At 75.4% G+C, this 42,601-nt stretch carries 41 protein-coding genes and 2 pseudogenes; 13 read left to right on the forward strand and 30 right to left on the reverse strand.

Annotated elements, in window-relative coordinates; genetic code table 11:
* From RIM90_RS00190 to RIM90_RS00220, 7 genes are all read right to left on the reverse strand, one after another.
* Nucleotides 1-456, reverse strand: a 456-nt coding sequence (locus RIM90_RS00190) for a DUF2264 domain-containing protein (RefSeq protein WP_309058404.1), incomplete at its 3' end; no start/stop codon positions are given.
* A gap of 457 nt (nt 457-913) precedes the next feature.
* Complete coding sequence (locus RIM90_RS00195) at nt 914-1,729, reverse strand: transferase (protein WP_309058405.1); 816 nt, start codon at nt 1,727-1,729, stop codon at nt 914-916.
* Nucleotides 1,726-2,991, reverse strand: coding sequence for a glycosyltransferase family 4 protein (locus RIM90_RS00200; RefSeq protein WP_309058406.1), 1,266 nt, complete (start codon nt 2,989-2,991; stop codon nt 1,726-1,728). The genes RIM90_RS00195 and RIM90_RS00200 overlap by 4 nt, the downstream gene beginning before the upstream one ends.
* A 64-nt stretch (nt 2,992-3,055) precedes the next feature.
* Nucleotides 3,056-3,475: an AraC family ligand binding domain-containing protein gene (locus RIM90_RS00205; RefSeq protein WP_309058407.1), complete on the reverse strand. Its 420-nt coding sequence runs from the start codon at nt 3,473-3,475 to the stop codon at nt 3,056-3,058.
* A 64-nt stretch (nt 3,476-3,539) separates the two neighbouring features.
* The gene (locus RIM90_RS00210; protein WP_309058408.1) at nt 3,540-4,532 is read right to left on the reverse strand and encodes an alpha/beta hydrolase; all 993 of its coding nucleotides are present in this window, start codon (nt 4,530-4,532) and stop codon (nt 3,540-3,542) included.
* 133 nt (nt 4,533-4,665) lie between these two features.
* Nucleotides 4,666-5,202, reverse strand: coding sequence for a MarR family transcriptional regulator (locus RIM90_RS00215; RefSeq protein WP_309058409.1), 537 nt, complete (start codon nt 5,200-5,202; stop codon nt 4,666-4,668).
* A gap of 46 nt (nt 5,203-5,248) precedes the next feature.
* Nucleotides 5,249-6,337 carry a PP2C family protein-serine/threonine phosphatase gene (locus RIM90_RS00220; protein WP_309058410.1) on the reverse strand — a complete coding sequence of 363 codons (1,089 nt, stop codon included), beginning with the start codon at nt 6,335-6,337 and terminating at the stop codon, nt 5,249-5,251.
* Nucleotides 6,338-6,777: 440 nt separating this feature from the next.
* Between RIM90_RS00220 and RIM90_RS00225 the strand changes: the two genes are divergently transcribed.
* Entirely contained in the window at nt 6,778-7,293 is a 516-nt protein-coding gene (locus RIM90_RS00225; protein WP_309058411.1) for a hypothetical protein, read from the forward strand.
* A gap of 34 nt (nt 7,294-7,327) precedes the next feature.
* On the opposite strand, the gene pgm is transcribed toward RIM90_RS00225, so the two are convergent.
* The 8 genes from pgm to RIM90_RS00265 form a co-directional block, all read right to left on the reverse strand.
* A complete protein-coding gene (gene pgm, locus RIM90_RS00230; protein ID WP_309058412.1) occupies nt 7,328-8,968 on the reverse strand; it encodes a phosphoglucomutase (alpha-D-glucose-1,6-bisphosphate-dependent) in 1,641 nt (546 codons plus the stop codon).
* A gap of 105 nt (nt 8,969-9,073) precedes the next feature.
* Entirely contained in the window at nt 9,074-9,502 is a 429-nt protein-coding gene (locus tag RIM90_RS00235) for a hypothetical protein (RefSeq protein ID WP_309058413.1), read from the reverse strand.
* Entirely contained in the window at nt 9,499-10,407 is a 909-nt protein-coding gene (locus tag RIM90_RS00240) for an STM4011 family radical SAM protein (protein WP_309058414.1), read from the reverse strand. The genes RIM90_RS00235 and RIM90_RS00240 overlap by 4 nt, the downstream gene beginning before the upstream one ends.
* Nucleotides 10,408-10,418: 11 nt before the next feature.
* A complete protein-coding gene (locus RIM90_RS00245) occupies nt 10,419-11,789 on the reverse strand; it encodes an STM4012 family radical SAM protein (protein ID WP_309058415.1) in 1,371 nt (456 codons plus the stop codon).
* Nucleotides 11,786-12,607: an STM4013/SEN3800 family hydrolase gene (locus RIM90_RS00250; RefSeq protein ID WP_309058416.1), complete on the reverse strand. Its 822-nt coding sequence runs from the start codon at nt 12,605-12,607 to the stop codon at nt 11,786-11,788. The genes RIM90_RS00245 and RIM90_RS00250 overlap by 4 nt, the downstream gene beginning before the upstream one ends.
* Nucleotides 12,608-12,668: 61 nt before the next feature.
* Entirely contained in the window at nt 12,669-13,919 is a 1,251-nt protein-coding gene (locus RIM90_RS00255; protein ID WP_309058417.1) for an STM4014 family protein, read from the reverse strand.
* Nucleotides 13,900-14,802 carry an STM4015 family protein gene (locus tag RIM90_RS00260; RefSeq protein ID WP_309058418.1) on the reverse strand — a complete coding sequence of 301 codons (903 nt, stop codon included), beginning with the start codon at nt 14,800-14,802 and terminating at the stop codon, nt 13,900-13,902. Before RIM90_RS00260 ends, RIM90_RS00255 begins: the two co-directional genes overlap by 20 nt.
* Nucleotides 14,803-14,854: 52 nt before the next feature.
* Nucleotides 14,855-15,811, reverse strand: coding sequence for an STM4015 family protein (locus RIM90_RS00265; protein ID WP_309058419.1), 957 nt, complete (start codon nt 15,809-15,811; stop codon nt 14,855-14,857).
* Between the two features lie 224 nt (nt 15,812-16,035).
* Here RIM90_RS00265 and RIM90_RS00270 point away from each other — a divergent pair, with 224 nt between their 5' ends.
* The 5 genes from RIM90_RS00270 (at nt 16,036) to RIM90_RS00290 (ending at nt 18,990) form a co-directional block, all read left to right on the forward strand.
* Nucleotides 16,036-16,362: a hypothetical protein gene (locus RIM90_RS00270; protein WP_309058420.1), complete on the forward strand. Its 327-nt coding sequence runs from the start codon at nt 16,036-16,038 to the stop codon at nt 16,360-16,362.
* 56 nt (nt 16,363-16,418) lie between these two features.
* Nucleotides 16,419-17,486: a DUF6745 domain-containing protein gene (locus RIM90_RS00275; RefSeq protein ID WP_309058421.1), complete on the forward strand. Its 1,068-nt coding sequence runs from the start codon at nt 16,419-16,421 to the stop codon at nt 17,484-17,486.
* Between the two features lie 93 nt (nt 17,487-17,579).
* Nucleotides 17,580-17,729, forward strand: coding sequence for a hypothetical protein (locus RIM90_RS00280; RefSeq protein WP_228967530.1), 150 nt, complete (start codon nt 17,580-17,582; stop codon nt 17,727-17,729).
* 76 nt (nt 17,730-17,805) lie between these two features.
* On the forward strand, nt 17,806-18,228 hold the full coding sequence (locus RIM90_RS00285) for an ATP-binding protein (RefSeq protein ID WP_309058422.1): 423 nt from the start codon (nt 17,806-17,808) through the stop codon (nt 18,226-18,228).
* Nucleotides 18,229-18,309: 81 nt separating this feature from the next.
* A complete protein-coding gene (locus RIM90_RS00290; protein ID WP_309058423.1) occupies nt 18,310-18,990 on the forward strand; it encodes an adenosylcobinamide amidohydrolase in 681 nt (226 codons plus the stop codon).
* A 17-nt stretch (nt 18,991-19,007) separates the two neighbouring features.
* Here the strand turns inward: RIM90_RS00290 and RIM90_RS00295 are convergent, their stop codons facing one another.
* Genes RIM90_RS00295 through RIM90_RS00305 form a run of 3 tightly spaced genes read right to left on the reverse strand, consistent with a single transcriptional unit; the run spans nt 19,008 to nt 22,601 of the window.
* Nucleotides 19,008-20,573: an FAD-dependent oxidoreductase gene (locus RIM90_RS00295; protein WP_309058424.1), complete on the reverse strand. Its 1,566-nt coding sequence runs from the start codon at nt 20,571-20,573 to the stop codon at nt 19,008-19,010.
* Nucleotides 20,570-21,301 (reverse strand): methyltransferase domain-containing protein, encoded by a 732-nt coding sequence (locus RIM90_RS00300; protein ID WP_309058425.1) that lies wholly within the window; start codon nt 21,299-21,301, stop codon nt 20,570-20,572. Before RIM90_RS00300 ends, RIM90_RS00295 begins: the two co-directional genes overlap by 4 nt.
* A 49-nt stretch (nt 21,302-21,350) precedes the next feature.
* Complete coding sequence (locus tag RIM90_RS00305; RefSeq protein WP_375165372.1) at nt 21,351-22,601, reverse strand: lycopene cyclase family protein; 1,251 nt, start codon at nt 22,599-22,601, stop codon at nt 21,351-21,353.
* Between the two features lie 499 nt (nt 22,602-23,100).
* Between RIM90_RS00305 and RIM90_RS00310 the strand changes: the two are divergent.
* From RIM90_RS00310 to RIM90_RS00320, 3 genes and pseudogenes are all read left to right on the forward strand, one after another.
* A pseudogene (locus RIM90_RS00310) lies at nt 23,101-23,343 on the forward strand (phytoene desaturase); the annotation flags it as partial.
* Nucleotides 23,340-24,353, forward strand: a complete 1,014-nt coding sequence (locus RIM90_RS00315) for a phytoene/squalene synthase family protein (protein ID WP_309058427.1) — start codon at nt 23,340-23,342, stop codon at nt 24,351-24,353. The pseudogene RIM90_RS00310 and the gene RIM90_RS00315, both read left to right, overlap by 4 nt.
* A complete protein-coding gene (locus RIM90_RS00320; RefSeq protein ID WP_309058428.1) occupies nt 24,350-25,372 on the forward strand; it encodes a DUF5914 domain-containing protein in 1,023 nt (340 codons plus the stop codon). Before RIM90_RS00315 ends, RIM90_RS00320 begins: the two co-directional genes overlap by 4 nt.
* Before the next feature lie 23 nt (nt 25,373-25,395).
* On the opposite strand, the gene RIM90_RS00325 is transcribed toward RIM90_RS00320, so the two are convergent.
* From RIM90_RS00325 to RIM90_RS00360, 8 genes are all read right to left on the reverse strand, one after another.
* Nucleotides 25,396-26,277: an SDR family oxidoreductase gene (locus RIM90_RS00325; RefSeq protein ID WP_309058429.1), complete on the reverse strand. Its 882-nt coding sequence runs from the start codon at nt 26,275-26,277 to the stop codon at nt 25,396-25,398.
* Between the two features lie 22 nt (nt 26,278-26,299).
* Nucleotides 26,300-26,794: a hypothetical protein gene (locus tag RIM90_RS00330; RefSeq protein ID WP_309058430.1), complete on the reverse strand. Its 495-nt coding sequence runs from the start codon at nt 26,792-26,794 to the stop codon at nt 26,300-26,302.
* A gap of 83 nt (nt 26,795-26,877) precedes the next feature.
* Nucleotides 26,878-28,527 carry an NAD(P)/FAD-dependent oxidoreductase gene (locus tag RIM90_RS00335; protein WP_309058431.1) on the reverse strand — a complete coding sequence of 550 codons (1,650 nt, stop codon included), beginning with the start codon at nt 28,525-28,527 and terminating at the stop codon, nt 26,878-26,880.
* A complete protein-coding gene (locus tag RIM90_RS00340) occupies nt 28,520-29,026 on the reverse strand; it encodes an SRPBCC family protein (RefSeq protein ID WP_309058432.1) in 507 nt (168 codons plus the stop codon). Before RIM90_RS00340 ends, RIM90_RS00335 begins: the two co-directional genes overlap by 8 nt.
* A 123-nt stretch (nt 29,027-29,149) precedes the next feature.
* Entirely contained in the window at nt 29,150-30,022 is an 873-nt protein-coding gene (locus RIM90_RS00345; RefSeq protein ID WP_309058433.1) for an oxygenase MpaB family protein, read from the reverse strand.
* 141 nt (nt 30,023-30,163) lie between these two features.
* Nucleotides 30,164-30,430, reverse strand: coding sequence for a hypothetical protein (locus tag RIM90_RS00350; protein ID WP_309058434.1), 267 nt, complete (start codon nt 30,428-30,430; stop codon nt 30,164-30,166).
* Nucleotides 30,431-30,466: 36 nt separating this feature from the next.
* On the reverse strand, nt 30,467-31,258 hold the full coding sequence (locus tag RIM90_RS00355; protein WP_309058435.1) for a restriction endonuclease: 792 nt from the start codon (nt 31,256-31,258) through the stop codon (nt 30,467-30,469).
* A 224-nt stretch (nt 31,259-31,482) separates the two neighbouring features.
* Nucleotides 31,483-31,656, reverse strand: a complete 174-nt coding sequence (locus tag RIM90_RS00360; RefSeq protein ID WP_309058436.1) for a CsbD family protein — start codon at nt 31,654-31,656, stop codon at nt 31,483-31,485.
* Between the two features lie 181 nt (nt 31,657-31,837).
* Between RIM90_RS00360 and RIM90_RS00365 the strand changes: the two genes are divergently transcribed.
* On the forward strand, nt 31,838-32,503 hold the full coding sequence (locus tag RIM90_RS00365) for a GAF and ANTAR domain-containing protein (protein ID WP_309058437.1): 666 nt from the start codon (nt 31,838-31,840) through the stop codon (nt 32,501-32,503).
* Between the two features lie 69 nt (nt 32,504-32,572).
* On the opposite strand, the gene RIM90_RS00370 is transcribed toward RIM90_RS00365, so the two are convergent.
* Nucleotides 32,573-33,154 carry a hypothetical protein gene (locus RIM90_RS00370; protein ID WP_309058438.1) on the reverse strand — a complete coding sequence of 194 codons (582 nt, stop codon included), beginning with the start codon at nt 33,152-33,154 and terminating at the stop codon, nt 32,573-32,575.
* Nucleotides 33,155-33,370: 216 nt separating this feature from the next.
* On the opposite strand from RIM90_RS00370, the gene RIM90_RS00375 reads away from it, so the two are divergent.
* On the forward strand, nt 33,371-35,935 hold the full coding sequence (locus tag RIM90_RS00375) for a SpoIIE family protein phosphatase (RefSeq protein ID WP_309058439.1): 2,565 nt from the start codon (nt 33,371-33,373) through the stop codon (nt 35,933-35,935).
* A 583-nt stretch (nt 35,936-36,518) separates the two neighbouring features.
* Here RIM90_RS00375 and RIM90_RS00380 read toward each other — a convergent pair.
* Entirely contained in the window at nt 36,519-38,708 is a 2,190-nt protein-coding gene (locus tag RIM90_RS00380; protein WP_309058440.1) for a SpoIIE family protein phosphatase, read from the reverse strand.
* A 565-nt stretch (nt 38,709-39,273) separates the two neighbouring features.
* On the reverse strand, nt 39,274-39,462 hold the full coding sequence (locus tag RIM90_RS00385; RefSeq protein ID WP_375165374.1) for a hypothetical protein: 189 nt from the start codon (nt 39,460-39,462) through the stop codon (nt 39,274-39,276).
* A gap of 155 nt (nt 39,463-39,617) precedes the next feature.
* On the opposite strand from RIM90_RS00385, the gene RIM90_RS00390 reads away from it, so the two are divergent.
* Together RIM90_RS00390 and RIM90_RS00395 are read left to right on the forward strand one after the other, a co-directional pair.
* Nucleotides 39,618-40,631, forward strand: a complete 1,014-nt coding sequence (locus RIM90_RS00390; RefSeq protein WP_309058442.1) for a DUF4232 domain-containing protein — start codon at nt 39,618-39,620, stop codon at nt 40,629-40,631.
* Nucleotides 40,632-40,712: 81 nt separating this feature from the next.
* On the forward strand, nt 40,713-41,696 hold the full coding sequence (locus RIM90_RS00395) for a DMT family transporter (protein ID WP_309058443.1): 984 nt from the start codon (nt 40,713-40,715) through the stop codon (nt 41,694-41,696).
* Nucleotides 41,697-41,824: 128 nt separating this feature from the next.
* On the opposite strand, the pseudogene RIM90_RS00400 reads toward RIM90_RS00395, so the two are convergent.
* Nucleotides 41,825-42,601 (reverse strand): annotated as a pseudogene (locus RIM90_RS00400) (hypothetical protein); the annotation flags it as partial.

A 42,601-nucleotide genomic window follows, 5' to 3' on the forward strand; every position in this document is an offset into this window, starting at 1 on the left:
CTCCGGCGCCCCCGTGACCCGGTGCACCCGCAGCTCGTACCGGCCGTACGCCACCGTGACGCTGTCCACCCGCAGCCCCGGGACCATCGGCTGGCCCTGCACGTCGTGGTCGAGGACCGGCGGCCAGGACTCGGTGTCGTCGCGGCCGGGGGTACGGGTGCCGGCGGCGAGACCGTGCGCGTAGCGTTCCAGCAGGCCGTGGGGATCGTCTCCGTCCGCGCCGGTGACGCGGAAGGCGGCGGCGAGGAACGTCCTCGCGTACCCCTCCAGCCCGTCGGAGCGCACTCCCGAGCGCGAGGGGCGCCCCGGCAGGTCCAGCAGCGCGCGACCGGGGGTGCTCCAGCGCCAGGCCGCCGTGAGGAGCCCGTCCGCCACGGCCTCCCAGTGGGCGCGGGTGTAACCGGTGCGGGGACTCGTGCGGCGGTTCTCGGCGGGCGGTTCGAACGGAGTGCTCATGCCAGGAAGACCGGCCTTTCGCGTCGCGCGGGGTGGAGGAAACCGTCACCGGGACCCGGCGCGCGATCCCGGAGAGCGCGGGATCGGCCGGGCGGCGCCACTCGTCGCCCTGGGAGCCCGTGAGGTGGGGAGTGAGGAGGACGTGTTCGCACTGCCACAACGGCCGTTCGGGCCACGGGAATCCTCGGTGCCCGACCGGCCGACGGTCAAGGGAGCGGTCCCGCCGCGGCACCGCTCCGGCGAGGAAGGCCTCGCGCGGACGCCGGACCGGCACCGGCCGGAACTCCGGCGGCTGCTCGGCACGTTCGTGCGGAAGCCCGTCCCGGCGGGCGGGTTCCGCACGGCCGGGGTCAACGGCCCGCCCGCGCCGCCGATCGCCCGGGACGGGGCGGCCGCGGCGCCGGTGTGCGCGACCGAGCGGTCGGCCCGACGGGCCCGACGGGCCGGCTCCCTGCTGTCAGCCGGCCGCCGTCACCTCCACGGCGAGGTCGTTGTCGACGGTGTAGTAGGGCCGTACGGCCGCCCCGCCGACGGTGACCCGCGGATACACGTACACCCCCTTGCGGTCCGCCACGTCGTCGAGCAGGCGGCCGATCCTGATCGGCGGCGCGTCGGCCGCGGGCTGAAGGAAGGCGTCCCAGACCTGGGATCCGGCGGCCCCTTCCGCCAGTTCCCGGTAGCCGACCGTGAAGGAGAAGTCCCCGCCCCCTGCCGGATGGGGCCGGTACACGCGCTCGGTTCCCCTGCCGCCGCGCAGCCGCAGCCGCACGACGGCGCCTTCGGAGAGTTCGGCCCCGTGGAGGTGCGCGCGGACCGTCATCGCCCCGTCCCTGATGTCGAGGGGGCCGGCCTCCGCGTGGGCGGTGCGCCGCCAGGTGCGGAGGGCGAGGAAACCGTCCTTGGTGGCGTACGGCACCCTGACGGCCACCGGGGACGTCACCTCGCGCGTGCCCCCGTGGACGAGCAGCCGCAGGTCCCGCAGGCCGGGGCGCAACCGCTCGCGTCCGGCGTCCGGTCCGCGCAGCAGATACGCGTCCCAGCGGCCCTCCGCGAGCACGGGCCGGGGTTCCAGCACGGCGCGGACGTGACCGTGCTCGCCGCAGGGTTCGAGGTCGAGGGTGTGCGACGCCTCCTCGGGCCGGCCCTTCTTCGGCCGCAGCACCAGCACCAGCCGGGGGCGGGCGGCCGGCGGCAGCCGCAGGCGTAAAGTGATCCGGCCGTCGGTGCCGACGGAGCAGTCGGTGCGGAGTTCCGTGGTGCGTGCGGTGCTCATCGGCGTCCCTTCCGTACGGTGCGCAGCGCTCCGGAGGCGGCGGCGTGGGCGAGGTCGCGGGCGGCGTGGCCCCGGCTGAGGAGGGCGTGGTGCATCCCGCCCCGGTCGGGTGCGCCGCGCCGTCCGCCGGCTCTGGCCGCCACCGCCTCCTCCAGGAGGCGCTCCGCCCGCGCCACGACCGGTCCGGGGGCGAACCGGCGCGCGTGGTCGACGGCCGCCCTGCCCATGCGGCGGCGCCGTTCGTCGTCGCGTATCAGGTCCAGGAGCGCCGCGCCGAAGGCCCGGCTGTCCCCGACCGGCACCAGCCGGCCGTCCTCGCCGTTCCGGATGATCTCGCCGGGTCCGTAGGGGCAGTCGGTGCTCACGACGGGCAGTCCGCAGCGCATCGCCTCGACGATGGTCATGCCGAACGGCTCGAAGTCGGACGCGGCGGCGCCGATCGAGCCCTTGACCCACTCGGCTTCCATGGGAGTGGCCGCGCCCATGAGGAAGACGTTGTTCCACAGGCCGAGCGTCTCGATCCGCGCGCGCAGCCGGTCCTGTTCCTCGCCCTTGCCGTAGATGCGCAACTGCCAGTCGGGGTACTCGGCGACGACGTGGGCGAACGCCTCGACGATCAGGTCGTACCGCTTCACCGGGACCAGCCGGCCGGCCGCGATCACGATCTTGGCGTTGCCGTCCGCGGCGGGCAGGACCGGGTCGGGGACGCTGTTCGCGAGCGCCTCCACCCGGACGCCGGGCAGCCGCATCTTGCGCCGGTAGGCGCCGGCGTCCGCCTCGGTGACGGTGGTGAGCACGTCGAGGTGACGGTAGGCGCGGCGCAGCGCGGTGCGCAGCGCGGGCGGGTGGTTGTCGAGGGTGAGGTGTTCCTGGCCGACGCGCGCGACGTGCCGCGGGGCCTGGAGCGCGAGGTGGACGTTGAGGCCCGGGCGGGTGCCGATGACCACGTCGGCGTCCGTGCTCCGCAGGCACTCGGCGATCCGCTGGTCCGTCAGTTCGCTGTACTGGTGGTACCGGTACTCGGCGGAGGGGAACACCTCGGCCGGTCTCCGGTGCAGCGGATGGTCCTTCTCCCTCCGCAGATCCACCAGCGCGCGCAGTCGCACGTCGGGGTGCGGTGTGAGGTTGGGGTGCTCACGGTGCCTCAGCACGGAGACGATCTCCACGTCGTGCCGTTCGGCCAGGGCGCCCGCCAGGTTGAACGTGGTGGTGATCGTGCCTCCGATCCCATAGGCGTTGTGGATCAGGAAAGAGATCTTCATGGCGGTCTAGACCGCATGAAACGTTCAGGAGTTGTCTGCTGTTACCACTTTGTGGCCGCGATGGTCACCGTCGTTCAACTGCCGTTCCCGGAGGCCGGATCCGCATGCCGGGGCGGCGGCGGTGGACGGTGAGGTAGGTCAGGCCCTCGGGGCCGGCCGCGAGGGCACGGGTGGAACCGTGCGGGAGCCAGGTCAGGGTGCCGGTGGGGAGGGGGTGAGTGCCGTCGGGGGCGGTCAGGGTGCCGTCGCCGGCGAGGACGAGCAGGAGGACGTCGAGGTCGGGCTCGCGGTGGGTGCCGACCCGGTGCCCGGGCGGGATGCGGACGACGTTGGCGTCGAGTTGCCGGCCCGGCTCGGCGAGCCGCCACAGGGCACCGGCGGGCGCGTCGCCGAGGGCCGCCAGCGAGGCCGTGTCGCACAGGATCCGCGGGAGCGGGACGTCGTCGCCGGACGTGCCGGGGACCTCGCTGCCGTCTGCCGTCATCCTGTGCCACCGTCCCGTGTGCCTGACCGCGCCGGTTGCCCGCGGCCGCCTTCCGGAGGGGAACCTAGCACGCCGGTTCGGGCAGGTCCGCGAGCCAGTCCGTGAGGATGCGGCCGGTCTCCGCGGGGCGTTCCTGCTGGAGCCAGTGGCCGCAGCCGTCGAGGATGTGACAGGACGTCAGACCGGGAAGCGTGCGGGGGAACGCCTCGATCGCGTCGGCCATCCACGTGGTGGACGCGTCCAGACCGCCGCCGATGAACAGGGACGGCTGGGTGAGGGGTGCGCCGTCGTGGTCGGCCAGGTCCGCCCAGTCGCGGTCCATGTTCCGGTAGCGGGCCAGCGCTCCGCTCATGCCCGTGCGCTCGAACTCCCCGGCGTAGAAGTCGAGATCGGCCTCGCTCAGCCAGCCGGGCAGCCGGCGGGCCGGGAAGCGGTCGCGCAGGGTTTCGCCCGGGCCGACGAAGTGGGGATCGGGCGCGCCGGGTGCGGGCATGGTGTCGGCGGACAGGGCCGCGTAGAAACCGGCGAGCCAGCCGCGTACGTCGGGCTCGATCTCGGCCTCGGCGCGGCCGGGTTCCTGGAAGTACGAGACGTAGAACTCGTCGTCGCCGCCCATCGACGTGAAGACCGTGCTCGGCCGCGGGCCGCCGCGCGGGGCGTACGGAACGCTGAGCAGGCCCACCGCGCGGAAGACGTCCGGCCTGGTCAGTGCGGAGTTCGCGGCGATGACCGATCCCCAGTCGTGGCCGACGACCACGGCGGTCCGCTCGCCCAGGGCGTGCACCGCCGCGACGTTGTCCGCCACCAGCTCCAGCATGCGGTAGGCGTCGGTGGCGGCCGGCTTGGAGGAACGGCCGTAGCCGCGGACGTCGACGGCGGCCGCGCGGTAGCCGGCCGCGGCCAGGGCGGGCAGCTGATGGCGCCAGGAGTACCAGGACTCGGGGAAGCCGTGGACGAGCAGCACCAGCGGACCGGTGCCCTGCTCCACCACGTGCAGCCGGCCCGCGGGCGAGGGGACGATCCGGCGCGTGAGGTCGTTCGCGGGGTGCGGGGGCATGGGCTCTCCAGGGGGTCTCGAACTCTCCGGCGCCCCGGTCCGTCGGGCGCCGGGGCCGTCGGTCGAGCATGGGCGGGACCGCGGGGGCGGGACGAGGTGTGTTGCCGCTTCGGCAAAATCCCGGTCGCCGTCCTCACGTGTCGCGTGCCCCGGCACCGTCCGCCGTCCAGCCGAGGGGATGCGCCTGCGCGTCGCCGGGTCCGGCGGCGGGTGGTTCGCCGCCGGCCTCGTTGAAGGCGGTGAGCGCCTTGACCAGCGCCGCCCGCTGCCCCGGCGCCAGCCGCTCGACGATCGCGGCGATCTCGGCGCGGCGCCGCGCGGTGACGTCCTCGACGGTGCGCCGGCCCTCGTCGGTGAGCCGCAGCAGCGTTTCCCGGCGGTTGGCGGGGTTGGTCTGCCGGTCGGCGAGCCCGGCCGCGATCAGCCGGTCGACCATGCGCATCGCGGTGGACGGGGCGACCTGGAGCAGATCGGCGAGCGCGACCAGCTTGGTGGCCCCGCGGGTGGAGAGCATCACCAGCATCCGGAACTGCGGCAGCGTCACCCGGTCCTCGACGGCGGCCAGCGACCGCGCCGAGACCGCCACCAGCAGCCGCGAGGCGGTCAGGACCGCGCGGGTGACCGCCTCGACGTCGTCCATGGCCCCGGCGGGGGTCTCGCGCTCCGGCATGTGTCCTTTGTACCCCGCCCCGCACCTCGCCGGAGCCGGCGCCCGCTCACCCGGTGGACGCGGGTCCCCGGTCCCCGTGCCGGTGGTAGCGCAGCAGGAGCATCGCGGCGTCGTCGCCGGGCGGCCCCCCGGCGTGCTGGACCAGGTCCTCGCGCAGGGCCTCCAGGGCGCGGTGGGCGTCGGGTTCCTCGAGCAGGTGCGTGCGCTCCTCCAGCGGGTAGAAGCGCCCGTCCCGGTCGCGGGCCTCGGTCACGCCGTCCGTGTGGAGCAGCAGTTGCTCGCCCGGCGCGAACGGCACGCGGTAGGGCTCCGGGCCGTCGGCCCCGTGCCCGGACAGGCCCAGCGGCAGCGCGTACGACGGCGGCTCGGGGAAGTCGGCGGCGCCGTCGCGGCGTACGAGCATCGGGGCCGGATGGCCGTAGTTGAGGAGGACGACCTCGTGGTCGGCGCGGATCTCCGCGAGGATCGCGGTGACGAACCGTTCGTCCTCCAGCTCCCGGGCCACGCTGCGCTCGATCCGCTCCCCGAGCCCGCGCAGGTCCGGCTCGTCGTAGGCGGCCTCCCGGAAGGCGCCGAGCACCACGGCGGCCGTCTCCACCGCGGCCAGGCCCTTGCCCTGCACGTCGCCCACGATGACCCGGACGCCGTGCGGCGAGGCCACCACCTCGTAGAGGTCCCCGCCGATGCGGGCCTCCGCGACGGCGGAGGTGTAGGACACCGCGACCTGGACCGGGCCGGCGGTCAGCGGCACCGGCCGCAGCAGCACGCGCTGCGCGACCTCCGCGATCGAGCGGACGCTGGCCAGTTCCGCCTCCCGGCGCGAGCGCGCCACCGCGGCCGCGATGCCGACGCCGGTGACCCCGGCCACCGACGCCATGGCGGTGTAGCCGCGGGGCTCCGGGAACAGCCCGTTGTACAGGCCCAGACCGACGCAGAGCAGCAGCGCCAGTGCGCCGATCACCGCGGTGCGGCGCCAGCCGCCGACCAGTCCGGCGAAGGCGGGCCCGAGCGACACCAACGGCAGCAGTCCGATGCCCGGACCGGCCACGACGTCGACGACGGCGATCACCGCCATCACCGCGAGCGGCATCCAGGACAGCGCCGTCCGGCTCGACGGCGGGTTCTTGTCGGTCATGTCCTGCTCCAGCGGGTGTCGAGGGCACTCGAGAGCCGCCCGTTCCCTCCGTAGACGCCCCTCCCCCACCTTTAGACTATGCAAAGATCAGAGGTGTGCTGCGGCTTTCGCGGCGCACCTTTATCCAATCGAGCCATTGTCCGGCCGGGGCCGGCGGCCGCCGCCTCCCCCGGGCCCCGCCGTGCGCGGGCCGACGCGGTGCCGCGGGTCCGTGGTGCCACCGGAGTGACATGCGCGGCCGGCGGGGCGGAGCCGAGTGCGGGCAACGTCCGCCGCCCGTAAGGTTTCCGAGCGGGATCGGCGGGGTCGGCGGTTCCGCGGCAGTGAGCGGTCCGGCCCGCTGTTCCCACGTTTTTGCGCTGTGCAATGATCCTGGCGGGCCCTGGTGCGCGTGAGCGGCGTCACCGGCGGGCCCCGGCACACGAGAGGAATGAACGGACGTGACCGCGCAGGGGCCGGACGACGGCGGAACGCCGGAGGACAGGGACGGTGTGCCGTCCCTGCCCGAGGACGTCTGGCAGCGGTTCCTCACGGACAACGAGCACGCCATCCGGGCCTCCGCCCCCAGGGAACCCTCCGCGCGGCAGCGGGCGTCGGGGCGGTGGCCGCAGCCGCCGCGCACCGACGACGGCACGGAGCAGCGGTACGACGCGGCGAACGCGGTCGGTGACCTGTGGCACCCGGACGATCCGTGGGAGGGCCCGTCCTGGCGGGACCTGGACGGCCGCGCCAGGCTGCGCCGCGTCGGCCGCGTGGTGGGCACGGCCGCCGCGATCGTCCTGGCCCTGGGCGCCTGGTCCCAGCTGTCCACCGGCGCGGGCACGCCGGCCGGGGGGCCCGGCGACACCGTTCTGCAGCAGTCGGAGGACGCCCCCGCGGAGCTGCCCGCGGCGACGTCCCTGCCGGCCGGCCTGACCTCCCCGTCCCCGTCCGCCTCCGCGGTCCGGCCCGGCTGACGCGCCGCCCTGCTCACGGGGGCAGGGCGGTGACTCAGCCGCCCAGTGCCGCGAGGACCACGCTCCTGGCCTCCTCCTGCACCCGGCGGAGGTGGTCGGGGCCCTGGAACGACTCGGCGTAGATCTTGTAGACGTCCTCGGTGCCCGACGGACGGGCGGCGAACCAGGCGCTGTCCGTGGTCACCTTGATGCCCCCGATGGGCGCGCCGTTGCCGGGGGCCTCGGTGAGCACCGCGGTGACCGCTTCCCCGGCGAGGGTGTCCGCGGTGACCTGTGCGGGGGAGAGCTTCGCCAGGCGGGCCTTCTCCTCGCGGGTCGCCGGTGCGTCGATCCGCTCGTAGGCGGGCTCGCCGAAGCGGGCGGTGAGCGCGGCGTAGTGCTCGGAGGGGGTCTTGCCGGTGACCGCCGTGATCTCGGAGGCCAGCAGCGCGAGGATGATGCCGTCCTTGTCGGTGGTCCACACCGAGCCGTCCCGGCGCAGGAAGGAGGCACCGGCCGACTCCTCGCCGCCGAAGCCGAGGGAGCCGCCCGCGAGTCCGTCCACGAACCACTTGAACCCGACGGGCACCTCGACCAGTTCGCGCTTCAGGTCGGCGGCGACCCGGTCGATCATCGCGGAGGACACCAGCGTCTTGCCGACCCCCGCCCCGGACGGCCACTGCTCGCGGTGCGCGTACAGGTAGCCGATCGCTGTGGCGAGGTAGTGGTTGGGGTTCATCAGCCCGGCGTCCGGGGTGACGATGCCGTGCCGGTCGGCGTCGGCGTCGTTGCCGGTGGCGATGTCGAAGCGGTCGCGCTGCCCGATGAGGGACGCCATGGCGTACGGGGACGAGCAGTCCATGCGGATCCTGCCGTCCCAGTCCAGGGTCATGAACCGCCAGGTGGGGTCGGTGAGCGGGTTGACCACCGTCAGGTCGATGCCGTGCTGTTCGGCGATCCGGCCCCAGTAGGCGACGGACGCCCCGCCCAGCGGGTCGGCGCCGACGCGGACGCCGGCCGCGCGGATCGCGTCCAGGTCCAGCACGCTCGGCAGGTCGGCGACGTAGGTGCCGAGGAAGTCGTAGCGGCCGGTGCCGGGGGCGGCGAGGGCGCGGGCGTAGGGAATGCGGCGGACGTCCTTGAGGCCGCCCCGGATGATGTCGTTGGCCCGGTCCTGGATCCAGCCGGTCGCCTCCGAGCCCGCGGGGCCGCCGCTCGGCGGGTTGTACTTGAAGCCGCCGTCGGCGGGCGGGTTGTGGGACGGGGTGACGACGACGCCGTCCGCGAGGCCCGTGGTGCGTCCCCGGTTGTGGGTGAGGATGGCGTGCGAGACCGCCGGGGTCGGGGTGTAGCCGTCGGCGCTGTCGATGAGCACCGTGACCCCGTTGGCCGCGAACACCTCCAGGGCGGTGACCCGCGCGGGCTCGGACAGCGCGTGGGTGTCGGCGCCGAGGAAGAGCGGGCCGTCGGTGCCCTGCTGGGCGCGGTACTCGCAGATGGCCTGGCTGGTCGCGGCGATGTGGTCGTCGTTGAACGCGGCCGCCAGGGACGAGCCGCGGTGCCCCGAGGTCCCGAACGCGACCCGCTGGCCCGGGTCCTCGGGGTCGGGGTGCAGTGCGTAGTACGCCGTGACCAGCCGAGCGACATCGACGAGATCCTCGGGGCCGGCCGGGCCGCCGGCTCGCTCGTGCTGCATGTGCCCACTCCTTGGCAGGGGTCGATTATCCGCTTGCGGACACATCTTTCCTCTTCGGGGCCGGTTCGCGCGAGTGGGACCCGGCCCCGCCCGGCGGCCCCGGCGTCAGATCCGTCCCCCGGTCATCCGGGTGAGGGGACCGTGGGTGTGGCGCTCCGCGCGGCGGCCCACCGCGTAGGACGCGGCGCTCAGCGCGGTCAGGCCGGCGCCGACACCGGCGGCGACGATCTTGCGGTTCGCGATGACCGTCCAGGCGGTCTTGGCGGTGGCGGCGACCTGGCCCGAGGTGGCGACGACCGCGCGGCGGCCCGCCTCGACGCCCTTGGCCGCGCTGCGCACGGCGCCGTTCGCCGCTCCGGCCGCGCGCTCGGCACCCGACCTGGCCGCTGACGCGGCGTCATCCGCCTTGGCGGCGGCGTGGCCGGCCGCCCGCTCGGCGGGAGCGGTCGCCTTGTCCGTGGCGTTCCGGGCCCCGGACGTGGCGGACCGGGTGGACGTGGTCTTCTGACGCGGGTTCTTGTTCTGATCGGTCATGGACACCGACTTGCCGCTGATTCCCGCGGCAAACACGTCCGGTCGCGCGCCCCGTGCCGTGCGAGCGGCGCCGGGATCCGTTCCAGCACACCGCCCGCGAACACGTCGTACAGCGGCAGCGTCTCCAGGTGGACGTAGCCGATGTGGCAGTCGCAGGTGGTGAGCGGGCAGGGGCGCGGGCGCAGTGCCGCACGGTAGGTGCCGTCGTAGAGGTTGCCGAGCTCCGCGCGGACGAAGTGGCAGCGGCGGACCGTGCCCTCGCCGTCGACCGAGATCACGGACTCCCCCGTGCGGCAGGGCGATCCCGCGCTGGCGTGGGGCCGGCGGCTGTAGGGGAAGAGCGGGTCCAGCGCGGTCCATACGTCGGCCTCGGCGTCGTCGTAGGTGTGCCCCTCGGCGGCGTTGACCCACAGGTACACCTGGTCCGGCAGGTCGGCGCGCAGCCGCCGGGCCGCGTCGAGGTGTTCGGGCAGTCCGACGACGCCGACGCTGAACCGGGCGCCGAGACGGACCAGTTCGCGGCACTTGGCCAGGAAGCGGTCGTACGGGGTCTGGCCCGGGTGGTACGTGCACCACAGCGCGAGGGTGCCGAGGTCGGCGCCGGCGAGCCAGTCGGTGCGGCAGCTGAGGTTCGTCTGGATGGCGACGCGCCGGATGTGCGGCTGGTGGGACAGGCGCGTCAGGGTGTTCCGGTACCAGGAGCGGACCAGGCCCTCGCCCCAGGGGGTGAACAGGAGGGAGAGCCGGTCGTCGGTCTGGGCGGTGGCCCAGTCGGCGAACCTCTCCAGGCAGGCGCGGTCCGCGCGGAGTCGCTCGCGGCTGTCGCGGCGCTTGGCGAAGGGGCAGTACGGGCAGTCGTAGTCGCACGAGGCCAGCGGGCCCCGGTAGAGGAGGGTCAGGTCCATCGGGACGGATCTCACTTCCGCTCGTAGGCGGCCATGGCGGCCCGCACGGCCGGGGAGAACAACTCCGGGCCGACGGCGTCGGAGTGGGCCAGTCCCTCGGGGGTCAGGCGCAGGCGCGTGGCGTGCGGGCCGGCGTCCTCCAGCCAGCCGCGGCCGGCGAACCGGGACAGTTCGGCCGCGAAGTCGTCCGTCGGCGTACGGCCGCCGAAGCGGGCGCGGTAGTCGGCGACGTCGAGTCCCTCGGCCTGGAGGAGGGACTGGAGGAGGTGCCGGCGGCGGGCCTCGTCGGGGTCGATGCGGCGGCCGTACTCGGCGCGGGCGAAGTCGGCGGCCGGGCGGGAGACGTAGTCGTCGACGATGCCGCGGATCTCGTGCATGCCGACGGCGTAGTCGAAGGAGTAGTGCAGGCCGGCGGTGTACGAGCGGGCGCCGCAGCCGAGGCCGATCATGCCGTCGGTCTGGCAGGCGTAGTCGTCCGCGCCCTGGGGCGGGGCGTCCGCGCGGCGGAACATGCGCATGGACCGCTGCTCGTAGCCGTGGGCGAGGAGGTGGTCGCGGCCCAGGCGGTACAGGCGCAGCCGCTGCTCGTCCCAGGCCGGGTCGGCCTCGCCGGCGCGGCGGCCGAGGCCGGTGAGGGGGCGTATGTACAGGGGGTAGAGGTACAGCTCCTCGGGGTGCCAGGCGAGGGCCGCGTCCAGGGAGCGCAGCCAGGTCCTGTCCGTCTGGCCGTCGATGCCGTAGATCAGGTCGATGTTGAGGACGGGGATCCGGGCGTCGCGGATGCGGCCGAGGGCCGCCTCGACGTCGGCGCGGCGCTGCGGCCGTACGGCGGCGCGGGCCTCGGTGTCGTCGAAGCTCTGCACGCCGAGGCTGAGGCGGGTGGTGCCGCGCGCGGCCAGGACCTTCAGCCGGTCGGCGGTGGCCGTGGCGGGCGAGGCCTCCACCGACAGCGGGACCGCGCGCAGGTCGGCGCCCATCCGGTGCTCGGCGATGTCGCACAGCCGCTCCAGTTCGGCGGCGGTGAGGAAGGTGGGGGTGCCGCCGCCGAAGGCCGCCGTGGCGAACCGCACCGGTTCCCGCTCCCCCAGCGCTTCCCGCACGGCGGTCGCCTGCCGGTCCAGGGCGTCCAGGTAGGCGCCGGTCAGGCCGTCCGGAGCCCCGATGCGGGTGAACAGGTTGCAGAAGCCGCAGCGGATCTCGCAGAACGGGATGTGCAGGTAGAGGGAGAGGGCGTCCTTGGGTTCGGCGGCCCAGAGGCTGCTCAGGCGGGGCCGGTCGGGAAGTCCGCGGTAGGCGGTCTTGTGCGGGTAGGCGTAGACGTAGCTCTGGTACGGGCTCGCCACGCCGTCGGCGCCGGGACGGGGACGGGGGACGGTGGTCATCGGGCTGCCTCGGCGGGGGTGCGGTCCAGGAAGAAGTGGGCATAGGGCACCGTCCACACGGACTCGTGGCCGATGCGGTGGCCGGTGTAGCCGTCGTCGCCGTACGCGGTGCCGTGGTCGGAGCAGACGATGGCGAAGCAGCGGCGCCGGCTGCTCGCGGCGGCGAACAGCCGGCCGATGTGGCGGTCGACGTACTCCAGGGCGGCGGCGTGCGTGGCACGGGTGTCGCCGTCCTCGCGGGTCGCGCCGGGCCGGTGGAACCAGTTGGGCTGGTGCAGGGCGGCGACGTTGACGAAGAGGAACAGGCGCTGCTCCTCGGGAAGTCCGCGTACGACGTGTTCCGCGCGGGCCACCTGTGCCTCGAACGAGGTGGGCGAGGCGACGCCGAACTCCGGTTCCCAGTGGGACTCCTGGAAGAGGCCGGGCAGGACCGAGCCGAGCGGGCCCTGCTTGCTGAAGAAGCCGACCCCGCCGATGCACACCGTGCGGTAGCCCTCCTTCGCGAGGCCGGAGACCAGGTCCGGGGTGTCGTGGACGAAGGTCCGCTCGGCCGTGGTCTCGCTGCCCGCGAAGCGGGCGGCGAACAGGCGCGGGTGCGGGCCGGGCGTGGCGGGGGTCGGCAGGAAGCCGGCGAAGATCGCCTGGTGCGAGGCGTAGGTGAAGCTGCCCGGGGCGTGCCGCTTCTCCCAGCGCCCGCCGGGCAGGTGGCGGGCCAGGTTGGGGATGCGGCCGGCGGCGGCGAGTTCGGCGGCGACGTCGTGGCGCAGGGTGTCGAGGGTGACGAGCAGGATGTCGTGGCTGCCGACGATCTCGTTCATGTCCGGGTGGCCCGGTGCGGCGTCTTGGTGCGGGGCGTGCGCCGTGGGCGCGGACGTCGGTTCAGGCGCTGGCACGGGTGGTTTCCGTTCTGTGCTGGTGGTGCGGATGGTGCGGGTGGTGCTGGTGGTCGGGGTCGGCCGGGTGCGGGAGCGGGGCCGCGGCGGGCCCGGTGCGGGGGCCGGCGCCCGGGCGGGCGCGGCGCAGGACCGCCGCGACCTGGGCCGCGTAGGTGTCGAGGCCCTCCGCTCCGCCGCCCGGCAGTCCCGTGAGGCGGGGCAGCAGATCACCGAAGGCGTTGACCTCGCCGACCGCGAACCGGCGCCAGCCGACGGCCGGGAGCAGGTCGACGCCCACGCACAGGGTGTGCGGGAAGCAGGCCGCCGCGCGCTCGCCCACGGCGAGGACGTCCGCCCAGCGGGCGCCGGCCGCCTCGACGGCGTCGCGCACCGCGTCGAGGTCGCCGCGGCTGCCGCCGAGGTGGAGGTTGGTCAGCGGTGAGGCACTGGTGCGCACGACCGCGTGGGTGGCGCGGCCGGCCACCACCACGACCCGCAGATCGGCGGCGCGGCCCCGTTGGGAGGCCTTGGGCAGCCAGCGCTCCAGGTGCAGACCGTCCGGGGCGAGCGCGTCCACGATGGCGGCGATGTCCTGCTCGCGTTCGTACCGGCGCACCTTCAGGGAGTTGAACAGGCTCCCGTCCGGGGCGAGTTCGACGGAGGTGGTGGCTCTGACGCGGCCCCGCCCCGACGACTCGACGGCGAGCACCCCGGAGGCCGAGGAACCGTGCGCGAGTTTGACGAAGAGCCTCGGCATGCGGTGGTCCCGCATGGCGGCGCGTACGTCGTCCCAGCCGGCCACCGGGGCGGCGTCCGGGCCCGAGGTGGGCGACCGGGGCACGGGTACGTCCGCCGCGGCGAGGGCGGCGTGGCAGCGCCGTTTGTCGAACATGACGGCCAGTTCGTCGGCGTCGTCGAGCCGGACGCCGCCGCGCAGCTCACGCACCGCCCGCACGAACCGCCGGTACCAGCGGGCCGAGCCCTCCACCCGGGTGGGCTCCTCCACCCCTCGCAGCAGACGGTCGACCTCGGGGTTCTCGCCGGGTGAGTCGAGCCGGACGATCTCGTCGGCGGCGAACTCGGCGCCGCCCGAGCGCAGGACCCGCTCCCACGGCACCGTGCGCGGCGCGGGCAGCCCGGCCGCGCGGACGGCGTCGGCGAAGAGGGCCGCCCTGCGGTTCTCCGGGTTGGCCACGACGGCGAACCGCACGGGTGCGCCGCCTCCCGGCCCCGGGTCACTCCCCGACCGCGACATAGCGCTCCTCCGGCCGGCAGGAGCTGCGCGGGGCGGGCGTGAGGCCGAGGTCCGGGATGTGCGGTCCCAGCGCCTCGCGCACCCGCTGGGTCATCGCGTCGCTCATGTAGTGGTGCCCGAGGTCGAACGCCCGCAGAGGGGTCAGTGACTGTCCCGAGAGCAGCGCGGTCGCCCCTTCGTCGCCGAGGGTGCCCATGCTCAGGTCGAGGGAGTCCAGGCCCGCGACGACGGGCGCCGCCGCCACCCCGGCGGCGATCTCGTCCTGGATGTCGCTGTTGCACAGGCCCAGGTGGCGCAGGCCGGGACTGCGGACGAGCGCGGCCAGGAGTGCCCGGACGTCCTCGGCGGTGCAGTCACCGCCGTACCGGCTGGTGCCCAGCCACAGCTCCAAGTGGTGCAGGGCGGGGAAGTCGCAGGCGGCCGGGGCGCGCACCGGCTCGGGGGGCAGGCCGCCGCACTCGCTGCGCAGCGACTCGTGCCGCAGCGGCTCGATCACCAGGTCCTCGGCGCCGCGCAGGCCGAGCTCGTACAGACCGGGCCAGGCGCGCAGCACCCGGCTGACGGCGCCCTGTCTGATCCAGGAGATCTCCGATTCCTCGGACTCGACGTCCGCGAGGAACAACGCCCGCGGCCTCGGCAGCCGGTGTGCCTCGGCCGTGAGCAGGTCGAGACAGGAGTCGATGCCGTGCTCGTCCCACTCCTGCCACCAGGCACCGATGACCAGGGCCACGACCTCCTCGGTGCACACCCGGTCCAGGAACGAGCTCCACCGCTCCTCGAACGGGACCCCCCGTTCGGCCGTCAGCCGCCAGGCGACCGAGGCGGGGGCCAGGAGCTCCGAGCCGGAGCCCCGCTCTTCCGCGGCGCCGTCGAAGAGGTGCACGGGCAGTCCGTGGAAGCGCGTCGGGTGAGAGGGGTGGAAGCGCACCTCGTGCTCACTCCCCCACGGCGACGTAGCGGTGGACGGTGCCGTCGTCGTCCTCGTCCCAGTCGGCGTCGTCCCGGTCGAGGTCCACCTCGACGCCCGCGGGTTCCAGCGTCTCGCGCAGGCGCTGCCGGAGGGCCTCACCGATGTAGTTGTGGTGCAGGTCCAGCTTCTTGAGGTGGGTCAGCGGCTGGCCGCCGAGGAGGGCGGCGGCGCCGTCGTCGCTCAGGGTGCCCATGGACAGGTCGAGCACGTCGAGCCGGGCGACCACCGCGGCCGACGCCACGGCGGCGGCGACCTCGTCCTGGATCTCGCTGTTGCGCAGGGCCAGGTGCCGCAGCCGGGGCAGCCGGGCCCCGGACAGGATCGGCTCCAGGTCGGCGACCTCGCTGTCGGCGCCGTACCAGGAGGTGCCGAGCCACAGGTCGAGGTGTTCCAGTGCGGGCAGTTCGCTGGCCCCGACACCGCGGACGACCTCCACCGGGAGGCCGCCGGTCTCCACGACCAGCTTGCGCAGCCTGTCGTGGCGCAGGGCGGGGAACCGCAGCCCCTGGCCCCCGCGCACACCGAACTCCTCCAGTTCGGGGAAGCCGGCCAGCAGCGGGGCGACGTCGCCCTGGGTGATCCAGGAGATCTCGCACTCCTCGAACACGATGTCCCCGAGGAACACCGCCCGCAGGGCGGGCAGCCGGTCACGCGCGGCCACCAGCGCCTCGATGACGTCGGAGGGGGCGGAGTCGTACGCGTCCTCCCAGACGCCGACGATCAGGGCGCGGACCCGCGTGGTGTCGACCGCGGCACAGAAGCGGGCGAAGACCTCCACCCACGAGTTCTCGGCGTCGTACGTCACGGCGGCGATCCGCCAGGCCACGGCGTCGGGTTCGGGCAGCCGAGCCGTCCCGTCGAGCTCGGAGAAGGTGAAGGCGGGGAGGCCGTACAGCTCTTCGAGGTGGCCACCGATGGTCATACGGGCTGCTCCTGTCGTGACGACGGGCGAAAGGGGATGGTGCGCGTGCGGGGCCGTCACGGAGCACGGGGTGCGAGCCGTCCGGCGTGGCGTGCAGCAGTTCTACCAACAGCGACTGACAACGCCCGGCGGCGGGGGGGCGGTGACGGTCCGTTGTCAGTGGCGGCTCGTACTGTCTGCGCGTGGGCTCCGGAGCACCGTGCGCCGGAGCGGAGGGGAGAGCCGTGTACCGGCAGGGAGACGTGCTGATCGTGCCCGTCGCGGACGAGGCGGTGCCGTCCCACGTCCCGGACGCGCCCAGGGAGCCGCGGGACGCCCGGGGGCGGCTCGTGCTGGCCCTCGGGGAGGTCACCGGGCACGCCCACGCGGTGGTCGGCCGGGGCGAACTCGTGCGGGAGCCGGGCCCCTTCGGGCCGTTCCTGCTGCACCTGCCGGAGGGCGGCCGGGTGGTCCACGAGGAGCACGCCGCGATCGCGCTGCCCGAGGGGTGGTACCGCGTGATCCGGCAGCGGGAGTACGTCCCCGGTTCGGTGCGGCTGGTGGCCGACTGACGGGGCGCGGCGACCGGACGAGGGACGAACCGAGCACAGGACGGGGGACGTTGACGATGACGATCACGCAGGAGAGCGGTGCGGCGGCCGGGGCCGGCGGTTTCGGGGACGGGGCGGACACGGACCGGGTGGGACGCTGGCGCGCGTGGGCCGCGTCCGCCGTGCCCGCCGACCGTGCCGCGGCGGAGGAGGGCGTCCGGGCGGCGTACCGCAGCGCCGGGCTGGCCGAGCCGGAGCGCGTGATCTGGGCGGGCTCGCCGCGCGAGGGCGTGGCGCTGATACGGGAGGGCGCCGGCTTCGGGGCGAGCGTCCGCGAGGCGGTGCGCACGGCACCGTGGGCGGCCGAGCGCCGCCGTCTGCACGAGGAGTTGGGTGCGGCGGGCTGGTCCAGTCACTGGTCGCGGACCGGCGGGGCCCTGTGGGACGCCACGCAGACGCTGGTGGACCGGATCCGCACCGGGGTGCTCGACGACCTCGCCGCCGACGACCGGGCCGCCCGCACCGGGATACGGCTGATCCTGCTGGACGCGCTGCTGGGGCAGCACGACGCGCCGTGGCTGGCCGCCCTGCACACCGACGGGTCCCCGCTGGAGGGGCCGGCCCGGGTGTGCCGCAGCGCCGGCTGGTGGTGGCCGTTCGAGAAGGTGGCGGTGGTGTGCGAACGTCCCGTCGCGCTGCACCGGGACGAGGCCGGCCGGCTCGACCGCGGCGACGGTCCGGCCCTGGAGTTCCCCGACGGCTTCGCGCTGTGCGCCTGGCGCGGCATGCCGGTGCCGCGCGCCTTCCTGGAGGAGCTGCGCACCCTCACACCGGAACGGATCCGGACCGAGGAGAACGCCGAGCTGCGCCGGGTGATGCTCGAGTACTACGGCTACGACCGCTACCTGGCCGATTCCGGCGCCCGGCCGGTGCACCGGGACGGCACGGGCACGCTCTGGCGCGTCGAACTGGACGGCGACGAGCCGGTCGTCATGGTGGAGGTCCTCAACTCCACGCCCGAGCCGGACGGCACCCACCGCACGTACTGGCTCCGCGTGCCGCCGGACACGCGGACGGCGCGGGAGGGAGTGGCGTGGACGTTCGGTCTGGGAGCCGAGGCGTACGAGCCGCTGAAGGAGACGTGAGCCCGTTCGCGCGCCCGTGGGGCTGAGTCCGTCCGCAGGGGGTAACCGAAGTACGTCAAGGACGCAGCGGACGCCACGGAAAGGAGCCCCGCCATGCCGAGCATGATGGAGCGCATCAAGCAGTTCGCGAGGAGCCCTCAGGGGCGGCGTACGACCGAGCAGGTGCGGCGGGCCGCGGCCGATCCGCGGCGCCGGGCCCAGGCCCAGCGTCTGCTGGGCAGGTTCCGCGGTGGTCACCGCTGACCCTCTCCGCTCCTGCCTCCGCGCGGTCCGGCACGCATCTGCCCGGGCCGCGCGGCCATGACCAGGAAGGATCACCATGAACGAATCGTCGGTCCGGGCAGTGGGCTGGGCGCGCTCGCTGCCGATGGACCGTGGGGTGAAGGCGGCCCGGGACTGGGCACGCGAGCACCTCGACGCGCTGGGGTGGACCACCTCCGCCCCCGAGACGGTGGACGCCGTGCTGCTGACCGTCTCGGAGCTGGTCACCAACGCGCACATCCACGCGCACAGCGATGCCCAGCTGATCATGACCCTGGACGATCACTGCCTGCACCTCGCCGTGCACGACGCCTCCACCGACCTGCCGGCGCCCCGCCGCCCGAGCACGGAAAGCGCCGGCGGGCGCGGCATGCTGCTCGTCGACGCCCTGGCGGACGCGTGGGAAACCCACCCGTGCCCCCACGGCAAGACCGTCGTGGCCTGTTTCCGGGTACCCGGCGCCGACGAACCGGAGCAGTGACCGGGGCCCTCGGCGACGGGGCGGCCGTTTCGGCATACGATCAGCCGACCCCGCCCGCAAGAAGCCGAGGAGCCCTGCCCGGTGACCGCCGTTCTCCCGCCGCCCCGCGCCACCGGTGGCCTGCTGCGCCTGCGGCGCCAGGACCGCGTGGAAGACGGTGAGCGGCTGCACTCCCTGCTGTGGGTCGCCGGCCCGGGCTGGCGGATGATCAGCAGCGCGGTCCTGGGCGGAGGCATCGGCGAGCGGACCTGGGTCCTCAATGCCCAGGTCTCCCACGGCTACCGGCGCACCGATCCCGGCCGGCACCTCGCCGGCCTCGCCCTCGGCGCGGGCGTGCGCGGACCGGGGGTGGGCCTGATGACGGCCGCGGACGTCTCGGCGTACGCCTGCGCTGCGGACGGTGGTGCCGAGGCCGTCGTCACGTCGGGTGTCCGTGTGCGCGGATGGGCCGCCTGCCCGGGCGAGGGCACCGCCGGCCCGGAGGCACCGGGCACGATCAACATCGTCGTCGCCCTGCCCGTGGCGCTCACCGACGCCGCCCTGGTGAACGCGGTGGCCACCGCCACCGAAGCGAAGGTGCAGGCCCTCGTGGAGGCCGGCTACGACTGCTCCGGCACTCCCACCGACGCGGTGTGCGTCGCCGCTCGCGTCCCGTCCCCCGGTGAGGCGGGGCACGCTTTCGCCGGGCCCCGCTCGCTGTGGGGCGCGCGTCTGGCGCGCGCCGTCCACCGCGCCGTCCGCGAGGCCACACCCGTGCCCTGACACCGGCCGGCGCCCCGTCAGCCCGGCGGCCGCTTCCCCCACCCGGCCAGGGCCCGCAGCACGGCACCGCGTCCCCGGCCGGGCACGGTCCACACCGTCTGCCCGCGCACCCCCCAGCGCTCCAGCAGGGCGTTGGCGGCCAGGAATCCGGTCGTCGCCGCGCGTTCCATCAGCGCCACGGGCAGGTCGGTGCGCACCAGGTCACCGGCCATCACCAGTCCGGGATCCGGTGTGCGCACCGTCGGCCGGTCGGCATACCCCCCGACGGGGAACAGGGGGCAGTCGGACCGCCATACGTGGCGGGCGTCGACGATCCCGGCCCCGCGTGTCTCCGGGTAGACACGGTGCAGCTGGTCGATCAGCCGTTTCTGCCAGGTCTCACGGGAGGCCCCGGGGGGCACCGCGTACGCGTGGAGTTCGACCACGCAGCCCCCGGTGCGCGCGGCCCAGCGGGCCGCTTCGTCCTCGTAGCGGTCCAGCACGCTGATGTTGTCGAGACCGCCGTATCCGCCGGTGCCCAGGAATCCCGGCCGTTCGGGTGCGACGGGCCGGTCCAGCCACAGGCGGGTGACGAGGAACGGCGGGGCGTTGCGCAGGCGTGCGACGCGTTCCCGCCACGGAGGGTCGCCCAACCGGCCGGAGCGGGCGACCAGGGACCGCAGTCCCGCGACGTCCAGGGCGAGCACGACGGTGTCGTGACGCCGTGTCCCGCCGGCGGTGGCGACCTCGTAGCCGCCGTCGGCGGCGGGATCGATCGTCTCGACGGCGGTGGAGGTGCGGATCTCGGCACCGTGCCGGAGCAGGTACCCGGCGAGTGGTTCCCACAGGGCCGCGGGGAAGGGCGCGTCGGGCACGTCGAACAGCAGGCCCTCGGCGGAGCCGAGGAAGTAGATGTGGAACATCAGGGCCATCTCGGCCGCCGACAGCTGCCGCGGGTCGGCGAAGAAGCTGCGGGAGAACACCTCGAACGCCAGGTGGCGGGCGGCGGGCGGGAAGCGGACGGCGTCGAGGAAATCGTGGGCGCTGATGCCGTCGAGGCGTTCGTACACCTCGGGCACGCGGACGTCGAGCAGCGGGAGTGCCGCGGCCGGGTTCATACGGCGCAGGTCGCGCAGGCCGAAGGAGGGGCTGAGCGCCACGAAGCCGAGCGCGCTCCAGGGCGGGGTGCGCGGGATGCGGCGGAAGCTGTCCCGCAGTCCGCCGCTGTGCCAAAGCGGGTAGTCCGGCAGGCCGGTGAGCCGTTCCAGTCCGGGGTCGGTGCGGCGCAACAGGCCGCGCAGGTTGTAGTACTGGCGGAAGAAGGCGTGGAAGCCGCGGCTCATGGTCACCGGGGTGCCGTCGGCCAGGTCGACCGGCCATCCGCCGGCCCGCCCGCCCAGGAAGGGCCGGTGCTCGTAGAGCGTCACGGCCACGTTGCGCTCGGCCAGCGCGGTCGCCGCGGCCAGTCCGGCGATGCCGCCGCCGACGACGGCGGTCGTCGGACGGACGCCCTCGATCCGCCGCGCCCCGGGTGGCGGCGTCAGCACGCGGGCGCGGCGGTCCCGGCCGCGGCGGGCGGCGTCCGGGCGGCGGAAGGGGGTCATCGCCCGCTCTCCGGTTCCGTGCGGGACCGCCGTCCGACGAAGGTGTGGGTGATGCCCGTCTGCCAGCCCGGCAGGGGCAGACAGCGGACGCGGTCGAACCCGGCCGCGCGCAGCCGGTCCGCGAAACGGCCGGCGGTGTCGAACTCCACGACGCTGCGCCACAGGTGGCGGTACAGCGCGCCGTCCCCCAGCGCGGTGGCCGCCGGCTGGACGATGCCGCGGCACACCAGGGTCCACACCGCGCGGTCCACGCGGCGCCCGCTGAGGGTGTACTCGTGCACGCCGAGCCGTCCGCCGGGGGCGAGCAGGGCGCGCACCGTGGTGAGCACGGCGTCGGGATCGGAGACGTTGCGGAAGAGGTAGGCGGCGAACACCGCGTCGAACGGCCCCGTCACACCCGCCTCCGCCAGCCCTTCCGCCGGCGCCCGGGTGAACGTCACGCCGTCCGGCCAGGGTTTGGCGGCGGCCCGTTCCAGCATGCCGGCGGAGGCGTCCACGGCGAGGATCCGCGCCTTTGGCAGCACGGCGGCGAGGGCGGCGGTCGACGCGCCGGTACCGCAGCCGAGGTCCAGCACGCGCAGGCCCCGGCCCCGGTGGGGCAGGCCGAGCCGGCGTACCGAGCGGCGCAGTTGGGCGTGGTAGCCGGGGTTGGCGGCCACCAGGGCGTCATAACCGCGGGCGGCGTGGTCGAACGCGGCGGCGAGGTCCTCGTCGCGCAGCAGGGTCATGCGGTCTCCCGGAGCAGCAGGGGCGGGGCGGGTGCGGGCGGCCCCCGGGTCAGGGGCCGTCGTCGAACGGGCGGCGGGGCAGACGGGGCAGTTCCAGCGCCGAGCGGAGCATCGGGCCGACGGGGGTGCTCAGGCCGACGGCGAGGTCCTCGTGGAGCCGGGTGCGGCCGTCGAGGAAGAGCAGGAGACGCCGCATGGGCACGCGGGAGAACAGCCGGCAGAAGAGGGCGGGGCCGTCGGCCCGGCCACTGTCCAGGGCACGCAGCAGTACGGCGTCCATGGCCCGGGAGCGGGCCGGGTGGGCGGGCGGCGGCACCGGGCGGCGGCCCTGGCGGAGGGCGGCGGCGACGGCCCTCGTCTGCCGCTGGATGCCGGCGAAGGTGTAACCGGTCGAGGGGCGGGTGGCGCCGCCGGCGGCACCGATGCGGAAGACCGACTCGCCGACCTGCCGGGGCATCGGGGCGTCGGTCATCGGGATGACACCCGTCTCGGTGGACAGGACCTGGAATTCACCGAGTCGGAGTACCTCCTCGGCGTACTGCCGTACCGCCGTCTCGTACCCGCTCGCCGAGAGGGGGCGGGGGGAGAACTCCGTGTACTCCACCAGCGCCTCGCGGCGGCTCACGGGCAGGAGGTAGCCGAACGACAGGCCCCTCGCGGGCTGGGGGGTGCGGAAGTCCATCAGCTCCGCGGTGAGGGGGTCGAAGACCGGGCGGGCGGTGCGGACGAACCAGCCGTGGAAGTGCTGCAGGAGCGTGGTGCGGGCGGCGGGCAGACTGCCCGGGGGGCGTGAGTCGAAGACCCAGCGGGCACGCAGGACGGACGGCCGGCCGTCGGTGTCCCGCAGGTGGACGCGGGCTCCCCCGTGGACGTCCTCCACGGTCTCGACGGTCGCCTCCAGGCGTCGTACGGCCGTGCTTCCGGCCAGGTCGTGCGCGACCAGGTGCTCGAAGTCGTCGGACCGGATCATCTTGTAGCGCAGCGGGGCGATGTCCCCCTCGACCGCCGCGCCCGAGGGGGGACGCACCCGCAGGTGCCGCCAGGCCGCCGTGAGCGCGGCGTCGAAACGGCCCCCGCCGGACTCCCAGAAGCACCACGTCCGGCGCGGCGGGCGCAGCGGACCGGGCGGGGCGTCCACCAGGACGGCCGACGGCGCGCGCGTCCCCGGCACGGCGCGCGCCAGACGGTGGGCCAGGGACAGCCCGGCGGCTCCCGCCCCGACGATGACCACCTCCGCTTCCGCCTCCGGCACGACGGCACCCTCCTCCCGCTCTTCGGCACGCGCACACCTGGCCAGCATTCCTGCCTGTGTGCCCGATCTGCCGCGGGTCACTCGGACGTGTGACGGACGGTCCCGGTGAGGTGGTGGGGCGGTGGGCGTGCGGGGAAGACATGCGCCGCCGGCCCGGTCCGGCTTCCCGACCCGTTCCGCGTCCGCGTGCGGTGTGCGGGCGGACGGACGGGGTGACGGAGCGATCTGTGGCCAGGACGAGAGGAACCGGGATGTGCCGCACGCAGGCGAAGGATCACCGCGCGCAGGGGCCGCTGCTCGTCGCGCACCCGGCGCCCCCGGCGGCGCCCGCCGGCCGGCCGCGGCCCGACGGCGTGCCGGGCGGGGGGTGCGACGCACCGGACGAGGGGGCGCCGTGCCGGCCGGGTCTTCCGGCTCCGCGAGGGGAAGCCGTTGCGTCTCGGCGCCCTCGCCCGGGCGCGGATCCGGATCCGGCCCGGTCCGTCCCGCCGCCCGTCGGCGGGGCCGAGGGGGCCGGTCGATGACCCGCGCCGTGCCGGGCCGTACCGGTCATGTCGCCGTCGTGGGAGCCGGGCTGTCGGCGGCCCGCGGCTTCGCCCGGACGGGCCCGTTCCGGCCCCGCGACCCGGTCCGCGGCACCGGGAACGCCGTCCTGGCCGGCTGCGGCACCACGCCCGGCGTCGGCGTGCCGACCGTGCTGCTGTCCGGGAAGCCGGCCGCGGCACGGATCACCGGCGGACCGGGCCGGTCCCCCGCTCCCCTCATCCGTGCGCAGGAGGCCTCGGCATGACCGCTCGGGAACTCGACGCGGCGGGTGTCACCGATCCGGCGCTGCGCGAGGCGTACGACCGGTGCCGCAGGCTCAACGCCCGGCACGGCAGGACGTACTTCCTCGCCACCCGGCTCCTGCCCGCCGGGCGCCGGCCGGCCGTGCACGCCCTGTACGGCTTCGCCCGCTGGGCCGACGACATCGTCGACGCGCTCGGCACCGGGGCGTCCGCCGCGCGCCGCGACGCCGAACTGTCCGCGCTCCAGCGGGAACTGGACAGGGGCCTGCGGGACGGCGACAGTGGCGAGCCGGTGGTGCGGGCCCTCGCCGACACGGCGCGCCGGTACGGCATCGACCACGGCCACTTCGCCGACTTCATGGCCGCGATGCGCTCCGACCTGGTGGTCACCGACTACGCCACCTACGCGGACCTGCGCCGGTACATGCACGGTTCCGCGGCGGTGATCGGGCTGCAGATGCTCCCGGTCCTGGGCACGGTCGTCCCCCGTGAGCAGGCCGCGCCGCACGCGGCCGCCCTCGGGGTGGCCTTCCAGCTGACCAACTTCCTGCGCGACGTGGGCGAGGACCTCGACCGGGGCCGCGTGTACCTGCCCGCGGACCTGCTCGCCGCGCACGGCGTCGACCGGGCGCTGCTGCGGTGGAGCCGGGACACCGGACGCCGCGACCGGCGGATCACCGCGGCGCTGAAGGAGTTCGAGGCGCTGACGCGGGGCGTGTACCGGGAGGCGGCGCCCGGACTCGGGATGCTCGCCCCGGTCTCCCGGCCCTGCATCCGCACCGCGTTCGTGCTGTACGGCGGCATCCTGGACGCCGTGGCCCGGGGCGGGTACGCGGTGGTGCACCGCCGCGCGGTGGTTCCCCGCCGGTGCCGTGCCGTGGTCGCCGCCGACGGGCTGGCCCGGGCGGTCACCGCCCGGCTGCGCGCCCGGGGGGCCGACCGGCGCCCGGAGGTCCTCCCGCCCGTCCCCTGCGACGGGCCGTACCCGCCGGTTCCCGAGGAGGTCGCGTGAACACCGGATCCACGGGCGGGCGCCGGCGCCTGCCCCTGTCCCTGCGCAGGCGCGCGGTGCCGTGGGAGCGGCAGCGTCCCACCTGGCGCGAGGCACGGCCCGCCGTGATCGCCGAGGCGCTGAAGCGGGCCCGGGCGCGCCCGTCGGGCAACTGGTACGTCGTGGGGGCCTCCCGCGACGTGCGCGGCGGCCGTCCGCTGGCGCGCACCGTGGCGGGCCAGGAGGTGGTGGTCTGGCGGGACGCCGGCGGCCGTGCGGTCGCCGGGCCCGGGATCTGCCCCCATCTGGGGGCACCCCTGCGGGACGGTTCCGTGCGCTGCGGCACCCTGGTGTGCCGCTGGCACGGACTCGCCCTGGACGGCGGCTCCTTCGCGGGCTGGGAGCCGTTCCCGGCGCACGACGACGGCGTACTGGTGTGGGTACGGCTGGACGCGGTGGGCGGCGAGCCGCCGCTGGACGCTCCGGTGGTGCCGCGGCGGCCCGCTCCGGCGCGGGCCCTGTCGGCCGTGTACACCGGGACGGGGACCTGCGAGCCCGAGGACGTCGTGGCCAACCGTCTGGACCCCTGGCACGGGGCCTGGTTTCACCCCTACTCGTTCGTCGACCTCACCGTGACCGGCGCGCCGGACGGTCCGGCCGTCCCGGACGAGGACGAGGACGGCTTCACCGTGGAGGTGTCCTTCCGGGTCGCGGGGCGGCTGGTGGTGCCGGTGCGGGCGGTGTTCACCGCTCCCGGACCGCGCACGGTCGTCATGCGCATCACCGAGGGCGAGGGGGTGGGGTCCGTGGTCGAGACGCACGCCGTCCCCCTGGGCCCGGACGACCGGGGGCGGCCCCGTACGGCGGTCGTCGAAGCGGTGGTGGCGTCCTCCGACCGTCCGGGGTTCGCGGTCGCGCGGGGTGCGGCTCCGCTGCTGCGTCCGCTCGTACGGGCCGCGGCCGGCCGGCTGTGGCGCGACGACCTGGCCTACGCCGAGCGGCGCTGGGCGCTGCGCGCCACGGGGCGTTTCCCGGGCTGACCGCCTCGTCCGGCCGCCCGTGCTCAGGTGTCCGGACGGGCGGCCGCCCGGTCGGCCTCCCCTCCGGCGCCCAGGGGCCCGGTGTGCCGCATGGGGTCCTCGGCCTCCAGGCGGGCCAGCTCGCGGCGGGCCACCCGCAGCACCACCGGCGGCAGCGCGGCCCGCGCCGCCTGCGCCAGGCGCAGCCAGCGGGGCAGGTACAGGGCCGTGCTGCGGTGCTCCACGGCCGAGCCGAGCCGGGCGGCGGCCAGCTCCGCCGGATACACGCGCCGGGCCGGCGGCGGCATGTGGCCGCGCAGCTCCCGCAGGACGGGGTACCGGTCCGCGTCGCGGATCATGTCGGTGTCGATCCAGTTCAGGTAGGCGATGCCCACGGCCACGCCGTGGTGCGCCACCTCGGCGCGCAGGGAGTGGGCGAAGGCCTCCACGCCCGCCTTGGAGGCGCAGTAGGCGCTCATCATCGGCGCGGCGCCGATCGAGGCCAGGGAGGCGGTCTGGAGGTAGTAGCCCTTCGTCGCCAGCAGGTCGGGCAGGAAGGCGCGGGCCGTCGCCGCGCTGCCGGTCAGGTTGACGTCGATCACGCGCCGCCACTGGGCGGGGTCGGAGGTGGCGAACGGTCCGCCTTCGGCGACGCCCGCGTTGGCCACGACGGCGGAGGGGGTGCCCAGACGCCTCCTGACCAGCTCGGCGGCGTCTGCCAGGGCGGCCTCGTCGGTGACGTCGACCTCGTGGGCCAGGGACGCCGTGGGCAGGTCGTCCGCCACCGCCTCCAGCTGCGCCCTCTCGTGGCCGAGCAGCGCCGGCCGGGCGCCGCGCCGGGCCAGGTCGCGCGCCAGGGCCGCTCCGACGCCGCGCGCGGCGCCGGTCACCACGACGGTGCGGTCGCGCAGGGGGCTGTCCTTCATCAGCCGTTCCCTTCGAGAGGGATCACGCCCGGTCCGAGCGGTTGCGCTCCTTGGCGCGGGCCTCGGTCTCCGGGGTGGTCTCGGGGCGGGCGGTGTGGTCGGGGTGGCCGGCGGTGCGGCGGGCCTCCTTCATCTCGGCCTCGTAGAGGTGGTCCCGGCCCTCGGCCAGTTCCTCGACGGCGGCCCGTTCCAGTTCCCGGAACGGCTGGTAGTACGTGTCGTCGTAGGCCTCGACGAGCTGGAACGTCCAGTGGCCGGGGATCACGTTGCGGCCCAGCACCTGGGTGCGCACCGTCTCGGCCCAGTCGGAGTGCCCGGCCTTGTGCAGCAGTTCGACCGCCCGGTCCAGTTCCAGGTCGGCGGTGCCGGTGAGCTGGTGGAAGCTGTAGAGGTGGCCCCGGGCGCGCTCGGTGGTCTCCAGTGCCTTCGAGAGCGATCCGAGCGCCTCCACGGTCTCGTCGCTGACGCCTTCGGGGCGCCGGTGGGCGCGGTCGGGGCCGTCGTCGTGTCGGGTCATCGTCTCGTCTCCGCCTCTGGTCGATGGTGTGCTCCCGTACCCGTCGACGGCGGGTACGTCCCCGTCGGTGGTCCGTGCGCCGGTCACCCCCCGGCGGCCCCGCCGCCCGCGTCCGGCTGCCTGCGTCCGGTGCGGTCGCGGCGGGCCAGCAGCCGCTGCGCCCGGACCGTGCCCGGGGCCCGGTGCCGGCGCAGTGCGGCACGCGCGGCGTTGGCGCCCGGCGCGCCGTGGACGCCGCCGCCCGGGTGGGCGCCGGCGGACGCCAGGTACAGGCCCTTCACGGGCGTCTCGGGGCGTCCGGTGCCTGGGGTCGGACGGAAGAACAGCTGCTGGTGCATGGCCGCGGTGCCGCCGTTGATGGCGCCACCGTGCAGGTTCCGGTCGAGGGACTGGAGCGTCGTCGGGGCGAGGATGCGCCGGGCCCGGATCCGGGCCCGGAAGCCGGGCGCGAAGCGTTCGACCTGGCGCTCGACGCGGTCGGCCATGACCTCCTGCTCCCCGGCGTCCCAGGCTCCGGTGAGGCCCTCCCCGCCCGCGTCGCCGACGACGTCGTGGGGCACGTGGGTGTAGGCCCACGCGGACTCGGTGCCCTCGGGAGAGCGGGACGGGTCCGAGGTCGTCATCTGGCCGAACAGGGAGAAGGGACGGTCGGGGATCCGGCGCATGGCCAGCTGGGCCGCGAAGCGGGTGAGTTCGTCGATGCCGTCCGCGAGGTGGACGGTCCCGGCGCCGGCGGCCTGCTCGCACTGCCAGGGCACCGGCCCGTCGAGCGCCCAGTCGACCTTGAAGGTGGCGAAGTCCCACTGGAAGCGTTCCAGGTCGGACAGGACCTGGGCGGGCAGGTGCCCGGGCTCGACGAGTTCCCCGTACAGGGCGGGCACGGCCACGTCCGCGAGCACCGCGCGCCCGGCCGCGACCGTCTCGCCGTCGGCCGTGCGCACCCCGACGGCCCGGCCGCCGCGCACGACGACCCGGTCGGCCCGCCGCCCGCAGCGCAGCACACCGCCGCGCGCCTTCAGACGGCGCACCAGTGCCTCGGTGAGGGCGCCGGAGCCGCCGGCCGGCACGGGGAAGCCGTAGGTCTGGCCGAGCATCGACATCAGCCAGCCGAAGCCGCCGCTGCCCGCGGCCTCCGGTGCCAGGTCGGCGTGGAGCGCGTTGCCGGCCAGCAGCAGTCCGCCGCCCTCCCCCCGGAACTCCTCCTCGGCCAGGCGGCGCACGGGCAGGACCAGGGTGCGCGCCATGCGCAGCCCGCCGGTGCCGTGCAGCCGGACGGCGAGCCGGGCCGCGGAGCGGACCGGCGGGAACGGGGTGAACAGCGCGCCGAGGAGGTCGGGGCGCAGGCGCTGCCACGCGTCGTGCAGCCGGCGCCAGGCGGCTCCGTCGCCCGGTGCGAAGGCGTCCAGGGAGTCGGCGGTGACGTCGATCCTGCGGTCGAGCACCGCGCACCTGCCGTCGCTCAGCGGGTGGGCGAGGACCTGCGGGGCGTGGCTCCAGCGCAGTCCGTGGTCCTCCAGGCGGAGCCCGGCGAGGACCGGGGAGGCGGCGGCGAGCGGGTAGAAGGAGCTGAACACGTCGCTGACGAAGTCGGGGTCGGCGCCCCGGTCGTGGCGCACCGCGCCGCCGGGCTCCGGCTGTTCCTCCAGCACCTCCACGCTCCAGCCGGCGTCGGCCAGCAGGTTCGCCGCGACCAGTCCGTTGGGGCCGGCCCCGATCACCACGGCGTCAGGCACGGGCGCCTCCCGCGTCGTGCCCGGGCGCCACGACCTGGCCCAGGGGCCGGCGCCGTTCCTCCTCGGCTGCCTCGGCCTCGCAGAGCTTCGCCAGCCGGGCGAGCATGGCGCGGTGGCGGACCTGGATCAGGGCCTCTACCGCCATGTTGTGCACCGTGCCGCCCACTCCCCGCAGGGGGTGCTCGTCCACGACCACCAGGCAGTGGTCGCCCCAGGGCTTGAGCTCGATGGCGACGCGCGCGGTGCCGAGCGAACCGGCCTTGGCCTCGAGTTCCAGGTCCCGGCCCGTCTCACAGCGACGGACGACCGTCTCGTTGGTCAGGGACAGGGGACCGAAACGCACCTCGTACCGGATCGCCGAGCCGACCTGCGGCCACTGCCCCCGCACCGGCTCCGACGACGAGGTGCCCACCACCCACTGGCCGTAGCGGCTGCCGTCCTCGAGGACGGACCAGACGGTCTGCGGGCTCGTTCTGATCAGGTGATTACGGACCGCCACTTCGACCTCCCGTGTCCGACAGCGGCACCGGCCGTCAGCGCCGGTCAGCACTGAGTGCCCCCTCTGGGGCGCGTCAAGCAGCGGCACGGTGAGGAGGTGCGGGCCGGTGGCCCGGTGCCGGTGTCACGCCGGGTCGCGGGGCGGGGTCAGGGCCCAGCGGATACCCGCGGTGACGGCGGTGCCCAGCGGACGGACGCACACGCCCTCGGCCGGGCGCACGCGGGGCAGCCACAGGGCGCGGGAGGCCCAGGTCGGCAGCAGGGACACGGCATTGGCGGCGAGGACCCCGTACGGCAGCCGGGCGAGGAGCGGAACGGGCGGGTTGAGCAGCAGGAAGCGGGCCGTGCTGCGCGCCTCGGGGGTCGCGCGCAGCTCGGCGCGGTAGGCGGTCAGCCGCTCGGTGAGTTCGGCGCGGTTCACCGGCGGGTCGGGCACGCCGAGCGCGGTGGCGACGCGCGCCATGTCGGCGACGTACCCGTCGCAGCCCTCGGCGTCCAGGGGACGGGCACCGTAGCGCTGGTGGGCGCGCAGGAAGCAGTCGGTCTCCGCGACGTGCACCCAGCACAGCAGGCGGGGGTCGGTGGCCCGGTACTCCTCGCCGTCGGCGGTGGTGCCGCGCACCGTCTCGTGGACGGCCCGTACCCGGTCGACGGCCCGCTGGGCGCTGTCGGCGGTCCCGTAGGTGGTGACGGCCAGGAAGGTGCTGGTCCGCTGCAGGCGCCCCCAGGGGTCGCCGCGGAAGCCGGAGTGTCCGGCGACGGCGGCCATGGCCAGCGGGTGGAGCGACTGGAGCAGCAGGGCCGCCAGTCCGCCGATGAACATCGAGGCGTCCCCGTGCACCCTCCTGACCGGCCGCTCGGGTCCGAACCAGCGCGGACCGGGCGTGCCGTGGATGCGCGCGCGGCGGTCCGGGCCCTCCGGCCCGGCCACCCGGGAGAAGATCGCGTGGCCGATGCGGTCGCGCAGCGCCGATTCGCCTTCTGCCAGGAGTCCCATGGCCACTCCGCCCTCCTCACGCCCGCGGCGACCGGTCGACGCGGGCGCCCTGCGGCTACCTCTGCCCCGTACCCTGCCCGGTACCCAGGGCGGGCGGCTCGTCCACCTCTCACGGCCGCCGGGAGCACGGGCCCCGCGTGTTCAGGGGACGTCGCCCCGCCAGTCGAACACCCGGTCGCCCGTGCCGCGGGGTGCGTAGACCGCGCGTCCGCCCGCGCCGTAGCGGCCTATCTCGGTGGGCAGGCCGACGCCGTCCCTCAGTTCCGTGTCGCTGCGGTCGGTGACGTCCAGCAGGAGGCCGTCCAGCGGGCCTCCCGCCAGTTCCACGTACGAGCGCCCGTCGCGCGGCCCGGGGTCGTCGTGGTCCGCCCCGTAGACCCGGCCGCGCATGAACTCCAGTTCGTCCATACCCGGCAGAGTGGCATCCGCCACTGACAACCGGTCCTACGCGTCCGCCTCGCCGGCGCCCGCCGTCCAGGGCTCCGGTGCCGCACCGGCGCTCCAGGCGAGCAGGCCGCCGCGGTTCACGCACACGATTCCGCACTGCTCGGCGTACTCCTCGGCCGGTGCGGTGAAGTCGCCGGTGGTGACGACGAGGGCGACGTCCGCCTCGTGGACGGTGAAGCAGGTGCCGCCGAAGCGCTGCAGGTCCTGCGAGCCGACCTTGTGGTCGTCGCCGTAGCGTTTGCACTGGATGACGAGGCGGTGCCCTTCGGGGGACCGGGCCACCACGTCGGCGCCCAGGTCGCCGGCTCCGCCGACGACCCGCACGTCCGAGCAGCCGTCCCGTACGCACAGGGCCGCTATCGCCTCCTCGAACTCCTCGGGGCTCAGGGCGTCGTAGTCGGGGACACCGGGCGCACCGGCCGTCCGGCGGGTCTCTTCCTCGCACCGCTCGGCGGGGGCCGGGGCCGCGGGCGGAGCCGGTTCGGATGTGTCCAGGGCCTCGAGCGCCGTCGCCGTGGCCTGTTCCAGGGCCTCGCCGGTCCGGCGGGCGACCCTCGCCGCGGACAGCCGCCGCCGTCTGCGCCCATGGGCCAGCACGACCGCGACGGCCACGCACAGCAGGACGAAGCCCCACGCCGGGCGCCGCTGCACGGCCCCGGCCAGCGCGCGCACCGTGAGGCCCGCGGCGATCAGGACCGTGGCGAGCAGCGCGAAGAACACGGCTGTCGCGCGCAGGTCGAAGCGGCGCCCGCGGTGCAGCGGACGCGTACGGCGCTCAGGCATGGTCACCGTGGTGATTCCTCTCTGTGGCGGCCGGCACGGAGTGCGTCCCGAGGCCGCGGGGACCCCGAAGATCACGTACGCCGTCTGCCCGGGATCGGCCCGTTCACCGGCGTGCCGCACACGAGGGCGGGGTCCTGCCGCGGCAGGACCCCGCCCGGAGGGGGATCAGTGGGTGCGTACCCGACGCCTACGGGTCATCCGGTGCGCACGAGTCATCGCGTACGAGTCGTTCAGTGCCGGAAGACGTCCTTCGTCTTCTCCTTCGCCTGCCGTGCGTCGCCCTTGGCCTGCTCGGTCCGGCCCTCGGCCTCGAGCCGCTCGTTCCCGACCGCGCGGCCGACCGCCTCCTTGGCCTTGCCCTTGGCCTGTTCCGCCTTCGCCTTGGCCTTCTGCTCCTCAGCCATCCTTGCTCACTCCCTGCAACGTCCGCGTGCGTTCCCCGTCATCGGTCGAGTGGCCGACGGCGTGGTCCTCAAACCCCGGCGAAGAGGAGTGCGGCCGGGACCGGCGTGCCACGATGGGCGGTGGGGCGGTCTGCATCGGGCAGGGAGGCGGACAGTGGACTGGCAAGGCTTCGCTCAGCAAATGGCTTCCATGGCCCGTGATCTCCTCGCCGAGCACACCCTCGACTCGACCCTGGAAAAGATCACGAAGTCGGCCGTGGAACTCGTCGAGGGCTGCGACGCCTCAGGGATCCTCGTCCTCAAGGGGAACCGGGTGAGTTCACTGGCCCCCACCGAGCAGCGCGTGATCGACAGCGACCGCCTCCAGGAAAGCCTGCGGGAGGGCCCCTGTTTCGACGCGGCCCGGCCCGACCGCGACGAACGGGTCTTCCGCATCACCGACCTCACCCGGCACGCCGATCGCTGGCCGAACTACGTGCCGCGCGCCCGGGAACTGGGCCTGGGGAGCATGATGGGGTTCCTGCTGTACACGCGGGAGGAGGAACTGGGGGCCCTCGACATGTACTCGCGCGAGCCCGGGGCGTTCACCGAGGACAGCGAGACGGCGGGCTGGCTGCTGGCCTCCCACGCGGCGGTCGCCTTCTCCAGCGCCCTGTCCGACGCCCAGTTGCAGGAGTCCATCACCACCCGGCACATGATCGGCGAGGCGATGGGCATCCTGATGGGCCGCCACCACATCACGGAGGACCAGGCCTTCGAGATCCTGCGCACCCGGTCCCAGCGCACGAACACCAAGCTGCGCGACGTGGCCCGCCGGATCTGCGAGACCGCTGCCGCAAAACGGTGAGCGCCCGGCGCGCCCGGCCGGGCGCCCATCGCGACGCAGGCCCCCTCCCGGCACTTCCGGGAGGTGTGCTCAGCGCCTGCCGCTCCAGGCGTGGGCGACGTCGATCACGATGCGGTCCTGGAGTTCGAGGACCCGGAAGGGCAGCCGCGCGCGCACTCCGAGGCCGACCTGGGTCTCGCCCTCGAAACTGCCGGCGAACCGCGCGTCCCTGAAGGTGCGGTACCCGGTGAGGTCCACGCCCGGCAGGGGACGTCCGGCCCGCGCGGGATAGGTGGGCTCGCCGGTCTCGGGGGCGTAGGCGGGCGCGGCCACCCGCACCTCGAGCACGGCGCCGCCGGCGACGGGGACGGGCCGGCCCGATCCGTCCTGGTACAGGCGGTCGACGTACCGCACGGAGTAGCCGAGGCCGCCGCGGCCGGCGCCGGGCAGATCCACGACCATCCGGTCGTAGCAGCCGTGGCGGCCGGTCCGGATGTCGCGCACCGGCGTGGTCGTGGCGTCGTCGTCGGTCCTGGCCTGGCTGCCCCAGCCGGTGGGGCACGCCGTGGCGCGGGCGGTCGCGGCCGGGGCGGCGACGGCCGGGACCGCCGCCGTGCCCAGCATGGCGCCGACGAGTACGAAGGTCGCGCAGATTGTTCTGGTTCGAAGCATTTCCGCCCCCTGGGCTCGCATCGCTCTGGTATGGGGTGAGACGAGCGGGTTCACCCAAAGGTTGCGCTGTTCCCGGCGGGTCGTCGCGCGGCGGAGGGGGCCGGTCGACGGCCGGATCGCGGAAGACGGACGCATCCGCCGCGCCGGAGCGCCCCGCAGGGCACATCCTGGGGGGAACGAAGGGTGTCCTGTGCGTCCGCACCGGGAGGGCGCGAGATGGATGAGTCAGCCGCCGTACCAGGCGGGGAGCGGCCGGCAGGCGTGCTCGGCCGGGGCGCGGAAGGGGAACGGGGCGGGGGCGCGGCGCGGATCGAGGACGCGCTCGCGGAGCCCGTGGTGGCGGCGGTCAAGGGCATCGGGGGGTACGGCGGACTGGTGTACCTGCGCTCGCGCGACCGGCGCTCGCTGGTGCTCTGCGTGGTGACCGGCGTCCCGCGGTCGCTGCTGGTGTCCTGGTGGCGGGTGCCGGTGGGCGGCGCGCTGCCCATGGCCGAGGCGTACCGCCGGGACGAGAGCCTGTGGCTGCCGGACGAGCGGGCGACGATGCTGCGCTTCCCTCAGTTCACCGCCGCGCTGCCGTACTCGTTCGCCTCGGCCTACCGGCCCGTGCGGGTCGGCGGCGAGCCCGTGGGCGTCCTGGTCGTGCTGCGTTCGGCCGCCCGGGAGCCGGTGAGCGCGCAGGCGGTGCGGGCCGCGCTGGACGACGCCGGACGGGACATGGAGGAGCGCCTGACCGAGTTCGCCCGCCGGGTGCCCGGCCGGACGGACCCGGACGCCGTCGCGTACGGGATCCAGTACGACGACCAGCCGGTCAGCGTGCGGCTGCCCACTCCGCCGGCCCGGGCCGTCCGGGTCGGGATGGTCGAGTGGGACCTGGACAGCGACCGCTGGTCCGGGGACGACGACGCGCTGATCCTGCTGGGCGTCGCCCGGGAGGACTTCGGCGGCACCATGGCGGAGGTCGAGTCCCGGGTGTGCCCGGACGACCTGCACGAGCTGCGGGCGAGCCGGCGGGAGGCGGCGGCCACCGGCCAGGTCAGGTCCCGGCACTTCAGGGTGCTGGACGAGACCGGGGAGGACGGGCGGATCCGCTACCGGCCGGTCGAGCTGTGGGGGCACGTCGTGCCGGCGAAGAGCACCACCCGGCTGCTGGTGGGCGCCCTCGTGGACGCGGTCGGCGGGGTCACCGCGGCCGAGGCCGCCGAGCGGCTGCCCGACGGGCTGTTCTCCCTGGACCAGGACGGCCGGATCGTCTACGCCAACCGCCGCTGCCAGGAGCTGCTGGGGTACGAGCTGGAACGGCTGCTCGGCCACTACCCGTGGGAGGTGCTCACCTGGCTCCGCGATCCGGCCTACGAGGACCGCTACCGGGCGGCGATGCTGTCGCAGGAGCCGGTGTCGTACCTGGCGCACGCCCCGGACGGCACCTGGCTGGGGTTCGCGCTCTACCCCGGTGTGCACGGGCTGACCGGCCGCGTCTTCCGCACCAGCGCGCCCGCCGACACCCGGCCCGCGGCGCCGGTCGCCGGGGCCGCCGTGGCAGCGCCGTCGGAGCCGGTCGCCACGGCCCGCGCGGGAGCCCTCTACCACGTCGTGCGGATGGCCAGTGTGCTCACCGAGGCGGTCACCGTCAGGGACGTGTGCCGGGCCGTCTCCGAGCAGCTGCTGCCCGCGTTCGGCGCCCATGAGCTCGCCCTGTACACGGTGCGTGACAGCCGGATGTACCTGCTGTGGGAGTCCGGCTACCCGGAAGGGTTCCTCGCCCCCTTCGAAGGAGTCCCCCTCGACAGGCCGCTGCCCGGAGTGCACGCCCTGACCACACGGCTCCCGCTCTTCTTCGAGTCGCCCGAGGAACTGGTCAACGCCTATCCCGGGATCGTTCTCGACCGGATGCACGCCTGGTCGTTCCTGCCGCTGATCGCCTCCGGCCATCCGGTCGGCTCCTGCATCCTCGGCTGGGACGCGCCGCACCGGTTCACCCCCGAGGAGCGCAGCGCGCTGACCGCGCTGAGCGGACTGGCCGCCCAGGCGATGGAACGGGCCCGGCTGTACGACGCGGAGTCCGCCGTCGCGCGCGGGCTGCAGGAGGGGCTGCTGCCGCACCGGCTGCCCGTCATCGAGGGGCTGCTCAGCACCGGCCGCTATCTGCCCGGCACCCAGGGCATGGCCATCGGCGGCGACTGGTACGACGTGATCAGGACGGAGCGCGGCGTGGCCCTGGTGATCGGCGACGTCGAGGGGCACAGCGTCGGTGCCGCGGCCGTCATGGGACAGCTGCGCAGCGCGGTGCACGCCTTCGCCGCCAGTGGCCGGCCGCCGCAGGAGGTCATCACCCACACCAACCGGCTGCTGGTCGAGCTGGAGGCGGAGGTCTTCGCCACCTGCTGCTACGTCGAGCTGGACCCGCGCACCGGCCGCGCCCTGGCGGTCCGGGCGGGACATCCCCCGCCGCTGCTGCGCCGTCCGGACGGCCGCGCCGAGACCCTGGACCTGGCCGGCGGCGTGATGCTCGGGGTGCATCCCGACGCGGCCTACCCCGTCACGGCGCTCACCCTGGCGCCCGGCAGCGTCCTCGCGCTGTACACCGACGGACTCGTCGAGACGCCCGGCGGCGACATCGAGACGGGCATCCGGGCGGTCAGCCGCTGTCTGGCCCGCAGCCGCACCGGCTCGGTGGAGCGGCTCGCCGACCAGCTGGTCAGGATCGCCCGCCGGACCGAGGACCGGCCGGACGACGTGGCGCTGCTGCTCACCGCGTACCGCTGGGAGGGCGGGCGCTGACCCCCTCCCGCCGCAGGTCGCCCGGCCGTCCGGAGGGCGGGGAGGTACGGGCCGCGGGACGGTGTGCCGCTCGGCGGCGCGGAGCGCGCCCGCCCGGGAGTCCGGGGAGTGAGGGCGGCGAAGGTGCGCCGGGACCCGCCGACGGTGGCCGCGCCCGGGTCGGAGCGGCGGCGGTCACGGGTGAGGGCACGGCGCAGGGCGGGCGGGCCGGCGCAGGAGGGCCGCCGGCACCTGGCCGCGGTGGGTGACGAGGAGGGAGTACGGACCCTCCGCTGCCGCCCGCCGCGGCAGCGGGAGACGGCGGCCCGGGCCTCGTACGCCCGGCGGGAGGGGACGGGCGCCCTCCGGGACCCGCGGGGCCGGGCCCGGTTCGTCCGGGAGTCGCCCGGGCGGGCCGAGCGCCCGCGATCACCGCACGGTCAGGTCGTGGGAGGCGGGCCGGGCCACCGTCCGGTGTCGGTCGCCGCTGCCGGGCCGTCCGGCGTTCCGGCGCACGGTGCGCCGTGCGGGTGCGGCGCGGGTGCCGATCACCGGCCGGCCGCCCGGCGGGCGAGGTGGTGGGCGGCTCGGTCGAGCGCCCCGCTCACGGGCGTGCCTCCGGCCGGGGCCGCCGTCCGGCCCGGTGGGCCGTGGCCGGCGGTCGTCCCGCGGCGGGTGTGCCCGCGGCGCGCAGCAGGAGGACGGTGATGTCGTCGGCGTGCTGGACGCCGCTGCTCGCGGGGGGCAGGAGGCGGTCGGCGAGGTGGCGCGGATCGAGGTCGCCGCCGGTGGCCAGACGCTCGACGAGGTGCTGGGTGGTCCGGGTGGTGTCGGTGCCGGGAATCTCCACCAGGCCGTCGGTGTACAGGGCGAGGACGGCCCCCGGGGGCAGCGCGACGGTGGTGACCGGGTAACGGGCGCGCAGGTCGATGCCGAGGAGCGGTCCCGGCTCGACGGTCAGCACCTCGGCCCGGCCGGGCCCGTGCCGCAGCAGTGGCGGCACGTGTCCCGCGCTGGCGAGGGTCACCTGAGAGCGCGCCAGGTCGAGGTGGACGAAGAGGCAGGACGCCAGCAGCTCGGAGTCCAGGTCCGCCAGCAGCCGGTTGGTGCGGGTCAGCACCTCGTCCGGTGCCGAGCCCGCGGTCGCGTGCGCGTGGATGGCGGTGCGGATCTGGCCGGTGAGCGCGGCCGCGGTGACGCTGTGCCCCTCCACGTCCCCGATGACGGCGGCCGCGGTCGTGTCGTCGAGGCGCAGGACGTCGTAGAAGTCGCCGCCGACGTCGAGGCCGTGTCCGGCGGGCAGCGAGCGCGCGGCGATGTCCAGACCGGGCAGGACGGGCAGGGCGCGGGGCAGCAGGGCGCGCTGCAGTTCGTGGACGAGGCGGTGCTGGGTGTCGTAGAGGCGGGCGCGGTCCAGGGCCTGGGCGATCAGACCGGCCAGGGAGGTCAGGACGGCGCGCTCGTCGGCGGTGAAGGGGTGCGGCCGTTCGTACGACAGGACGCAGCAGCCCACCGGCCGGCCCGAGATGACCAGGGGCAGGAAGGCCCAGGCCGCCTTGTCGCTCATCAGGAACGCCTTCGGGTAGCGGGCGGCGATCTCGGCCCGGTCGGCGAAGAAGGCGGGGGTGCCACCGGCCAGGACGTCGCCCGCGGGGGTGAGGCGCGTGTCCAGGGACAGGGCGTCGAGCCGTTCCACGGCGTCGGCGTCGTAGCCGTGATGGCCGATGATCTCCAGGCGGCCGGCGTCGGCGGCGGACAGCACCAGGCCCTGGGCCCCGAAGGCGGGCAGGATCTGGTGCGCGATCAGCTCGACGACGTCCCGCACGGTCACCGTCTCGGTGAGCGCGGCGGCCAGGTGGACCAGCTGGTACAGACGCCCCGTGGGGGCGGGCGAGTGACGTCGCGCGGTGACGGACGGCGGGTCGTCCGCGGGGTGCTCCGCGCGGGGGGTGACGCGGACGCTGATGCCGCTGGTGTCGGGATAGAGCTCGAAGACCAGCCACCGGTCCGGCGGGCGGTGCGCGGTGAAGGCCACCGGCGAGCGGCTGACCAGCGCCGTGCGGTAGTGGTCCTCGTAGACGGGGTCGCCCAGCCAGGCGAGGGCCTCCCAGGGGCGGGTGCCGAGGAGTCGCTCCACCCCGCGGCCGAGCAGCCGGGCGGCGGCGGTGCTGAGGTAGGTGATCCGGCCCTCCAGGTCGAGGGACATGGCGCCCTCGGGCAGGCGCTCGAGGTAGTCGGAGGCGGCCAGGTCCGTCTGCGCGGGTCGGGTCACGGCGTTCGGCGGGACGAACCGCGGCCGGTCGGACAGGGTCGGTGACTGGTCGGAGTCGTCCAGGAGGCGCGCGAGGTTCCGGGCGCCGGTGGTGACGGCGTGCCGTTCCCGGGCGGTCGGCGGCCTCGGACGGTCGGCGGGCCACATCAGGACGAGGCCGCCCCAGCAGTGGCGCACACCGGTCAGCGGTATCGCGGCCAGCGCGAAGGGGTAGGGCAGGACGGCGGCGGTCCGCGGATACCGCCGGGCCATCTCTTCCTGGCCGTCGATCCAGACGAACCGTTCCTCGCGAACGGCGTCGGCGACGGGCGCCGGACCGGCCGGCGGCAGACGCTGCCACGGGGCGAAGAACTCCACCGGCAGGCCGCACAGCCATACCAGGCGCAGTACGCCGGTCACCCGCTCGGACAGGTAGAGCGCCCCGACCGAGGCACCGGTGCCCCGCACGGTGTCGGCCAGGGACGCCCCCAGGGCGTCGTCCAGTGACGCGGCGCTCAGGAGCGGCTCGTCGGTCCGGGACATGGTGTCCTCCGGTCCGGTGACGGGAGGGCTGCCCGCCCGTCAGGGGGAGTACGTACGCGCCTGCTGTTCCACCAGAGGCGTACGCCGCTCATACCCCGGACGCCGGGCCTGACGCACCGCGTGGGCACATCGCCTCCACACCCTTCACACACCGGGGTGATCCCGGTGGTCTCCGCTCCGCGGCAGCGCGCGGACGAGGTCCTCCCGGACGGTCCGCGGGCGGCGTGACCGCTCGGGTGCGGCGGACCCGGCGATCTGCCGCCGCGGCCGCCGGTCCTCGTGCGGTTCCGCGGGGACGGCCGGCGAGGCGGGACGCACGGCGGCCGGGCCCAGGGCCGCCACGCACACCACGACGACGGTGGCCGTCCGCGGGCGGCGGCGGGACGAAGGGGCATCGGGTCTCCCGAGGACGGGCGAAGCGGCAGGCCCGGCCTGCCCGCCGCGCGCCCCGAAGGCCCGTCGTGCTGCTGCATGCGGCGCAGGACCTCCGCGGGCGCGCCCCTTTCCGGCTCCGCTCACGACGGCGGAGCGACCGGGTCCGCGCGCCGGCGTCGCGGGGGCGGCCTCACAGGCAGTAGCGCACCATCCACTCGTCCGGGTCGTAGGCGTGCCGGGCGGGGTCCGGTGCGGTGGCCGGGCGCTCCTCGACCATGTCCTCCGCCCGGACCGGTTCCGGCAGACGGCCGAAGCGGGCGTGGCGCGCGGCCGCCGCCGTGTCCTTGTCCGTGGCCTCGTTCTCGCGGCTCTCGCGCATGCCCGCCGTCCCCCGGTTCATGACCACTCCCCTCTCCGGCCGGCCGGTGCGCCCCTCGGGCGACACCGCGGTCTTTGCCCAAGTGTCACACGACAGTGCCCGGAAGCATGGCTTCCGTCACAGCCGACGGCGCCCGGTACTGATCGACTTCCCTCATGCGACTCGCGTCCCTCTCCCTGCCCGCCGCCCTCGCCGGCGTCCTGCTCCTCACCGCGTGCGGAACCGAGCAGGCCGCCCGGCCCGGCGCGGGCCCGGCGGATCCGCCGCCGTCCGGGTCCCCCTGCGACGAGCGGTCCCCCGGTGGGCAGTCCCCCGGCGTGCCGCGTACGGCCGGCGCCCCGTCCCTGCCCGGGGATCCCGCCGGTACGGAGCGGGACGGGGTCCGGATCACCGGCTTCGGCGGTGGCAGCCGGGGCTGCGCCCTGTTCGAGGTCACCCATCGGGGCGACGAGCCCTTCACCTACTTCGTCACCTTCGACTTCCTGTCGGAGACGGGAACGGTGCTGGACAACACGGAGGAGACCGTCACGGCCGTGGAGCCCGGCCGGACGGTCGCGGGCAGGATCCCGCTGAGCGAGTCCGCGTCGGGTGCGCGGAACGTGAGCGGGGTGCGGATCTCCGGGGTGCGCAGCGTTCCGGCCGACGAGGCGCCGTCCACGAACGGTCCGTGCCCGGCCTCGGGTGTCCGCGTGTACGCCGACGACGGCGATGCCGCCATGGGCCTGCGGGTCGTTTCCCTGCACCTGGAGAACTGCGGCCCCCGCCCCTACGCGCTGCACGGCTACCCGGACGTGCGGCTCCTCGACGAGGACCACGAACCGGTGGACGGCGTCCGGATCCTGCAGGACGGCAGCTCCGTCGCGTCCGGCACCGGAGCGGACGGCCCTGCCCTGCCGCTCGTACTGGAGCCGGGCGAGGGCGCCCGGGCCGGCCTGGTGTGGCGCAACACGGTGCGGGCGGGTACGCCCGTCGACGCACCCTACGCGCGGGTGCGGGCGAGGCCCGGCACGGACTGGGTGACGGTCGTCCCCGAACTCGACCTCGGCACGACGGGGAGGCTCGGGGTCGGTCCCTGGAAGAAGAAGGAGGAGGCGCGGGACAGCGTCACCCCGGCCGATCCGCCGGCCGGCGCCCGGCCGTCCTTCTCCGGTCCGCCCGCCCTGTCCTGACGCCTCCGCCCCGATTGGTCCGTGACAGCGGGGCGGAAGTGGACCTCCAAGCGGACCGCCGTGCTTCCTAGCGTCGGTGCCATGAACGCCGTCACCACGCGCGGGGCCCTGCTCGCCGCGCTCGCCTGTGTCCTCGTCGGAGGATCCTTCACCGCCAACAGCGTCCTGGGCGCCTACCCGTACGCGGGCGGCCAGTTCCTGCGCTACGGACTGGCCTGGCTGCTGCTCCTGCCCCTGGCCGGGAAGGGGTCGATCGCCAGGCTGCGGTCGCTCGCGCCCCGTCTGTGGGGCCGTCTCGTACTGCTCGCGGCGGTCGGCATGGTCGGGTTCAACCTGGCCGTCCTCGCCGCGGAGCGGACGGCGGAACCGGCGGTGCCCGGCGTCTTCGTGGGCTGCGCGCCCGTGGTGGTCGCCGTCCTCGTCCCCCTGCTGGACGGCCGTCGGCCGCAGCGGGTGGTCCTGTACGGGGCGTCGGCGGTGGCCCTCGGCGCGTTCACGGTGCAGGGCTGGGGGCGTACGGACGGAGCGGGCATCGCCTTCTCCGCGTGCGCGCTGGTCGGCGAGGTGGGGTTCGCCGTGCTGGCCGTGCCGGTACTGCGGCCCCTGGGCCCCCGGCTGCTGTCCGCCGTGGTGTGCGGGATCGCCGCGCTCGAATCGGCGGCGGCCGGGGTCCTGCTCGACGGATCCGCCTGGCTGCGCCGTCCGGACACGGTCGAGACGGCGGCGCTGCTGTGGCAGGCGGTGGTGGTCACCGTCATCGGGTTCGTGTGCTGGTACATGGGCATGCAGCGGATCGGTGCCGAGCGCGCCACCCTGTTCTCCGGCCTCATCCCGGTGGCGGCCGCCTGCACCGCGCCGCTGGTCGGCACCGGGTCCTACGGCCCGGCCCAGGCGGTGGGCAGTGCCCTGGTCGGCGCCGGGGTCGCCCTGGGGTCCGGTGCCCTGGGCACGGCCGCGCGCCCGCGCCTCCCCCGCGCCCTGCGCGGGCCCCGGCGGCCGGCTCCCTCCGCACCGGGCCGGGGCGGCGGTGCGCCGGACGCCGTCGTCGACTCCCCGAGCCGGTGAGGCGGTCCCGTCCCGCCCACGGGCCGCCCGAGGCCGTGCCCGCACGGAAGCCGGGAGGGCGTACGACGGCGGCGGGCCCCGGAAGGGGATCCCGCCGCCGTTCCCGTGACCGGGCGGAAGGCGCCGGGTCAGGTGCGCCGCACCCGGCGCAGCACGACGCATCCGGTGACGACCAGGACCGCGCCCGCCGCGGCGGGCCAGAGCTGGGCGCCGGTCTCGGCCAGGCCGCCGCTCACGGCCTGTGGTTCGGTCCGGTCGCCGGCCGCCGCGTCCTGGCCGCTGCCGCTGGTCGGCGTGCCGGCGCCCGGGGCCTCCTGACCGGCCTCGTCGCCGCCCGTGCCGTTGTCCCCCTTGCCTCCGTCGTCCGTGTGGCCGTCCCCGTTGTTGCCGTTGTTGCCGTTGTTGCCGTTGTTGCCGATGCCGTCCTGGCCGTCCGTGTCTGCGGCCTCGCCGCTCTTCGCCGAGGGCGAGGCGTTGTCTCCGGGCGGTTCGGTGCGCCCGGTCCCGGCACCGTCGTCACCGGAGGGCTCCTCGGTGACCGGCGCGTCGGCCGGGGGCTCCGACGGGTCCTCCTGTCCGCCGTCGCCGGGCCGGTCCGCGCCGCCGGACTGGTTGCCGCCGTCGCCGGGCCGGTCGCCGTCGTCGCCCTGTCCGCCGTCGTTCCCGTTGCCCCCGTCCGGCGCCTCGGGAGTGGCCGTGGGTTCCTGCGGCTCCTGCGGTTCCCCGCCCGGCCCGTCGGCGCCGGAGCCGCACGTGCGGCCGCTGTTGATGCAGTCGGCCATCTCCCGCATCAGGTCCTCGTCGAAGACGTTGATGAAGTCGCCGTGGTCCGTGACCGGCTTGTGCAGCTGCTCCGGGAAGGAGTCCACGGCGAACAGCGGTGTCGTACGCCCGCCGTCCTCCAG

Origin of the sequence: Streptomyces sp. (assembly GCF_031181555.1) — a bacterium.
In the GTDB taxonomy this organism is placed as follows: Bacteria; Actinomycetota; Actinomycetes; order Streptomycetales; family Streptomycetaceae; genus Streptomyces; species Streptomyces fimbriatus.

Coding starts and splice junctions, on each gene's coding strand:
- RIM90_RS00215 (WP_309058409.1), bottom strand. CDS start 5,202: ATGCCGGAGCGCGAGACCCCCGCCGGGGCCATGGACGACGTCGAGGCG.
- RIM90_RS00315 (WP_309058427.1), top strand. CDS start 23,340: ATGACCGCTCGGGAACTCGACGCGGCGGGTGTCACCGATCCGGCGCTG.
- RIM90_RS00345 (WP_309058433.1), bottom strand. CDS start 30,022: ATGGGACTCCTGGCAGAAGGCGAATCGGCGCTGCGCGACCGCATCGGC.
- RIM90_RS00380 (WP_309058440.1), bottom strand. CDS start 38,708: ATGTCCCGGACCGACGAGCCGCTCCTGAGCGCCGCGTCACTGGACGAC.
- RIM90_RS00395 (WP_309058443.1), top strand. CDS start 40,713: ATGAACGCCGTCACCACGCGCGGGGCCCTGCTCGCCGCGCTCGCCTGT.
- RIM90_RS00195 (WP_309058405.1), bottom strand. CDS start 1,729: ATGAGCACCGCACGCACCACGGAACTCCGCACCGACTGCTCCGTCGGC.
- RIM90_RS00240 (WP_309058414.1), bottom strand. CDS start 10,407: ATGGACCTGACCCTCCTCTACCGGGGCCCGCTGGCCTCGTGCGACTAC.
- RIM90_RS00280 (WP_228967530.1), top strand. CDS start 17,580: ATGCCGAGCATGATGGAGCGCATCAAGCAGTTCGCGAGGAGCCCTCAG.
- RIM90_RS00365 (WP_309058437.1), top strand. CDS start 31,838: ATGGCTTCCATGGCCCGTGATCTCCTCGCCGAGCACACCCTCGACTCG.
- RIM90_RS00220 (WP_309058410.1), bottom strand. CDS start 6,337: ATGACCGACAAGAACCCGCCGTCGAGCCGGACGGCGCTGTCCTGGATG.
- RIM90_RS00390 (WP_309058442.1), top strand. CDS start 39,618: ATGCGACTCGCGTCCCTCTCCCTGCCCGCCGCCCTCGCCGGCGTCCTG.
- pgm (WP_309058412.1), bottom strand. CDS start 8,968: ATGCAGCACGAGCGAGCCGGCGGCCCGGCCGGCCCCGAGGATCTCGTC.
- RIM90_RS00325 (WP_309058429.1), bottom strand. CDS start 26,277: ATGAAGGACAGCCCCCTGCGCGACCGCACCGTCGTGGTGACCGGCGCC.
- RIM90_RS00350 (WP_309058434.1), bottom strand. CDS start 30,430: ATGGACGAACTGGAGTTCATGCGCGGCCGGGTCTACGGGGCGGACCAC.
- RIM90_RS00275 (WP_309058421.1), top strand. CDS start 16,419: ATGACGATCACGCAGGAGAGCGGTGCGGCGGCCGGGGCCGGCGGTTTC.
- RIM90_RS00210 (WP_309058408.1), bottom strand. CDS start 4,532: ATGCCCCCGCACCCCGCGAACGACCTCACGCGCCGGATCGTCCCCTCG.
- RIM90_RS00305 (WP_375165372.1), bottom strand. CDS start 22,601: ATGCTGGCCAGGTGTGCGCGTGCCGAAGAGCGGGAGGAGGGTGCCGTC.
- RIM90_RS00265 (WP_309058419.1), bottom strand. CDS start 15,811: ATGACCATCGGTGGCCACCTCGAAGAGCTGTACGGCCTCCCCGCCTTC.
- RIM90_RS00200 (WP_309058406.1), bottom strand. CDS start 2,991: ATGAAGATCTCTTTCCTGATCCACAACGCCTATGGGATCGGAGGCACG.
- RIM90_RS00245 (WP_309058415.1), bottom strand. CDS start 11,789: ATGACCACCGTCCCCCGTCCCCGTCCCGGCGCCGACGGCGTGGCGAGC.
- RIM90_RS00300 (WP_309058425.1), bottom strand. CDS start 21,301: ATGACCCTGCTGCGCGACGAGGACCTCGCCGCCGCGTTCGACCACGCC.
- RIM90_RS00385 (WP_375165374.1), bottom strand. CDS start 39,462: ATGCGCGAGAGCCGCGAGAACGAGGCCACGGACAAGGACACGGCGGCG.
- RIM90_RS00285 (WP_309058422.1), top strand. CDS start 17,806: ATGAACGAATCGTCGGTCCGGGCAGTGGGCTGGGCGCGCTCGCTGCCG.
- RIM90_RS00370 (WP_309058438.1), bottom strand. CDS start 33,154: ATGCTTCGAACCAGAACAATCTGCGCGACCTTCGTACTCGTCGGCGCC.
- RIM90_RS00330 (WP_309058430.1), bottom strand. CDS start 26,794: ATGACCCGACACGACGACGGCCCCGACCGCGCCCACCGGCGCCCCGAA.
- RIM90_RS00295 (WP_309058424.1), bottom strand. CDS start 20,573: ATGACCCCCTTCCGCCGCCCGGACGCCGCCCGCCGCGGCCGGGACCGC.
- RIM90_RS00205 (WP_309058407.1), bottom strand. CDS start 3,475: ATGACGGCAGACGGCAGCGAGGTCCCCGGCACGTCCGGCGACGACGTC.
- RIM90_RS00250 (WP_309058416.1), bottom strand. CDS start 12,607: ATGAACGAGATCGTCGGCAGCCACGACATCCTGCTCGTCACCCTCGAC.
- RIM90_RS00360 (WP_309058436.1), bottom strand. CDS start 31,656: ATGGCTGAGGAGCAGAAGGCCAAGGCGAAGGCGGAACAGGCCAAGGGC.
- RIM90_RS00235 (WP_309058413.1), bottom strand. CDS start 9,502: ATGACCGATCAGAACAAGAACCCGCGTCAGAAGACCACGTCCACCCGG.
- RIM90_RS00375 (WP_309058439.1), top strand. CDS start 33,371: ATGGATGAGTCAGCCGCCGTACCAGGCGGGGAGCGGCCGGCAGGCGTG.
- RIM90_RS00255 (WP_309058417.1), bottom strand. CDS start 13,919: ATGTCGCGGTCGGGGAGTGACCCGGGGCCGGGAGGCGGCGCACCCGTG.